Here is a 57,671-nt window from a genome sequence, read left to right on the forward strand (position 1 = left end):
TCCTTCGGCGGGTGATTTGCCACGCTCAATTCAGCTTCTCTCCCGCCTCGCCCGGGGTGAGGCCACAGGATCAAACCAATACAAACACGTAGTGCGCTCGATGCAGAGTCGGTGAAGCGGCTGAACCGTTCGTCGCAAGTGCGCGCCGAGGGAGGGAGCGAAACGGCGCTTTTCCGGTTCGCGACCGACGGAGGGCACCCCAGCGGGGCGCGTGTACCAGACGGGCGGTTCAGGCACTTCAGCGACGGCTTCGGCGCGTCATAGGGAGCATAGGTAGTGGATAGTGATGTCGAAATGGAAGAAGGCCGCTGTGATCGTGGTATACCCCCGAAAGGGAGTCAAAGGGGGGTCGACCGCTCGGGGGTATACCACGATTGCAGTGGCCGCTCAGCCGGAACGTGACTATCCACCAAGCAACCTCGCTAATCTGCGAAGAGCCAAAAAAAGGCCCCGCCGGAGGCGGGGCAATTTGCGCCGCAATGAGCAGGTTACCGTTTCGCTGCCTTGCGCAGGTTGGCGGGGGTGAAGTGCTCCTTGTCGAGGTACGGCAGATTGTGTACTGCCTCCTTGCGATCCAGGCTGATGAAGTTACTCACGTAGCCACCCGAGGGCAGATCCATAAACACCTGCGTATGCTTCTGGTAGCAGCCGATCTGGTACTCGTAATCTGACAGGAAGTAGCCCACTCGCCACAGGTTGTCGCGTCCGTCGTAATTCTCCGACATCACCGGATTCCAGCTGTCCTCTTCCACATACCAGCGGCGCTTCTTGTAGGCGTGGCGTTTGCCTTCGGCCAGGTTCCCTTCCACCACCCAGACGCGGCGCTTCTCGAAACGCACATACTCCGGGTTGAGGAAGTTGGTTGTCAGCCGGTCATCCAGGGTGCCGATCCGCCGGTCGTTGAACTTGAAGTTGTGAAACGGCACGTAGACTTCCTTGCGCCCCAGCAACTTATAGGTGAAACGGTCGAACGCACCGTTATAGCCTTTGTGATCATCAATGGTCTGCATCCCGCCCGGGCCGTCCGGGTTGTCATAGCCAATGGCAGGCGCCTTGCGCACCCTGCGGGTGCCCGGATCATAGGTCCATGCATTGCGCTTGTCTTTCTTGTAGTCCAGCGGACCGGCGACCACCGTCATCTGCCCCTTGGTACGCGGCGGGGCCAGTCGCTCGCTGATGGTCCACACAGCGCGGTCTCCACGCTGCTCTTCGGTAACGCCCGTGTCGGGATCAGCGGGGTTATTGAAGGGGTGGGACTGGGTGAAGTCCACTGCATCGTGGGCTCGCTCGCCGTTGGCGAAGACGCCATAGCCATCGTAGGCTACGTTATAGGTGGTATAGCAGCCGGTGGTGCGCATGTTCCACAGCACCTCCCGGTCGTTCTGCGGCAGTGGAAAGGCGATACCGCCGTTGTAATGTGCCAGTCCCTCACCGTTGTTGACCAGTTCAGTGTTCAGTGCGTTCCACCTGGTTTTCTTGGCCATCCGCTCCTGGTAGCCGAACTCGCGGTGCGTGGGGTAAACGTGCAACTGGTATTCAGGGTAGCGCTCGAACAGTGCCTTCTGCCCCTCGGACAGGTGCTCCAGGTGTTCCTTGTAGTTGGCCGCAGTGAGCACATGCAGCGGTTTTTCATCCGCATAGGGGTCAGGTCGCGGATGACCCGGGCCTTCATATTCCAGCCCCGGAGGCACATCTGTCCACTTCGGTTCCCATGCCGGAATGGAACCATCGGCGTTCCCTGCCACTTCACCACCGAAGGGGTTGAGGTCCGTACCGTTGAGCCTCGCCGCATCCTCTTCAGACACTTTTGCGTGGGCAAAACCAACCGAAAGCAGTATCGAGCCTACCGCGGTGACAATGAGTCTTTTATTCATCTCTATCTACTCTCCTTCGAAGATTCACTTACAATACTAGACTATTAGAATCGATACTTGACGCCTATCGAGATATTGTCTCGATCGTCCAGGGTCTGGTCAGCGGCATCATCGTTGCCGAAGTACCATGCATACTTAGCATCAAACTGCCAGTTGGTGAGGTAATACGCGGTCGCGCCAATGGATGCGGTCATCAGGTCTTCCTTCAATCCATTGTTGAGGCCAATGGCATTACCATAGCCTTCAACATCGTGCCTGAACGTACCGATCACGTTCATGTCCATACCCTGGATGACGGAGAAATAACGCAGCGTTACCACGGCCTGGTAACCCCAGGCACTGTCAGTCACCTTGAGATTGCGCTCCCCGGGGGGAGTGATTCCGGCGGGCGGTGGAATGAGATCACTTTCACCGAGATTATTCCCCTGCACATGCGCCTCCGCCAACACCGCAATGGAGGGCGACAACCACGGTAGCGCAGTGTATACGTCACTGAAACCAACAGATGCCTGCCAGTAGTGACCCCGCGTTACATCGCTGCGGGTAAAGTAACCGTCGTCCGTGAACTGTGAACTCACGTCAACAAACGGCATGTTGTCGGAATAAGCGAGATCGATGTATACCTCTGCCTCGCTGAGGTTACCACTGAAACTGGCTGCCCAGACATCGATATCCTCTGTGTAAACTTCACGGAAAAAGGAATCCCCCCCGCCGAGATCCAGTTTGATCTGGGCACCGGGGATATTGGAGTGAGAGGTGGTATACGCCAGTTCAAACGTATAACCGCTGTAGCTGCTGTAACGCGCCGCGAAACCCCACTGATCATCGTCTTCAGGTGTCAGGCGGCTGACTATCGGTGCAGCACCCAGGGGGCCAAGCAATACGCGCTCCGCGCCCGCACCCGTGGTATCGCTGGTACTGAGGAAGCTGCCCACCCCCGGTAGTGTGGAGCGTTCCCAGTTGAGTTTGTAGTAGGCCTCAGCACTGATGGTGCCGGTAAAGTCCCACTTCAGGTTGATCGCCGACGTGGGCAGAAATATCTCCTTTACCTCTACCCCGGGCGTCTGTGCTGCCACCGCGTCGATCGGATTCTGCAAAGCATTGACGCCGGAGTAAAAGCGGGAACCACCCCAGGCGATCACCTGGCGACCGAAGCGAACCGCGCCACTCTGGTCACCGACATCGAAATTATAGGTGGCAAATGCATCGAGGAGGCGAGTGCGTCGGCCGTTTTCGACAATGGTATCGCGAGGTAACTCGCCCGGGAGCAAATTACCACCGGCCGGGATGCCATTGTTGTAACTGGCATAGGCCGCATCGCTCAGGTCCCGCTTGTTCTCATTGTAGACCCAGTCATACAGCGCATCGCCACGCAGGAAGAAAGAGAAATCCTTGTATTCACCGCTGAACTCAAGCAGCGCCTTCATGTTGTTGGACACCAGACCGGGGCCGAAGTTGTTGTTACCGTCGTTGAAGTTCAACCCCCCTTCATCGAAGGCCATGTCCTTGTCTATAGACTCGGTTCGCCACTGGGCACCGGCGCTCAGGGTGGTATCAACATTGAACAGCCATTCCCCCCAGTTATACTCCAGCGCATGGGCAGGCACCGCTGCCACGCCGCTGGCGACAAGCGCCGCTCTCACGGCGGTGGATATCAGTGCTGATCGCTTTCTTGCAGACATATCTTTCCCTCTTAGCCAAAGTTGTAATGCATTAGTGCAGGCAGTTGCCTACCGCTTGCCGGTCTCTACAGGACGGTCAGGCGTTTCGCCCCGGTCGGGGCGTACCAGGAAATAGGCCAGGCCAGGCAACAGCCACAGCGCCCCAACCATATTCCACAGAAACATGAAGGTGAGCAGGATACCCATGTCGGCCTGGAACTTGATCGGCGAAATGATCCAGGTAATCACGCCCACGCCCAGCGCAATACCGGTAAATGCCACAGCGCGACCGGTCGTTGACAGGGTCTGGTAATAGGCCTCCTGCATGGGGAGGCCCTGCTTCAGGTAGAACGTGAGGCGGTTGTATATATAGATTCCGTAGTCCACGCCGACCCCAACACCCAGCGCTACAACCGGTAAGGTAGCCACTTTGATGCCGATACCCAGATGCGCCATCAACGCCTGGCAGAGTGCGGAGGTAAGACCCAGGGGCACGAGAATACAAATCACCGCGACTACACTGCGGAAACTGAGAAAGACCAGCGCGCCTACGACGGTATAGACCAGTCCCAGGATCTGCTTTTGCGCCACAGATATTTCTTCGTTGGTGGCCGCCTCGATACCCGCATTGCCCGCCGCAAGGCCAAAATGCACCTGATCGTTGCCATAGTCCTGCTCGAAACGCTGCACCGCGTTGACCACTGTGGACAGCGTTTCCGCCTTGTGGTCATCAAGATAAATCGCCACCGTTGCCAGGCTGCAATCCAGATTCATCAGCGCACGCGGGACTCTTACTGCCGAGCCATCGAGGGCGCGCTGGTTTCGCGACAGTACGTGCCAGCGCGGATTGCCCTCATTGAGCGCCATGGACGTCAGGCGCATCACATCGGCATGGGAAACAACCGACTGTACACCCGGAACGTTCTCCATGTACCAGTCAAACTTATCGATCAGCGTGGCAACGTCATAGCGGGTGCAGGCCTGTACCGGTGTCTCCACCATCACTACCAGGATGTCAGTGCTCACCGCATAATTGTCGGTAATGAAAGCGTTGTCCAGGTTGTACCGGGAGTCGGGGCGCAACTCCGGCGCCCCCGCATCAAGGTCGCCAATGGCAAGGTTCTGTCCGCCAACAATACCCACCCCATAACCGATGATGGCGACAACGATGGAAACGGCCGCCACTTTGCCCGTGGCACAGTGGGATACCTTCGACCAGAGGCGGTGGCGGTGGTCGGGATCGAGTTTCATGTGATCCACGCCCTTGTCACTGACGCCAATATAGGACATCAGCACGGGCAGCAACACCAGGTTGGTAAATATAATCGCAGCCACGCCGACGCTGGCGGCAATACCCAATTCCTGGATCACCTCAATATCGATTATCAGCAGGGTGAAAAAGCCCACGCCGTCACTGATCAATGCGGTCATCCCGGCGATGTAAAGAGAGCGGAAAGCCAGTCGTGCAGCCAGCGATCGCTCTCCGGCCTCCTGCATATGCAGGGCGATACCATTGATGACCTGGACGCCATGGCTAACGCCGACGGCAAGTATCAGGAATGGCACCAGAATCGAGTACGCGTTGAGGCCATAGCCCATCAGATTGAGCAAACCGAGTTGCCAGACCACGGCCATAACCGAGGTTAACAGAGGCACGAAAGTGGCCCGGAGACAGCGCGTGTAAAGCCACAGCAGAATCGCGGTAATGCCCAGCGTAACAATCGCGAACATGACTATCGCGCCAATACCCTCAAGCAGGTCGCCAACGATTTTCGGGAAGCCGATAATATGAATACTGATATTATCGTTCTCGTAACTCTGCCTGACCAGCTTTTCCATGGCCCGGGAGAACTCCAGGTAATTGAGATACTCTCCCGTGGTCGGATCAACATCGTAGACCGGCACTTCGATTATGGTGGACTTGAAGTCATTGGCCACCATGCTCCCGATAATCCCCGAGCGCGCCAGGTTGAGCCGCAACTTCTCCATTGACGCCGCGGATCCATCGTATTCAGGCGGGATGACGGAGCCCGCTTCAAAGCCCTCTTCGGTCACCATCGTCCAGCGGACGTCAGGGCTCCAGAGGCTCTTGACCCCATTTTTATTTACACCGGGGATATAGAAAATTTCATCAGCGACCTGCCCCAGCGTGGACAGGTACTCATCGTTGAAAATATCGCCTTCCTGTACCGCTACCGACACTTTCAGACTGGCGCCGCTGGCTCGCAGGTCACGCATATGCGTGTTCATTTTCTGTACGAACGGGTGGCCTTGCGGAATGAGTTTTGAAAAGCTGGCGTCCGGCTTCAGGTGATAGGCTTGCCAGCCGAGAAAAACGGTAACCACCAGAAAAATCAGCAGCAGGAGCGGACGGTTGCCGAATATCAGCTTTTCCGGCAACCCGGAATCTTCCATGGCCGCATAGCGCAACGGAGTATTATTCATCACCCTGATCTCCTGCAGCAGTTACGACTAATAACCTGGCTCCACGTTCCCCACTGGCCACAAACCGACCATCACTCATGGTTGCGACACCGAAGAGGCCATCCCGATCAGGTTGCACCATCGGCGTAAACGTCCTGCCGTCATCCCTGGTGAGCGTAGCGATGCCCCCCTGACCCACGAAAACGACCGAACCTGCCACTGCCTCAGCACCGAAAAGGCTCCCTCGCACCAGGCCGTCAACAGCGCTCCAGTTCACACCCTGGTCCTCACTGCGATAGATGGTTCCCAGCAGACCATAGGCGAAAACACTGCCCGTTTCAGGATTGGACACCACACCAAAAAAACTGCCGTCATAGCCTGTCTCGGCAACGCGCCAACTCTCCCCGGCATTGGTAGAGACAAATACCATGCCCCACTCCGAGGCCAGATACAGCGTGCCCGCCCCATCGCCAACCACCCCATTCAGGTGCAGTTCGTCAGGGTTGCCGACATGATGGGACCAGTCAGCCCAATTCCGCCCCCCGTTGGCCGTGCGCAGCAATGTACCGTATGCGCCTACAGCCCACCCCTGCTCAGGCGTGGCAAACCAGACATCCATCAATGGCGGGGCATAAACCGGCATGTCCAGCTTCTCACGGGCGTTTTCCAGCACCCACTCAGCCTCTTCAAGCGCCTCTTCCAATGCATCAACCGCATCTTCTTCGGCCGCAGCCAACTGCGCCTGCAGTTCCTCTACCGTTGACAGAGCGCGGCCCGCGTTGTCTTCATTAATCCGCACCTGATCGGCCAGGCCATCACGTTGCAGCGCCCAGATGAGGCCGCCGTCCTGGCTGTGCAACACATTACCATCGTGTCCCACCGCCCATCCCAACTTGTCGTCGACAAAGAAAACGCGGGTGAGCATGACCGAGGTGGGCACCTCAGCCTGGGTCCAGTTCTGACCCTGGTCTTGCGAGGTGAGAATGTGGCCGCGCTCACCGACGGCCACCAGGCGCTCACCGGCCACGGCGATATCCAGCAGCATAGAGCGCGACGCGCCAGGCGTCTGCAGTGAATACTCCACCTGACCACCAAAGGCCAGGCTGGCGTGGGCAACACCCAGAAACAGGGCAATTACGTGCACGGCTGCATACCGAATCATTATCTTTATTAACTCCCTGAACCGGCGCATTATTTTGATACTACTGCCGACTCAACACTGTTTGGTAATTTGGGGGGGCACCGGAATCAGCACGACAATAACAGTCGATGGTTGCTTCCCCTCTCGCTACACTTTTGCCACGACTGCTGCGGCGCGACCTTGTTGGAGGTCAATGATGAGTATTGCACAATCCGCTTAGCGGGCCAGGCCAGCCAAGGCAATCACCCTTGCATGGGCTAAGATGTTGACCTGGCAACTCATCACTTAATAAAAACTGAATATATGAATACCACATTAATAAAAGCGATGGCAATCGGGTTTTCGCTAACGACCATGGGCGCTGGCCCCACTGCTGCATTTGATCGCACTGAATCTCGCGAACCCTGCGCGGATTACAGCGCCACTCGCAGGCCTCTGTTCGGCGACCTGCATGTACATACCAGCTATTCTTTCGACAGCTACGTGTCCAGCCAGCGCAATGACCCATCAGCCGCTTACCGCTACGCTAAAGGTGAGGCCATCACCCTGCCTGATGCTGACGGGGAGCAGACGCTCACAGCCCGAATCCAGCGACCGCTGGACTTTACCGCCGTGACCGACCACGCAGAGTTTCTTGGCCCTATCAATTTATGCACACAGGATTCCTCGAAACTCGCCTACTGGTTTCCTGTCTGCATCGCCGGTCGCAGCGACTGGTACATAGTGCAACTGCTGGCTGCGCAATACTGGACCAGGGTGGGCGTGGTTGACGACAACAATCAGAAAGGCGAATCAATGGTGTGCGCGCTGGGCGATTGCGGGGCCGCGCACAGGGAGGCCTGGGGCGGTATCAGAGCAGCTGCTGAAGAACACTACGACCGCAGCGATGAGTGCAGCTTCACCACTTTTGTCGGTTACGAGTACACGGATGCACCCAACTACTCCAACCTGCATCGCAACGTCATCTTCCGTAATGACAAGGTAACCGACACTGCGATCTCCACCTATGACACGGGCTCAGAAAACGTACCCGAACTCTGGCGTCAGCTGCGCGACCAGTGCATCGAGGGCATCGCCGGCTGCGACGTGCTCGCCATTCCGCACAACTCCAATCTCAGCAGAGGACTCATGTTCCCCGACCCGCGCAACGAGCAAGAGGCGAACGAGCGGCTGTTCTTCGAGCCGCTGGTCGAGCTGGTGCAGCACAAGGCAGCGAGTGAGTGCCGGTATGACCGACTGGCGGGGCGCGGCCTCGATACTGCGGATGAACTCTGCGACTTCGAGCAGGCAGAAGCAGACAACCTGGCCATGCTCGGCACCCTGTATGGAAAGGTACGCACGGACGAAGCCAGGCCGGTGGATCTGGACAGTTTCGGCAGACGCAACATGGTGCGCAATGTGCTGAAGGACGGTCTGGCCCTGGAAAAACAGACCGGCATCAATCCATTCAAGCCGGGTTTTATAGGTAGTACCGACACCCATAGTGCCTCTCCCGGCGGTGCGGAAGAGAATAACTATACGGGGCACCTGGGTCGCCGAGATGCCGGATATCGCAACGTTCAGGACCATTTTTTCGACAACCCCGGCGGCCTGGCGGTGATATGGGCAGAAGAAAACTCCCGCGATGCCATTTTCGAGGGCATGCGTCGTCGCGAGGCTTACGCCACCAGCGGCACGCGCCCCATCGTGCGCTTTTTCGCCGGCCAGGACCTGGATCCCGCGCTATGCGATGACCCGGACATGGCGACCAAAGCCTACGCCGCCGGTGTACCCAGGGGCGGCGAGCTGACGGCTGCGGCGCAGTCTCCGGCGTTTCTGGTCAGCGCCACCAAGGACCCGGGGGTGCCGGGTTATCCCGGGCTTGACCTGCAACGGGTGCAGGTTATCAAGGGGTGGCTGGACGCAGGGGGCAACACGCATGAAAGAGTCTACGATGTCGCCGGCTCCGCTGACAACGGAGCCGGCGTAGACCCGCAAACCTGCAAGCCAACCGGCAGTGGCTATAAAAATCTCTGCACGGTGTGGCGTGATCCACAGTACAATCCAGACGAGTCCGCATTTTACTATGTGCGCGTATTGGAAAACCCATCCTGTCGCTGGAGCACTCTGCAGTGCCAGGCAAGCGGCGTAAACCCGTTTGCCGGGAATTGCGCTGAGCAGGCCGCGGCGCAAACCGCGCAATTGCAGGATCAGGGCGCCATAGGCGACGTGTTCGGCCGCTGCTGCCTGGACCCGGTAGCCCAGCCATTTTATTCGCCAACGCTGCAGGAGCGGGCGTGGACTTCACCGATCTGGATCAACGCCAACAAGGAGTAAACTTGGCCAAGCAAATACGCACCGAACGCCGCTTTCGTGGCGCCAGAATGCCCACCGGCTCACACCCCGCCATTCGCAGAATCAAGCGCCAGGGTATTGAGCCGTCGATACACGGCAACAAACTATGGAAGTCCAGCTGCCTGCTTATCGACTATCTGAAAAAGAACCCACCGGAGCACTGCCAGTCAGTTATCGACGTGGGCTGCGGCTGGGGCATTGCGGGCATCTGGTGCGCGAAGAATTTCGGCGCTGCAGTTACCTCAGTGGATGCTGACCCTGACGTGTTTCCCTTTCTGCAGGCCACCGCCGACATCAACGGCGTCGAAACGCAACACCTGGTATCACGCTTTGAAAAGCTGACGACCAAACAGCTGTCGCAATACGACATGCTGATTGCCGCCGACATCTGCTTCTGGGATGAACTGGTCAAGCCGGTGACCAACATGGTTAACCGCGCGGTCAAGGCCGGCGTGAAGCAGATCCTCATCGCCGACCCGGAGCGTGCACCCTTCTTCGAGGTGGCAGAGCGCTGCGCTGACAAGTACTGTGCTGAAGTAGTGGAGTGGAGCACCCGTGGCACTATAGAAGCGTCCGGCGCAATCATGGTGTTGGAAAACGCCTGATGGAGACTAGTTAAGCAGCCGGTACTGGCGGCTGACACCGCTCACCCTCTGCGCCTCACCCGCCGACCAGCGGGGACGGAACAGGGTTGCAGCCAAGCGCCGCCGGAAACCGCCGACGGAGATGTCCTCGCTGCCGGAAACGACATCCAGTTCAAGGTTGCTAAGCCTGCCGCCGGCGGAGATATCGTAGCGCGCGCTGACGACTGCCGCATCCTCTCCCGCAGGCGGAGGCGGCTGCCAGAAGACGCCGTTGTCCGGCAGCTCCACAGGCTTGCCCAACCACTGCTCAAGCAATGCTGTCTCACCCGCCGCAGCAAGTGTGTTCACCACTTGCGCATAGGCTGCGTTCGCTCGCCCGTGGTTATTGTGCCAGAAATACCAGTCCGCCAGTGCCAGCTCTATCGACGCCTTCTCCCGGGCCCCTTGCAGGGCGGCAAGGGGCAGCAGCTGCTGCAGCAGTTCGGCGCCGCGCCCCGGCGCAGAGCGCAGCAGGCTATCCAGTCGCTGGGTTTCAAGGTCAACGCTCAGAGGTGTCGCACCGATGTAGTCGGACGGCGCTGTTACCAGGAACTTGTCAGCGCTCGCGTCTATACGCTGGCTCAGCAGGTACAGGTTCAGTACCTGGCTGAATGCCAGGTCTCTGTGCCAGCGATACGGGGCCCCAGTATCCATAGCCAGCGCATCCAGTATTTCGTCGTTAAGGCTGATCATCGCCAATAGCCGACGCCGCTCACCGGGCAGCCCAAGACGCAAAGCCTCGCGCTGCCAGCGCAGAAACTCCAGGGCGGCCCGCAGCCGCAGTTCAGTAAACGGCGGTTTTCCGTTGCCCAGTAACCGGAAAAAGTACGCATAGCGCGCGTCCAGGGTCTGCCAGTCTTCCGCTTCCCGGTAAGCTGAGAGCAATCCACGCAGCAGCGGCACCTGGCGCTCGCTGTACAGACCATCATTCACACGCACCACATGCAGCGCCCGGCTGTACATCGCGACCGCCTGCGAGTGCAGACCCTGCTGCAGGTAGTATCCACCCAACGCGTCCAGTGGCTCAGCAAGCGCGGGGGAATACGGACCCTGCTGTAATTCCATGTCTAGCAACTGCTGGTGATAGTCCTGCGCGAGTGTATTTTCCGCGACCAGCCGGTACTGCCCGCGACCCGGGCCGCCCTCGGCCCAGCTCGCTCCAAGACGCACAAAATCCTCGCCATAGGCAGCGGGTCGCCCCACCGCAGCAAGCGCGATCACCCACAAGGCCAAGGCACAGACTAATTGCCATGGCCAACTATTCAGCTTGTTGCACAAGGATTGATCACCTTTCTGGCTTGCCGGGGCTAACAATGATATAACGGCGCCTTGAATTTTGCCCTTTATAAAAGCCGCCCACGGGCGCGGAAAACACCATGAAACAACTCGGAATTCTCGACGCCGCCTTCATCAACCTGGAGCAGAACAATACCCCGCAGCACGTGGGTGGACTGGGCATATACGACCCCTCCACTGCCCCGGGCGGGTTCGTGCGTTTCAAGGACGTTATTTCCAGCTTTGAACGGCGCCTGAACAAGCAGCCCCTGTTTCGCACCCGGCTCGTGGAAGTCCCGGGCGGGCTGGACCGACCCTACTGGGTCAAGGACGCCAACTTTGATGTGGAGTTTCACCTGCGCCACATAGCGCTGCCGGAACCCGGCGACTGGCGCCAGCTCTGCATACAGGTAGCGAGACTGCATTCGCGCCCGCTGGATATGTCGCGCCCTCTCTGGGAGGCCTACATCATCGAGGGCCTGGACAACATACCCAATCTGCCAAGGAACTGTTTCGCTATCTACACCAAGATGCATCACGCACTGGTGGACGGCGCGGGCGGCTCCTCGTTTATGGCGCTGCTTCATGACCTGGTGGCCAACCCGGGGCCAGACGCAGAAGGCGTGGAGGAACCACGCCTGGTCGATGCCGAACCCAGCGTGACCGAATTGCTGACCAAAGCGTCGGTCAACACCGCGAAAAACACGGCTGGCTTATTGCGTGGCACAGTAAAAAACACCCTGGCACTGGGTCGCTACGCGGTAGATGTCGCGCGCAAGGAAATACCCTCCCCGGATATTTCCGCACCCAGAACCATCCTCAACAAATCCGTAGGCCCGCATCGTGTAGTGGATGCGGCGGAATTTCCCCTGGATGGCTTCAAGGACATCAAGAACGCCGCCGACACTACCATTAACGACGCTGTCCTGGCGGTAGTGGGTGGCGCCTTGAAGCGCTACCTGGACGCAAAAGGGGAAGCACCCGCCGAGGGGTCACTGGCAACCGGCATACCGTTGAACATGCGCACGCGGCGCGATAGCAGCGAAGATGACAACAACCAGGTGGGCAGTGTCTTCGCATCGTTGCACACCGACATCGACGACCCCATGGAAAGGCTCAGGGCAATTCACCAGTCCTGCGCCGATGCCAAGAAGAACGGGGAGCACAGCCCGCTGGTAGACATGCTCAAGATTGCCGGGGTATTTTCACCGGCCGTCACTCGCACCGTCGCCGGCATCTGGTCGCGAAACGAGTTGTCAAAATACCTGCCGGTTAACATCTCCACGGTGGTCACCAACGTTATGGGCCCTGACTTTCCCCTCTACTGCGCGGGTGCGAAACTGGTGGACTACTATGGACTGGGCGTGCTCACTCCAGGCATGGGGCTATTCCACGCCGCCTTCAGTTACGCCGGTAAACTCACCCTGACGGTGCTGGGCGATCGCAGCATCATGCCCGATCCCGAGTTTTATCACGATTGCCTCATCGCGTCCTACGAAGAACTGTATGCAGCTGCGACCGAAAACCTGCCTGCCAGCAAAACAGTAAAGGCGCGGGCCAAGATAGACGCGCCGCGGCGCAAGCGGGCGGCTGACACGGACACCGGGAAGAAGAGCAAGCCCACCGCCAGGAAGAAAGCGAAGCCTGCAGGCACGCCGGCAAAGAAGAAGACGACTGCCAAGCAGGGCGCACCGGCAAAAAAGAAGGCTGCCATCAAGAAAAAGACCCCCGCAAAGAAAAAGGCGGCCGTGAAGAGCCAGGCACCGGCAAAAAAGAAGGCCGCTACCCGGCGCAAAGCCCCAGCAAAAGTAAAACCCAAGCTCAAATAAAAATGACACAGCCGGGCATGAAAGCCTCGTCGTCCGGCTCGTAGTCTTTACCCCGACCTCCCGATGCGCCCGGCCTCAGCGGGAATTGCCGTGGGCGGCATACTCACCAGCAGGCACAGCATCTCACCAGGCATAAAAAAACCCGCCATGGGCGGGTTTGAAAGTAACTCTATTGGACCTGGATGGAATGCCATCAGCAGCGCTGGGGCATAGTCAGCCCCCAAGGGGGCTGATATTTCGAGTTGCCAACATCTTAGGCCGGGGTATGATATATATGAAATGTATTTATATTATGTTTTCCATGAATTAGATTTATATCACACCAATGAATACCCGGGAACTTGCCAAGATAGATCTTAACCTGTTGATTTCGCTACAGGTTCTACTGGAGGAGAAGAGTGTCTCCCGGGCCGCTGAGCGCCTGTTTATCACGCAACCAGCCATGAGCAAGACGCTTTCTCGCCTGCGAGCCCTGTTCGGCGACCCCCTGTTCACACGCGCAAGCCACGGAATGCAACCCACACCGCGAGCACTGGAGCTGGAGCTGGGACTGACCAGGATCCTGGGGGGCATCAGCCAGCTGGTCACGCAGAATGAATTCGATCCCGCCCTCTCGGACGCAGAGGTGACCATCGCGCTGTCGGAATACATCGGTCTCGCCCTCCTGCCCAAGTTGACCGAACGACTGCAGGCGCAGGCACCACGCCTTAACATCCGCATTATCACCCGGGTGGAGAACCAGCTTGAGCAACTGGCTTTGGGCAAGCTGGACTTCGCCGTTCACATCAAGCAAGCACGCTACGGTGACGAATTTCGCGTCGCAGAACTGGGCGGCAGCCCGCCCGCTCTGCTACTGCGTGACGGTCACCCGCTTTGCGATACGCCGTCCACCCCTACCATGCTCAATGATTACCCGGTTATCCGTCTCTATGTCTCTGACTGGGAGCAACTGGAGATGCGCAGCATTTCGCGGCTGTTCGAACAGTCTGCGCTGCCAGGCCAGGGGTCCCTGGAAATATCCCACCTGATGACGGCGATGGAAATATTGCGCAATACCGACTATTACATGCCCGCGCCGGCCTATCTGACCCAGAGCGAAACCAACAGCAAAGGGATCACCGCTCTTCCCCTGCCCTGGGAAGATGACGCCACACTCGACTATGTACTGGTGGCCCACCAGAGAACAGAAAACTCACCGCTGCACAACTGGCTATGGGAACAGATCACCTGTACCATCCGCGACCTGCGCCCGACCCAGCCGAACAAGCTGCGCCAGCGCGTCACCGCGAGACGTTAAGCGAAGACAACGGCAGGCATCATGAGCAAGAAAAAGCCACGCGAAATACCGCACTTCCGGACCCCTATTATCGAGACCCACTGTCATCTGGATTACCTCGATAGCGATGAGCTGGCGCTGACGCTGGCCAGGTCTCGCGAAGTCGGCATAGAAAAAATTATTACTATTGCCGTCTCGCCAGACAACCTCGACACCGTGCGCGACCTGGCACGCAGCCAGCCGGATGTATGGGGCACACAGGGCATTCACCCCCACGAGGCGGAGCACTACAACGACAGCGTGGAAGCACGCATTCGCGACGGCATCTGTGACCAGCATATTGTCGCGGTGGGTGAAATTGGCCTGGACTACTACTATGACCACGCTGACCGCGCCGTCCAGCGCCGGGTATTCGAGCAACAGCTGCAGGTTGCCGCAGACGCAGGGCTTCCCGTCGTCGTGCACACCCGTGACGCAGACGAGGACACCCGGGCAATACTTGCGAACTTTTCCGGCCAGTTGCCACGCAAGGGCGTTATTCACAGCTTCACCTCGGGAATGGCACTGGCGCAGTACTGCCTGGGCGAGGGCTTCATGCTCGGCTTTAACGGCATCGCCACATTCAATCGCGCCGAGAATGTGCGTGAGGTCATTGCCGCAACGCCGGTTGAACAGGCGCTACTGGAAACGGATGCACCCTACCTGACGCCGGTGCCCTACCGCGGCCGGCCCAACGCACCGTTCTACCTCCCCTTCATCGCCGAGCAGGTGGCGAAGACCCTGCAGGTGGGAGTGGAAGAACTGCTGGAACAGGTCTACCGTAACAGCCACAGATTATTTTTCGGGGACGCTTGATGGAGTATCTCATCGGCCAGCGCTGGGTTAGCCATGCCGACGCACAATTGGGCCTGGGTGTGGTTGTCGATATTGAACCGCGACGCATTACGCTGAGTTTTCCGGCGGTCGGTGAAGAGCGCACTTACGCCATCGAAAACGCGCCGTTGACTCGACTGCGCTTCAAGGAAGGCGACCATATCAGCACCGTCGAGGGGGTGGAACTGGTCGTCACCGCGGTGAACGAACACCACGGGTTGCTGATGTATACGGGCACCGATCATCACGAGGAGCAGCTGAGCGTTTCCGAACTGGAACTGGACGCTTTTGTGCAGCTGACCACGCCGCAGCAGCGCTTGCTCAACGGACATTTCGACAAGAATGCAGACTTCGCGCTGAGAGTGGCCACACTGCAATACACCGACCGTATGCAGGGCAGCCCTGCTCGCGGCCTTATGGGTTCGCGCACCAGCCTGCTACACCATCAGCTCTACATTGCCAACGAGGTGGGCCAGCGCCACGCGCCACGCGTGTTGCTGGCCGATGAAGTCGGCCTGGGCAAAACCATTGAGGCTGGCATGATTATTCACCAGCAACTGCTCACCGGCAGGGCCAGTCGTGCACTGGTGCTGGTGCCACCGTCGCTGCTGCACCAGTGGCTGGTAGAGATGCTGCGCCGTTTTAACCTGCACTTTTCGCTGTTTGACAACGAGCGCCTGGCGGAAATGCCGGAGGGTAACCCCTTCGAGGCCGAGCAGCTGGTGCTGTGCAGCCTGGACCTGTTTGCACAGAACGAAGCCCTGCAGGAGCAGGCCCTTGCGGCATCCTGGGACTTGGTGATCGTGGATGAAGCCCACCATCTGCACTGGTCAGAAGAAGGCGCCGGGGAGGACTATCGTTTTGTGGAGCGTCTCGCTGCGCACAGTGCAGGGCTACTGTTGCTCACGGCCACACCGGAACAGATTGGGCAGGCCAGCCACTTCGCTCGCCTGCGCCTGCTGGACCCGGCACGTTTCCACGACCTGGCGACTTTCCGTGAAGAAGAGCAGCATTACCGCGAGCTCAGCACCATGGTCGATGCATTGGAGCGCGGTGAAATACCCGACGAACTGCCCGGTGATCTTGACCGGGACCTGGAACCTGAGCAACTGATAGAGCAGTTGTTGGACCGCCACGGTACCGGCCGCGTCCTGTTTCGCAATACGCGTGCAGCAGTTCAGGGTTTTCCGGCCCGCCATTTACACCGCTATGCCCTGCCCAGTCCCGAACAGTACGCACTGGCAAAGCTGGACCTGGAGTCAGCCCTGCACCCCGAGCTGCCCTACCTGGACGACAGCTGGCTGGACTTCGACCCACGGGTCGCCTGGCTGGAACAGACCCTGAAATCGCTGCGCCCACATAAAGTACTGGTTATCTGTGCCCATGCCACCACTGCCGTGGCGCTGGAGCACCACCTTCAGATGCGCGCCGGGATTCGCTCTGCAGCCTTCTACGAGGGCCTGTCCATTATCGAACGGGACCGTGCGGCGGCGTACTTCGCCGATGAAAGCGGCGGCGCGCAGACGCTGGTGTGTTCAGAGATTGGCAGTGAGGGTCGCAACTTCCAGTTCGCTCATCACCTGATCCTTTTCGACCTGCCGCTCAACCCCGATCTGCTGGAACAACGTATTGGCCGCCTGGACCGCATTGGCCAGCAGGAGGATGTGGAAATTCACGTGCCCTACCTGGAAGGCAGCGCGCAGGAGACCCTGCTGGACTGGTACGATCGCGGCCTGGACCTGTTCCGCGACTCGTGTTCGGCGGGCTACATGATTTTCCAGACCTTTAGGGAGCGGTTGCTACCGGAGCTGGAGAGCCGCAGTGACGCCTTCGAGGACCTGCTGGTCGACACCGCCGAGTTCACCCTGCACACACGGCAGGAATTGCGCGAGGGGCGTGACCGTCTGCTGGAGCGTAACTCCTGTAAACGCGAGGTCGCCCAGAGCCTGATCGATGAGATCGAGTCGCTGGAAAATAACAACGAACTGGAGCCTTACCTGGAGCACCTGTGCGAGGCATTTGGCGTGGATCAGGAGTTCCACTCTGAGCACACCCTGGTGCTGCGGCCCTCCGAGCATATGCTCACCGGCCACTTTCCCGGCGTAACGGAAGAAGGCACCACGGTCACTTTCGACCGGGAGAAGGGTCTGGCACGGGAGGACATGGCATTTATCAGCTGGGAGCATCCGATGATCCTGGAGGCCATGGAAATGGTGCTCTCGACCGAATTGGGTAACGCCGCCATAGGCACCATAAAACTCAAGGGCGTCCCCGCCGGCACCATGCTGCTGGAGGCCCTTTACACCGTGAACTGCGTGGCGCCCAGGGCACTGCAGGTGGAGCGGTTCCTGCCACTGTCCCCCGTACGCCTACTGGTCGATGCCAGGGGCAAGCAATTAGCCGAACTGGTACCGCATGCCCGTCTCAATGAACTGATTGAGAAAGTACAGAAGTCCACCGCATTGGCGATCATCAAGCAGGTACACAAGGAAGTCGACGCCAAGATGCGCCTGGCCAACATACAGGCGGAGACAAAGCTGCAGGAGACACTCGCCGCCGCCGAGACCCGCATGCGCGAAGACCTGGGTGCTGAACTGGCCCGCCTGGAGGCGCTGCGCGAGTTCAACCCGTCTATTCGCGAAGAGGAACTGGAACACCTGCGCTATCGCATAGACGAGTGCGCGCTGCATATACAGCACGCCAGTTTACAGCTGCAGGCACTGCGCCTGATTATTACCACCTGAGATACAGCATCCACAGCGCAATAGGTAGCTACCGGCGATGACCACCCTGGGCGTGCGCCCCTGGGACAACGTTGCGCACCTAGATCGGCAACGGAATAAACACGGACCCGGCGGCGTGGACCACTTTGTTGACCCGGCGGTGGTCAGCGTCACCGGCAATGCGTGCCATCATCTCCTGTAGCACGATCAGCTTGCCGAACAGTCGCTCGAAACTCAGGTTGTCAGTCAGACCCTGGTACTCGCTGGTAACCAGCCATGGCTCGCCGTTGGCCTGGCGATTATTACGTAAACGCCAGGCCAGCACCTCCACGTTGTGGGCACTGGTCCAGAGTGGCTGCGGAGAGAGACTGTCAAACATGAACGACTCATGGTTGTAGCCGTAAGCGTGACGCAACATCCCACCCAGACCAACGACCAGGGCGAACACGCGGTCGCCGTCAAAATGCTGATTGAAAACCAGCTCCAGGGCCTGAGTCTCCTGGCGACCGGCCAGTTCAACAAAATCGAGTTGGCCACGATGCGTGCGCAATTGAGCCAGGCGCATGTCGATAGTCATTCCCGGAATTTTCGCCAACTCCCCCGGGTTCCGTTTGTAGAGCTTGACCATGAGTTCGCGCACCAGACGGCGACTTTCATCTATGAATTCGTCGGTCACCAGGTCAACGTCAGACTTGGCAATGTTCTTCAATTCATAGCTGCCGCACCCGGTGAGGGTGCATAGCAACAGGGCAAAAATCAGATAACGCAAAGTGTTAGTCCAGAAAAAGTTGACGCTTGCTCGCGAAAAAATGCGGCGGCCTTCAGCGACGGATATTCAGTTGCGCCTCAAGCTGTATGTCGCGCCCGACCTGCTCACTGATCAACCGTTTCAACTCGTCCAGGTGGACGTTCTCCAGGCGCTCGGCGGAACTGACCACCACGGCGACCAGGGGGGGTTCCCCCAGCGTCACCTGCACCTGACTCACGTGCACGATTTGATTGAGCAACGCGAATTCGCCATCGGGAACACGCTCCTCCAGCTTACCCCGCTCAACAAGATGATCATAGGCAATATAAAGGGGAATACTGATCAGACCTGCCAGCGCCAGTGACACGCCCAGGCCCTTGCGTGCGCGGATAAACGGCGCAAAGCCCAGCACCAGGAAGGTCAGGCTGGCGGCGAAGGAAATACCCACCATGTTAGTGGTCAGCAACAGCAGCGCACCACTGGCCATATCCCAGTCTCCCCAGCCCAGGCCAATACCAGCCACGCTGAGCGGCGGCACCAGGGCGACGGCGATGGCAACGCCGGCAAGGCTCTTGGCAATCTCCTCGCGGGAGTGCGCATAAGCGCCGGCGACGCCGGAGATGACGGCAATAAACAGGTCAAGCAGGGTTGGCGACATCCGCGCGCGCATCTCGTCGGTTGCCAGGTCGAAAGGCATCATCCAGGCCAGCACCACGGCGCAACCCAGTCCCCAGGCGGTGCCTATCACCAGCGTCTCCACGGCACCACGGATGAGCACAATATCTGAACGCGCCAGACCCATGGCCAGTGACATAATCGGCGACATCAGCGGCGCCAGAATCATGGCGCCGATAATGACCGGGGCAGAATTGGCATACAGTCCCGCCAGCGCCAGCATCACACTGAGCACCATCAACACCTGGTAAGAAGAGGATGCCCTGGCATTCTCACGCAGTGACTTGAACAGGCCGCGGTACTCTTCTTCACTGGCGTGGTTGAACAACGGCAGGTGCTTGCCCACCATCGCCTTGGCGGCTGCATCCAGGGGCACATGGTTCATGCGCAGGGTTTCACGCCCGCTGCTCTTGCCCGCCTCTTCACGCGCAGGCAGTGCCGGTCCAGGCAACAGGCACAGGCCTCCCGCCTGAACCACCAGGTCCAGTTCGGCGGCGTGAACAGGCTTGCCATCGAGGAGATACTCGAAGCCTTCTGTAGACTCCAGATTCAAGCGTTCGCTCTGCAGCAGCGCAAGGGAGCCAGGAAGACGGGAGAGGCCTATCTTGCCGGGCAGTAACAGGCGGAACAGGAACCACAGATAAGCGAGAATACTGCGCGGCGCGATCGCCAGCATGGATACCCTGCCGTCGGCAATGGTCAGGTTTTCGTCAAAGCGACGACCCACCAGCGAGCTCTGCGTATGGGCTACCGCCATCAGCCCCAGCGCGCCCAGCTTGAATTCCTGTTCCTTGCCTGTCTTTACCTTGTACATTGCCAGCGATAGCTTGCCCAGACCCTTTAGTGAACCGCGAAACAGGCTCCAGTTGGATTGTGGGCGGTTGATGTCGTCAGGGCGTAGCGACAATACCGAGCCGATCACAACTGAAGAAAAAACCAGTTCTCCATTACAGGTCAGGGCATCCGCATCTATGGGCTCGGCTCGCTGGTAATGCGCGATCAACTTCGCTGGACTGCCCTTCACCCCCAGGGCAGCACACGCCATGCGGGCTTCCGGGTGGGCCAACAGACCGATCACCCACTCGCGGGCCAGCACCAGGTCGGCAACATCACGGATCTGCTCATCTCCCAGCCATAGCAAAACGCGAGCGCCCGCGGCGATGCTCTCTCGCTCGGCATAGGGCACCAGCCGCAGCTGCGCCTTCTCCACCCAGGATGCGGCCCGCTCGGGATCGAAGGACGTGTCATGAAGCAGGTACCAGACCAATGTTTCGCTCACAAGGCGTCAGCCAGCAACACCGCAAGCGTGCGCGTGAGTCGCTCAAGATCGGCGGGGCGCGACAGACGATGGTCACCATTCTTGACCAGCTGTATCTCAACATCGGTAGAAACCAGTTTCTCTGCCAGCGTCAACGAATTCTCCCAGGGCACATCAGCATCACACTGGCCGTGCAGCAAACGTACCGGTTTATCGATGGGGATATTCTCCCCCTGCAGCAGGCAGTGTCGGCGGCCCTCCTCCAGCAGCTCGCGGCTAATGTGGTAGGGCTCCCCGTCATCATAGCAGTTGTCTATCAAACAGCTATCTGACAGTTCCAGTTGCAACATCTGCTCCGGGGAGAGCACGCCATTGCGCATCGCCTCGGTAAAATCCGTCGCCGTCGCTATTCCGACCAACGCCCGCACCTGTTCGGGCCTGGCCAGGGCTACGTGCAGCATAATCCAGCCGCCCATGGATGAACCGACCAGCAGCTGCGGCCCCTCGGTCACACGATCGAGTACGGCTATGGCATCGTCAATCCAGCGACCGATTGTGCCCTCTTCAAAGCAACCGCTGGAAGCACCGTGTCCGAAGTAGTCGAACCGGGTGTATTGACGACCGCTGCCCCTGCACCATGTATCCAGGGCCATCGCCTTATCGCCCTGCATATTGGAGTTAAAGCCGCTGAGGAATACGATGCCGGGGCCAGCGCCCTCCACATGTTCGTAGGCCAACGAGTGTCCATCCTCACGCTGTAACATCATATCTGCTGCCTCTGCATCCACACCGCCAGTCCCTGTGCATTCAAATGCGCATCGTGGCGAAAACGCTCACGCATATGACGCATCTCCACACCGGCATTCATCTCTTCAACGCGTTGCTGCGAATAGTCCATCAGCGCTTCCTCCATCACCGCGGCGTCGCCCGCGCAATCGCGGGCAAGCGCTACATAGTCATCTATCTGGCGCATCAGCATCTGTTGTTTCTCCCGCGTATAGGCCAGCGCCCCGAAGTGCGTCAGGTAGATCGTTACAGGCCCCATTGCACCCAGCAAGACCAGCGAGGCCTTCAGCGCCTCAGGCCGAAACTGCGTGGGCGTGGTGGCGGGCATGGAGTAGTCGCCGCCCGGCGTACGAAACCAGTCATAGGAAATACCGAAAACATCACCGCTGAACCAGCCGCGACTGACCTCGTCCCAGATACAGAAGTGGTGGTCGGCGTGCCCCGGGGTATGACGCAGCAGCAGGCGACGACCGCCAAACTGCACGGTCTCGCCGTCCGCCACCTCAATCACCCGCCGGGCCGCCACAGGCCGGATATCCCCGTAGAGCTGCTGAAATACCTCATCGCCATACACTTCCCGAGAGCCCTGGACCAGTCGCGCCGGGTCAATCAGGTGACGGGCGCCACGCGGATGTGCCAACAGTTCCGCATTGGGAAAGATATCCATCATCACCCCGGCCCCGCCGGCATGATCAAGGTGCACATGGGTAGGAATAACATAGCGCACCTGTCCGGGGGCAATACCCCGCGCCTGCATCAGCGCCTGCAGACGGGGTACGGAATGTTGAGTACCCGTTTCCACCAGCGCGTATTCGCCGTTACTCTCAAGCAGATAGAAACACACCAGACCCGGCTGCAGGTAATCGGCGTCGATGCGGGTAATCCCAAAGCCCAGATCCTCGGTGGCCGCCGGCTCCATCTACTTTCCTCCTGGTGGGCAATCCGGCACAGCGGATGCAGAAAGGTTATTATGACCCACTGTGAGCATAGAATTGAATAAGCTGCCCCGATGATTGCACCTGTTTTTTTTCCGAACTTCCCCGCTCGCCGGGTCTGCCTGCTGCTTCTGACCCTTTTCATTGCCTCGCCGCTGGCTGCCCAGCAGCCACCAGGCCTCGATGACCTCGCCAGTCTGCGCAGAGCCGTTGACGCAGATACCAACCTCCCAGAGGAAGACAGTGCCGCGCTGGTGTCACAACTGGACAGTGCACAGAACCTGCTGGAAGCGCGCGACCGCTTCGATACCCGCGCCGCGCAGTTGAGCGAGCTGGTGGATGATGCCAGCCAGCAGGTAGAGCAATATAACCAACAACTGGCCCAGGCCAAGAACCGCAAAGCAGACACCGGAACACTGCTACCCGCTGCGGCTACTGCAGATCAGATACAGGGCCAGATTACTCTGATCACGGCCGAGCGCCAGGCCCTCAGTGAACGCCGTACACAGCTGCTCAAAGAGACCGACAACCTGGCCACGCGCCGCGCGGAAATCCAGCAGCGACTTGTGGAACTGCGGAAACAGCAGCCGCCCCCTGTCGCGAATACCGCAACAGGCACACTTTCAGAACGGGTGGCACGCGCTCTCGGCAATGCAAAGACACTCGCGCACACTGCCGAACAACAGGCACTGGAGCTGGAGATACTCAGCGAGCCGGCCCGCGCCCGGGTCAATGCTGCAGAACGCGCCTGGCTGGGCTTTGCGATTAGCGCAGCCGATACCAAACTGGCACAACTGAATGACGCTCTCGAATCCGCCCGCAGCAGTGCCACGGAGGAACAACTGGAGACAACGGCGCAACTGCAGGAACAGTTGCAGGACAGGGACCCGGTATTACAGCAGTTCGCGGCGGAAAATCGCGCCCTGGCCGAGCAGTTGCAATCCCTGGCGTCCACCGCCGATGAGGCTCGGTGGGACAGCCAGCAACTGCAAGACACACTGGAGGGCATAGAACAGGACTCACTGCTGATGCACCGGCGACTGCAGGTGGCCGGTCGCAAGGAAATACTGGGCAGGGTCATGATCACCCGCCTGGACAGCCTGCCGGAGACCGACAAGCTGAAACGTAAAATCGATGAGCGCAACGCGCTGATCGCCGATGCCTCAATGACACAAATCGATATCGAGGAGGACTTTCGGGCAATCAACGACCGCGAGGAGTACATGGCTGCTCTGGTGCCTGACCTGGAGACCTGGCAGCCTGAGGCCCGGGAACTGGCCAACAACCTGGTTGATCAGCGCAGGGACCTCCTGGAGAGCAATCTGCGCAGATACGGTTCGCTGCTACACCTGCTGCTGGAAAACAACGAGAGCACAGTACAGCTGATCGATGCCACCGAAACCTTCCATAAATTCCTGCTCGGCAACCTGCTGTGGGTGCGTAACTTCACCTATGTCGACATGGGCACACTGGCAAAGCAGGTTGCGGTTGTCCTGTCTGTAGATGACTGGGCCATGATTCCCATGCAACTCAAATCCGGGTTTCACGCCCAGCCCTGGTCAAACACCCTGCTCGCCCTGTTAGTGCTCTCGTTCATACTGCGCAGACGACTGCGACCGGTTTATGACCGCATGCTCAGCCAACCTATCCTGGTTAGCACAGCCACGCTATGGCACATGCTCGCCGGGCTGGCGCTCTCGGCCTTGCTGGTTTTGCCATGGCCGCTGTTGTTGTACTTGCTGGGCTTCATGCTTCGCGAAGGCGCACCCACCACCGAGTTCGCCGATGCCCTGGCACCGGCACTGGAATTCACTGCGCGCATTCTCTATATGCTGCTACTGACACGATTGATCGCCAGTCGGCACGGCGCGGGACGTCGATTCCTCAAATGGAATGCGCGTATGCTGGACGCCCTGCGCAAGGAGCTGAACTGGGCAGGGCCCACCGTTTGCGTGGCCGCATTGGTGGATGTATTCGTATTCAACCTGGACCTCGTTGTCAGCGGAGGCCCCCTTGGCGCTGCAGCCACAGCGGTTGTTGCCACCAGCATGATCGTCTTCTGTATACGCCTGTTGCGCCAGCCCATCTTTAATGAACATGCGCTGACCCGATTTAGCCTGCGTCTGGTGATTTTCGTGGCGGCCGCGGTGATTATCATGCAACTGATGGGTCTGCTTTTTGCGGCAGACATCTACCTGGTGGCATTGGGACGATCGATCATCGTACTGGGACTGATCAAGCTCGTGGCGGATGTGCTGCAGCGGTGGCTGTTGATCCTCCGTGCAAGGCTGGAGCGCCAATCCAGGGATGAAAGCCAGAACAGCGAACAGGCTACTGCAAACAGTGACGACGCTGAAGCACTGATAGATGTCATTTCGCTGTCCGAAGCACACACTAAAATGCTGACGCTTGCGCGCTTCAGCGGCGCAGCCGCCGCGCTTTTCCTCATCTGGGCACCCAGCCTACCGGCGCTGACGCTACTGGACTCGGTAACGCTCTGGGAGGTCAGTAACAGTGCCGATCCAACCGGCGCACTGCGCCAGATCAGCCTGTTCGACCTGACTCTCAGCCTGGTCATTCTGGTGGTGACCGGCCTGGTGGCCAGGAACCTGCCCTCCATCAGTGAGGTATTCATGCGCGAGTGGTCCAGCATGAGCGCCGGGGCCCGCTATGCGAGCAGCATCCTGCTGCAGTACCTGGTGATCGCCATCGGTGGCTCACTGTTTCTGAGCACCATTGGCTGGGAATGGGGCAAGGTGCAATGGCTGGTAGCGGCGCTGGGCGTGGGTATCGGCTTCGGCCTGCAGGAGATCGTGGCCAACTTCATAAGCGGCATTATCATCCTGTTTGAGCGTCCGGTGCGGGTTGGCGATATCATCAGCGCGGGCGGTGCAGAGGGCACGGTGAAAAAAATCAACCCGCGCGCCACAATTATCGAGACCTTTGATCGCAAGGAACACCTGATTCCCAATAAGGAGCTGATCACCGGCCAGGTCATCAACTGGACCCTTTCCGACGCTGCAATTCGCGTAATCATCCCGATCGGCATCGCCTATGGTTCTGATGCGCGGCAGGCAATGGCGCTGTTACTAGAGGCGGCCACGGAAGTAGACAACGTGCTCCCCGACCCGCAGCCAAGGGCGTCCTTCGAAGACTTTGGCGATAACGCACTGGTGCTGTGGCTGCGCTGCTACATCTCTGAAGACCGCATTGGCACCTGGACTGAATTGCGTACGATTATTAACGACAAGTTCGCCGCGGCCGGGATCGCCATTTCCTTCCCGCAGCGGGATGTTCACCTGGACACTGTGGAACCGCTGCAAGTGGAGGTGAGGCACCTGGGTGCAGGCCCCGAGGCTGCGTCAGGGGCGATACCAGATCGGTGAGGTGTAGGCCCGCTCCTGGATACTGTCGTCAAACTCGCCAGAGATATCCCGCTGCAGGGCGACAGCATCATAGAGTGAGTGGCGCGGTGTCGGTATCTGCAGCACGCGGGCATAGTAAAACGCCTGCTGGTGCGGTTGGAACTGCGGGTCCCGCCAGCGCACCGCGAGTCGTTCTGACCCGATAGTGTTGCTGTAGCTGGCGGTTGCCGCATCCACCGTATCACCCACCGCCGGCAGATTGCCCGCGGCATCAGGTCGACGGTCGCCAGACCAGGCCACGTCAAACACCTGTTCCTGGCTACGGCCCTCGTCATCCAGCCAGCCCTTGATTATCTGGATGCGATCCAGGTTGGCGCCATCGGCCTCCTTTTCCGCTATCACCAAAAATTCGGGCGATGCAGCATAGGCACCGTGAAGCTCACCGCCCATAGGCACACCGCTGGCCACTGCCTGCTGATATAGCCGCGCGCTGTCCAGCAGCGCTTCGCTATAGCCGCTGCCCGCGAAAAAACGTACCCCGATGCGCGGGCCGCTGGTTGCATACACCTCGCGTCGCTTGAGTGCGGCGACAATAGCCTCCCGGGTATTTTCCTCTGCCCAGACGGCGGCGAGGCCGGATGCGGACATATTCCAGCCCTTGGGCCGGCCCTGCGCATCCCCCCTGACTATGCCTTCCTTGTTAGCCGGAATGCTGTCGGCGGCAAACTTGCCGTGAAAGTTGTCCTCCTCGGCGCCCGCCAGACCCGAATGCGCATCGCTGGAGCCGATCAGGCCAAACTGATAGGGGTTCTGCCCCAGATCCTGCTGCAGCTCCAGGCCCAGGCGCAGGGCCGAACGGATGTAATCGGACTGCGACGCCAAATAGGGTGTGCGGTCACGCTGGATATAGAACGGGAAGGTTTCGAAGTCGGCGAAGGCGTCATCCGGTGACAGGTCCGGATGCGTTTCAGAGTCACCTTTGATCTGCGTCACCTCAACGACCTGCTCCCAGCGCATGCGGGCGGCCGCATACTCCGCTGACAAGGGGTTCCCCCGCAAAGTCCGGGTGTCAAACATATAGCCCTTGGATATATTCGAATTGTGCGGTATGGCGATGAAGTCAGCACCGGTCTCACTGCTGGTCGCGTCCAGCCAGGCCCAAAGATCTTCGGGGAATGAGCTGTCCAGAAAACTGAAGGGAAGGTAGCGCTGTGCCTGCTCTGCGCCGGAGTCGGTGATCACGATGCGGTGCAGGTTGGCGCCGCCGTTATTGGAACTCCATTCCCAGCCAATCAGGGCGCTGAACGTCCCCGGTTCATTGGCGGCGTCTGCGGCGGCGGTAGTCTCCACCCAGGTGGCCCGTGAAACCGCCGGCAGCGGCGGAATTCCGCCCATCTTGAACCCCTCTTCCTGCAGGCGCTCCCCCGCTTCCCGGGGGTCCTCCGCGGTGGGCAAGCGCGAACCAAACAACAGTGGCCCCCAACTGGAGCCCACACCAGCCTTGATCACCAGCGCTGAAAACCAGGCATAAACCGTGTCGATCAGGCCCAGTTCCTGCGTGGGGACCCAGTCTTCATAGACATGGCGCACCACACCCAGGAACTCCGCATGGTCCGACACCACCAGGAAGTCCAGGGGGGTGCCGATCTGCACGCGCGCGCCATGGTAGGGATGCACCACAGGTAAGCCACGCGCATAACGGTAAGCGGCTGCAGGGTCGATCGTCCGGTTACCGATGGTGATGGCATCAAATGAATTACTGGTGTGCAGGTGCGTATCGCCCCACAGCAAATGCTTGTCTGCTGCCGCAGCAAAGGGGGCTGCCGCCGCCAGCACGGCCAGAATCGCTATTCGTCGCATTTCAACTCTCGTTATTACGATGCGGCTAAAATACTACCATGCGTGATGGCCTATCGGGTGAGCGTCAGCGCCCTTTCCATTGCGGCGCCCGCTTTTCCAGGAACGCCGCGGCACCTTCTGCGGAATCCTCGCTGGCGACACAGATACGCTGCAGATCAGCTTCGTGAGAGATCACCTTGTCAAGATCTGACTCACACGCCTCGGCCACGGCGCGCTTGGCATAGCGCAACGACAGGGGCGCGCGAGACGCCAGGTCGCTGGCCCAGGCCAGTGTGGACTCAAGCAGTTCCTCACTGGGCACCACGCGATTACACAGACCCCACTCCAGGCATTTCGCAGCAGGGAGCTTTTCCCCGGTGGCAATAATTTCATAAGCGCGCTTGCGACCAACCGTACGCACCAGGTGCCAGGTCGCCCCGCCGTCGGGCACCAGGCTTATCGCGGTGAACGCCTGGTAGATATAGGCATCCTCCGCCATGACCGTGAGGTCACAAACCATGGCGAAGGCGCTGGAAATCCCCGCCGCGGGGCCATGTACCGCACTGATCCAGGGCTTGGGTGCCTGGTAAATTTCCAGCATCACCGGCTTGTATTCCAGGTTCAGCTGATCGTCCACCCGCCAGCTGGGGTCAGACATGGGCGTTTCACTGAGGTCGGCGCCGGCCCCGAAGCCGCGGCCGGCGCCAGTGAGCACAACCACGCGAATGGCATCATCGTTATTGACTTCGCGAGCGGCAAGCAGAATGTCCCGGCGCAGGGAGGCGTCAAACGCATTGAGTGCCTGCGGGCGATTCAGGGTAACCACCGCGACCGCACCCTGGCGCTCCACGGTTACCGACGGGTAAGTACTCATCACACAGCCCTCATACGATGGCACCATCGCGCTTGAGCTCGTCCAGTTCCTGCTCGGCAAAGCCCATGTCGGTCAAAACCGAACGGGTATCGGCGCCCAGGTCAGACCCGCTGTTGCGCACCTGCGAGGGGGTGCGCGAAAAACGCGGCGCCGGCGCAGGCTGGGTGACACCGTCTACTTCAATGTAGGTGCTGCGTGCCACGTTCGCCGGATGCTGGGCAGCATCAAGCAGGTTGAGAACCGGGGCAAAGCACACGTCAGTCCCCTCCATCAACTCACACCACTGCGCCTGCGTTTTCTGCAGGAAGACAGCGCTGATCTTTTCTTTCTGTTGCGGCCACAGCGCGGGATTGTTCTGCTCAGCGAAATCCTCATCGGAAAGACCGGCCTTCTCCCGCAGCAGCGCGTAAAACTGTGGTTCGATGGAGCCGATGGAAATGTATTCGCCGTCCGCGCATTCATAGACGTCGTAGAAGAAGGCCCCTCCGTCAAGCAAATTGGATTCCCGCTGGGTCGCGTCCCACATACCCATTGCCTCGAAGCTATGGAACATCCACATTAACTGCGCAGCACCATCGACCATTGCTGCATCAATCACCTGCCCTTTGCCTGAGTTGGCGGTTTCCAACAGAGCCGCCAGCACGCCATTGGCCAGCAGCATACCGCCACCGCCCATATCGCCGACCAGGTTCAGCGGGGCCACAGGTTTCTCACCCTTGCGGCCCATGGCAAACAGGGCACCGGTAATGGAGATGTAGTTGATATCGTGCCCGGCCGCCTGGGCCAGCGGCCCTTCCTGGCCCCATCCGGTCATGCGCGCAAAAACAATTTTTGAATTGCGCTGCAGGCAGACATCAGGACCTATGCCCAGTTTTTCACAAACACCGGGGCGAAAGGGATCGATGATGACGTCGGCGTTTTCCACCATGCGCAGAAGGGTCTCAATGCCGGCAGGGTCCTTGAGGTTAAGTGCCACGGACTTTTTACCGCGGGTACTCACGTCCTTCATGTGTAAGCCGGGCGGCGTGCCGGCGCGGTCGATGCGGATCACTTCCGCACCCATGTCCGCAAGGATCATACCGCCCATCGGGGCGGGTCCTATGCCTGCCAATTCCAAAACTGTGTAGCCATTCAGCGGTCCCATGATTTACTCCTTAGCGCGGTTGCATGCGAATCGCGCCATCGAGACGAATACACTCTGCGTTAAGGTAATCGTTCTCGGCGATGAACACTGAAAGGTGAGCGATCTCGGAGGGCCGGCCAAGGCGTGGCGGATAACAAACCGATGCTTCAAGCGACTTGTAGGCCTGCTCTGGAAGCGACTCAAACAAGGGGGTATGAATGAGCCCGGGAACGATGGTGTTGACACGAATACCGTAGCTGGCGAGGTCGCGCGCCATGGGGACAGTCATGCCGATCACGCCGCCCTTGGAAGCGGAATAGGCCACCTGCCCCACCTGCCCTTCGTAGCCGGCAACCGAGGCCGTGTTGATAATCACGCCACGCCCACCGTCTTCGTTCACCGGGTCGTTTTTCGACATTGCCTCGGCGGCGAAGCGTGAAACGTTGAACGTGCCCACCAGGTTAATATCGATGACGAACTTGTACTGGTCCAGCGGAAATACACCGTTTTTTCCATAGGTCTTACAGGCGTTGCCAATACCCGCATAGTTGTTACAAATATGCAGGGCACCGAACTTTTCGACTACGCCGGCGACCGCATCCTTTACGCTGTCCTCGTCGGCGACGTTGACATTCCAGAAGGCCACGTTGTCGGCACCCAGCTCGCCGATCACCTGGTTGGCGTTGTCTTCGTTCATATCGAAGATCGCCACCCTGGCGCCCTTGGCAACATAGGCTTCAACGGTGCCACGACCAAGGCCAGAGGCGCCGCCGGTAACGATTGCTACTTTTCCATTCAGATCCATTTTCGTTCTCCTGTTATTCAGTTTTCAGTTTTCAGTTTTCAGTTTTCAGTTTTCAGTGTTAAAAATTACGAGTATTGAAGGGTACATAGTCATCGCCCAGGCAATCGCGCCCGATGATCAGCTTCATGATCTCGGAGCTGCCGGCATATATGGTGGAGATCTTGGCATCGGTGTACTGGCGAGAGATTGGGTATTCGTCCATATAACCGTGACCGCCATGCAGTTGTACACCCAGTTCTGCGACCTTTACCTGCAACTCACTGGTATACAACTTGGCCTCGGCAGCATCCACCGCGGTGAAGCAGCCAGCATTGAACGCGGCTACGCACTGGTCGACGTATACCTGGGCGATATCCAGTTCGGTGCGCATCTCTGCCATCTTGAACTGGGTATTCTGGAAGGCGGCAACCGGCTTGCCAAAGGCCTTGCGCTGCTTGACATAGTCGGCGGTCAGGTCCCAGGAGAGCTGCGCACTGGCCAGATAACCGGCGGCACCCAGCAGGCGCTCCTCGGCGAGCCCCATCATCAAGTAAACGAAACCCTTGCCCGGCTCACCCAGCACATTGGCCCTGGGCACTTTTACATCATTGAAAAACAGCTCTGCGGTATCCTGTGCCTTGAGACCCATTTTCTTCAGGTTGCGACCACGCTCAAACCCCTCCATACCGCGCTCTACCAGGAACAGGGTCATGTGATGAGGATTGTTCTCCGGGTCAGTCTTGGCCGCGACAACCACCAGGTCGGCGTTGATACCATTGGAAATAAAGGTCTTGGAGCCGTTGAGCACCCAGTGGTCATCCTGCTCAACCGCCGAGGTACGCATCCCCGCCAGATCTGAGCCTGCATCCGGTTCGGTCATCGCCACGGCCAGGATGTATTCTCCACTCACGCACTTGGAGAGGTAGCGATCGCACTGCTCCTCGTTGCCGAAGCGGGTTAAGTAGGGGCCTACCAGGCGGCTGTGCAGGGTATTAAACCAATCCCCGCAACGGGCGTAATTGGTCTCCTCGATAATAATCTGTTCAAAACGGAAGTCCTCGTCGCCCATCCCACCATAGCGCTCGTCCGGCCAAACCATGAGAAAACCCTGCTCACCCGCCTTGCGAAATGCCTCCCTATCCACGATTCCTGCCTCACGCCAGCTCTCCATATGTGGCACAATCTCTGTTGCGAGAAATTTGCGATAGGCATCGCGAAACATGTTTTGCTCTTCGGTAAAGTTTCTTGGCAGCATGACGGGGTACCTCGGGTAAACAGACTGTCAACGGGCGCTCAGTATGGTTAGCGCTCCGGCGAGCAACAATGACCGCCCCCGACAAATTAATTGACTGGAAATGACAGTGAGCTGGGCTGACTGACCGATGGTGGAAATTTTTCCCGAGAACTGGGCCGTACTGCACCTGGGGCTGATTTTTTGCCTGACCCTGGCGCAGCTTCTGGTTGTCTACGTACTCAGCGACCATCACAACCCACCAATGGGCCTGGGCCTCTTTACTGTCTACTTCATGGCAGCACTGCTGGGCTGGATTGCCTTCACCCTGCAACAGGGGACTATCGCCCCCATGACCCTGGATGTGCCTGCGGTGGCCGCGATGATCAACAGCTACCTGTTGTTCCTCGCCGCGGGACAACGCGCAAATAAGCACGTGGGCCGGATTGTGCTCGGGGGCTGCTGCCTGGCGGGCTGTCTCAGTGTATTTTTCCTCAACCCGAAGGCAATGTATGTCGTGTACAGTGCCCTGTCGGGTTTCTTCTTCGCCGCCGCAGGCCTGCTATGCGCCTACCGTGCCTACAGCAAACACAATGTCGGTGATGGCATAATCGCCGGCGCAGCCGTGCTGATGGTCGCCAGTGTGCCCATTGCCTTCTACCAGCTGTTTACCTCAGACAACCTGCAACTGGCGCGCGTTATCACTTTCGGCGCGTACACCTGGTCTTTTGTGCTGCTGGCGATTGGCTTCCTGACCAGCGTGCTGATCGAGTATCAGCAGCACCTGTCACACCTCGCAGTAGAAGACCCACTGACCGGTCTGCTCAACCGTCGAGGCATGGAGGACGCACTGCGTGTCAGTATGGCGCGCGCCAATCGAGAGAATGCGCAAACCTCGGCAATGATGATCGACATTGATCACTTCAAGAACGTCAATGACAGCTTTGGCCATGAAACCGGCGACAATGTCATTCGTGAGGTGGCCGCAATACTGGAGCGCATGAGCAGGGCCAGTGACGTGGTGGCGCGCGTTGGCGGCGAGGAGTTCATGCTGATCCTCCCGGATACCGATGCCAGCGCAGCGCGGCTGGTGGCAGAACGGATCTGCAGGACCCTGGGGGAACGGCCACTGCGGGTTGACCAGCAGTCTATTCCCGTTACCGTAAGTATCGGGGTGGCCTGCAGTCGCGGCGAAACCAGCCTCGACGAACTGTGCCAGGAGGCTGATCGCGCCATGTACCTGGCCAAGCGCGGCGGCCGCAACCGCGTGGCGTCGGTAGAGTCCAGGCCGGTTCACCTCAGCAACAGCGCCGGGGTAAGCTGAGGGACACCATGCGCGACTACTCCATTTCAGTCTACTTCATCAAGGCCGTGCTGAAAAACGCGGTGGCCCAGGGCCTGGATCCCATCAGCCTGCTGCGGAAGTCACGCATATCGCCACGGCTGCTGCTGGAGAAAGAAGCTCGCATCTCCGTGGAGCGTTTCGCTGACCTGCAGGTGAACACCATGCTGGCGATGAATGACGAGGCCCTGGGCTACGTTTCGCGACGCACACCCATCGGCTGCTGGTCAATGATGTGCCATGCCGTAATCGGCTGTGAAACGCTGGGTCAGGCGATTGCGCGCTATTGTCGTTTCTACCAGTTGTTCGAGTCTGGCGTTCACCCCCAATTGATCGTTGACGGTGATGAAGCGCGAATTGGCGTCGTCACTGCCGATGAGGGTGCCGCACCTGATCCCTATATGACCGAGTTACTGCTGTTCAATGCACACCGTTTCGCCAGCTGGTTGATACAGGAACACCTGCCGTTGCAGTGCGCGCAGCTGGCCTACCCGCCGGCGACCGATCTGCGCGAATACCGCGCCATGTTCCTGGGTAACCCGATAGAGTTTGAAGCCCAGCATTCGCAGCTGGTATTTTCCACCGCCCTGCTGGACCGCCGCATCACCCAGACTGAACAGACATTGCGACACTTTCTGCGTCACCCCGTGCTGATGCTACTCACCCAGACCTACGACCAGAACAGCTGGACCGCCCGCGTGCGCGAGGCCGTGCACCAGCACCTGATCGATATGCCGGAGCTGAACGATGTAGCAGCCATGCTGGATGTACACCCGCAAACCCTGCGTCGCCGCTTATCGACCGAGGGAACAACCTTCAAAGAGGTCAAAAGCCAGGTGCGCCGCGACACGGCCCTGCACTACCTTGGCAAGCAGGGCCTGTCCATTGAGGAAATCGCCCATCGCGCAGGCTTCTCTGAATCCTCCGCATTTATCCGCGCGTTCAAGGGCTGGACAGGCGTCACTCCCTACACCTACCGCAAAGGCCTGTGACGGCGCGCTGAGGGTGCAACGCCGGCTGCGCGCGCTTTTCCGTTTGCTTCAGCAGCATTTCGACTATAGTTAACCCGCTACCAGAAACGAGGAACGGATTGTGTTGAGAAAAATAGTGCGGGTACTCGCTGGAATCTATATTGCTTATGTGCTGATCGCCTTGCTGGTGGTGATGCCCGCGGCCAACTTTCTCGCCCCCAAATACGTGCACGACACCTACGGCAGGAAACTGCACACCGACATCATCCTGTTCAATCCCTTCACCTTCAATGCCGAGGTGCGCGGCGCCAGGCTCAGCGAGACCGATGGCAGCGCCTTCGCCGCACTGGACCGGGCCAGTGTGAACCTTTCTCTCGCCAGCCTGTTCAAGCAGGGTGTCGTGCTGGACGAGGTCAGTCTGCAGGGACTGCGGCTGCACCTGCGCCGTATCGACGCCGAGACCTATAATTTCTCTGACCTGATTCCTCCGGCAGACGAAGAACCCGCCCCAGAGAGCGATGCAGGTATCCCCGCCGTCACCATCGACAGATTGTCATTCACCGCTGAACGTATCGACCTGAGCGACGAGGCGCGCGATGAGCCTTTTCGCACTCACTATAAAGGCATCGACATAAACGTCACCGACCTGTCCACCATCGTCGAGGAAGGCAAACCCTACCGCATCGCGGCACATGCCGAGTCCGGGGGCGCCCTGGACTGGGAGGGCACCGTTTCGATTCCCGCTGCACGCAGCGAGGGCACATTGCGCATCAGTGAGCTCAGCCTCAGGCCTATCTGGCGCTTTGCCCGCCCCTGGCTGCGTTTCGAGCTGCGCGAGGGCAAACTCAGCCTGCAGGGCGACTACGCCGTGTCCTGGGGTGAGGGCCTTGATTACGACGTGACCAACGGCCAGCTCCGCCTGGCCGCGTTGGATATCCAGCCACTCGATGACCAGGAGCTTGCCGATACCGGCCTCTCCATGACTGCGCTGACAGTCTCGGCGGTGACGCTTGCCGGCAGCGAGGCCACCGTTGATGTGAGTGAGGTGCGTATCGATAACCTGGCAGTGGCTGGATGGAGTGAGGGTGCGCAGGTCAGCCTTGCGGAGCTGTTCGCCATGGACAAACTGCCGGAATCCGGGGCGGAAACTGAAGCCGCACCAAGGGACGAGACCGGACCCGAGTGGCAAGTAAACGTGGCGGACATACGCCTTCAGAACAGCAATGTTCGCTGGCGCTCAGAGTACACCGACCCACCCGAATTGTTGATCTCGCCAGTGGAAGCGCGGGCCCAGGCCATCAGCTGGCCGTTTAGCGGTGACTCTCCCCTCTCCCTGTCGTTCACCATCAACGACACGACGCAGTTCACAGTAGACGGCGCGCTGGCCCTGGAAAATGGGCAGGGCAACCTCGAGTACTCGCTGGCGGCGCTGCCACTCGCCTGGTTCAACCCCAATCTCCCCAGCGCCCTGAAGGCGACGATCACTGACGGGAAGTTGGATACCCGCGGCACGATCAGCCTCAACGAGTTCCTGCCGGTTACCGTTGCCACCGACGGCAGCATTACTGCGTTCTCCGGCAGCATGGAAGACAGCGAGGAGGCGCTGACACGCTGGGATACCGTGCGCTGGAGCCAACTCAAGGTCAACCTGGATGAACGTCTGGTGCATCTCGACAAACTGCAAATCCACGACTACGAGGGCCGTGTACATATCGCCAGCGACGGCAGCGTCAATGCCTCCAGGGTATGGCAGGAGGAAGTGGGTGAACGGGCCGGGGAGATCGTACATGACCTGGACCTGGATCGCCCCTGGCAGGTGGATGTACCTGAAATTTTCATCTCCGACAGCGCCATCGACTTCAAGGACGAGTCCCTGCCCATCCCCTTCCGCACCATCATCGGCGATGTTAACGGCAGCATAATCAACGTCAGCTCCGCGCCGGGCGCGGCAACCGATGTAGATATCAAGGGCTCAGTGGACGGCTATGCACCTGTTGCCCTCCTGGGCTCAGCCGTGCCTTTCGCCGACACACCCGAGCTGGACCTTGAGCTCACCTTCAAGGGGGTCGACATGGTGTTGCTCAGCCCCTACTCAGGCACGTACGCGGGTCACAGCATCGAACGTGGCCTGCTCAGTCTGGACCTGGGCTACAGCCTCGAGAACAACCGGCTCAAAGGCAACAACCAGATTGTAATCGACCAGCTGAAGCTGGGTGACAAAGTTGATAGCGACAAAGCCCTGGATCTGCCTCTGGAGCTGGCGCTGGCCCTGCTCACAGACATGAACGGCGTTATTGATCTCAAGATCCCGGTAGAAGGCGACGTAAACGACCCCCAGTTCGCCATTGGCAGCGTGGTCGCCGGCGCCATTGTCAACCTGATCACCAAGGCCGTCACCGCGCCCTTCGCCCTGCTTGGCAGCCTGGTCGGCGCTGAGGAAGATTTGCAGCGCGTGGCTATCCCCACCGGCACAGCACAGCTCAATGAGCAGTCGCAGGAAAAGCTGGGCTTACTCTACGAGGCGCTTAACCAGCGCCCCGCACTGACCCTGGTGATCGGCGGCCAGGTGCAACTGGATGCCGACCGCCACGCACTGCAAAAGGCCGCTCTGGCACAAGAGCTGATCGCCGCAGGCGTGCAGGCCGGGGAAGTTTCCAGCCGTGGACCGGACTACATGGCGGTCATCGACAAACGCTATGCGGACCTGGGAACAGGAAAAGGCCTTGACGAGACCAGTTTCAAGCAGCGCAATGACGCCGTGCTGGCGACCTTTGCAGTCAGCGATGAACAATTGCTTGGCTTAGCCCGGGACCGGGCCGTCGCCACCAAGGAATACCTGGTCAATGAGTTGGGTATGCCCGCAGACAAGGCGGTCATCGAACAGGCGGCGGAGCTGGATGGCGATGCGCAGGCCTTCAGCGGGGTGGTGTTGGACGTCGACTACTGAGTGCGTTCAGGCGCAGTAAACCAGGTGCGCTTCGCAGTAGCGACACAGATAGCTACCCTGGCCTTTGCGCATGCGATTGTGGCGCGTGGTTGACACCTGGTGTTCGCGGCAGCCACAGCGGTAGGGGTGGGTGCGCTGGCGGCGTTGCGGAATGCCTTCAAGATCCAGTTTGAACGTCACCTCGGGGTCGGCGTTGAAGTAGTGCATGAGCGCCTGCCACTCGACTCCGTGGGGCTTTACCTTCCCCACACCATATACCTCGTGCACGATATAATGCGCCACCTCATGCGGCACCGTGCCGTCCAGGTTCAGCTGCCAGTACTTGGAGAATATCCAGGGGTTATAGCGTATTTCCCGCCGGCGGCGGTGGGCACGGAACATGCCCGCTGTCGTGCCGCGCAGGTCAAACAGCACAGGGATACGCTCAAATGGGCGTTCAAGGACCTCCTCGGCCGTCGTAATGTAGTGCTCAGTGCGCGCCAGCACCTGCTGGCGCTGCGCTTCATCAATGGGCTCAATCACCGCGCGATACCGCAAAAATCAGGGACCATGCCATACTACCAGAGCAACCCCTGGCCGGCTGTCAGATTTGGTCTATTTTTTTGTTGTATCGAGTCATTGGCAGCCGGGAATGCAGGCCACAGACTCATGCACCGGGTTCGCACCTGGAGCCAAACCCCAGGGCCCGCTGGTGCAGCGGGTCCCGCACACCAATAAACAGGACAACCATGAGCGCACACGAACTGGACACCTTGAAGCTGGGCGAATACCTGGCAGAACACATCCCCGACTTTGCGGGTCCATTGACCACGGAAAAATTCGCCGGTGGCCAATCCAACCCCACTTTCAAACTCAGTGCCGGAGGCAGAGACTATGTGCTGCGCCGCAAGCCCCCCGGGGAGCTGTTGAAATCCGCCCATGCTGTGGACAGGGAGTTCCGCGTTATTTCCGCCCTGCGCGACACCGACGTGCCAGTGCCCAGGGCTTACGTCCTGTGCGAGGACGAGTCGGTGATCGGCTCCATGTTCTACGTGATGGAGTACCTGGAGGGCCGCATTCTCTGGGACCCCACCCTGCCTGAAGCCCACGACAATGCAGAGCGCGCCGCTATTTTCGACAGCATGAACGCCACCATGGCCGCCCTGCACAACGTCGACGTGGACGCGGTTGGCCTCAGCGATTACGGCCGCCCCGGCAACTACTTTGAGCGCCAGCTCAGCCGCTGGACCAAGCAATACCGGGCCTCCGAGACCAAGACCATTCCCGCCATGGAGCGACTGATGGAGTACCTGCCGGCCAACATGCCAGCGGATGACGGTCGTGTCAGCCTGGTGCACGGCGACTACAGGCTGGACAACCTGATGTTCCACCCCACCGAACCGCACGCCATCGCCCTGCTCGACTGGGAGCTGTCCACACTGGGTAACCCACTCGCCGACCTGGCCAACCAGTGTATGGCCTGGATGTTGCCGGGTGACGGCAGCGTCGCCGGCATGGCCGGCGTGGACCGCAAGTCACTGGGCATCCCCACTGACGAGGAATACATCGCCCGCTACTGCGAGCGTACCGGCCGCGAGGGCATCGACAACTGGAACTTCTACATCGTGTTTTCCATGTTCCGCCTGGCCGCCATTTTACAGGGCGTGCTCAAGCGCGCGGAACAGGGTAATGCCTCCAGTCCGGAAGCACGGGCGCGCGGTGCGCTGGTCGAGCCACTGGCTGACCTGGCCAACTCACTAATCGATTAAGCACATATAACCGGAGAATAACCATGACAGATGAACAAGCCGTACTGGTGGACGTCGCCAATGGGGTAATGACCGTTACCCTGAACCGCCCCAAAGCAAAGAATGCAGTCAATAAGGCCGTCGCCGTCGCCGTGGCGGCAGCGATGGACGAGCTGGACAGCAACGACGCAATCCGCGTCGGCATCATTACCGGTGCCGGCGGTACCTTCTGCGCGGGCATGGATTTGAAGGCCTTCGTCACCGGGGAACTGCCAATAGTGGAGGGTCGCGGTTTTGCCGGTCTGGTTGAAGCGCCGCCGCAGAAGCCGCTGATCGCTGCGGTAGAGGGCTTTGCCCTCGCCGGCGGCCTGGAAGTGATGATCAGCTGCGACCTGGTGGTGGCGGCAGACAACGCGAAATTCGGTATCCCGGAAGTCAAACGCGGTCTCGCTGCCGCAGCTGGCGGCCTGGTACGCCTGCCCCGGCAGATTCCTCCGCGCGTGGCCATGGAACTCGCGCTGACAGGAGACTTCATGGACGTTGAGCGCGCCATACAGGTGGGCCTGATCAATCGCGCGGTCCCCGCGGGCACAGCCCTGGCGGGCGCGCAGGCGCTGGCCGCAACCATTGTGGCTAACGGGCCGCTGGCAGTGAAGCTCAGCAAGCAGGTGATTGCCGAGTCCGGTGAATGGAGCGCCCAGGAAATGTGGCAGAAGCAGCAGGAGATCGTGATGCCGATATTCACCAGTGAGGACGCCATAGAGGGCGCCACGGCATTTGCTGAAAAGCGCGCACCCAACTGGAAAGGAAAATAGGAAACCAATGATGAATGAAGCATGGATTATTGACGCCTGCAGAACACCGCGCGGTCTCGGCAAAAAAAGCAAGGGATCACTGGCAGGACAACACCCCCAACACCTGGGGGCAGTGGTGCTCAAGGCACTGGCTGAGCGCAATGACCTCAACACAGCCGATGTGGGCGATGTCATTTTTGGCACCAGTTCCCAGCGCGGACGCCAGTCCGGCGATCTGGCGCGCATGGCGGCCCTGGAAGCCGGTTACGACATCACCTCTTCCGGCATGACCCTGGACCGCTTCTGCGGCTCAGGCATCACCTCTGTGCAACTGGCGGCGATGAACATTCTCTCCGGCACCGAGGATGTCGCCATCGGCGGGGGCGCCGAAATGATGTCCATCTACGGCGAGGAAGGCGCGGCACCGTCCATGTTCCTGGACAACGACAACCTCACCCTGCGCGCTGCGCATCCGCAGCCCCACCAGGGTGTTTGCGCCGATGCGGTCGCGACCATTGAGGGCATCACCCGAGAAGACCTGGACCGACAGGCGTTCGAGACCCAACAAAAAGCTGCACGCGCTATTGCTGAAGGACGTTTCGACAAGAGCCTGGTACCCGTCTTTGACGTGGACGGTAACCTGGTGCTGGACAAGGAAGAGTTTCCGCGCCCGCAAACCACGCTGGAGGGCCTGGCAGAGTTGCAGCCGGCGTTTGCTGCAGTCGCGGACTATGCGCTGGACGAGGCCGGCACCACCTATCGCCAGCTGGTGCTACAAAAGTATCCAGGCCTGGAAATCACGCATGTGCACCATGCGGGAAACTCTTCCGGGGTCGTCGACGGCGCCGGTGCACTGCTGCTGTCTTCACCCGACTATGCGCGCGCCCAGGGCTGGAAGCCCCGCGCCCGCGTTGTCGCCATGGTGAACCAGGGTGACTGCCCCACACTGATGCTCAACGCGCCGGTGCCCGCGGCAAAGAAAGTGCTGGCCAGGGCCGGGCTGGACGTCAGCGATATCGACGTGTGGGAAATCAACGAGGCCTTCGCCGTGGTGTCGGAAAAGTTTATGCGCGACCTGGGCATGGACCGTGACAAGGTCAACATCAATGGCGGTGCCATGGCACTTGGGCACCCTATTGGCGCCACCGGCTCGCTGCTGATCAACACGGCACTGGACGAACTGGAGCGCCAGGACAAACAGTTCGGCCTGGTCACCATGTGCGCCGCCGGCGGCATGGCACCGGCGATCATTATCGAGCGGGTCTGATTCGCACATGGTCGAACCCAGAGAGTTCCACCTCGACATAGGAGACGTGGAGTTGGCGGTGCTGGAGTGGCCGGGGGAAGGCGACCCTGTATTGTTGTTGCACGCCACTGGTTTCCACAGCCGTTGCTGGAGCCAGGTGGTGGCTCAGCTCCCGGGGCAGCACGTGTTCGCCGTTGACTTACGCTACCACGGCCGCAGTGGCAGCCTGGGCGACGTCGACTGGAACGTGCTCTGCGCTGACATCGTCACACTCGTTGAAACCCTGGACCTGCAAAACGTGGTGGGCGTGGGCCATTCGATTGGCGGCTACATGATCGCCCGCGCGGCAGCGGCTCACCCTGAGCGATTCAAACACCTGTTGTTGATCGACCCGGTGATTGTTGCCCGGGAAGAATATGACGAGGCAAGGAAACGGGTTGCCACTATTACGGCGGCAGACCACCCGGTGGCGCGACGCAAGAATCGCTGGCAGGACGCTGCGGAAATGTTCGATCGCTTCAAGGACCGCGAGCCTTTCAGCAGCTGGCAAACTGAGGTACTGCGGGATTACTGTGACTACGCCCTGAAGCCCGCCAATGAGGAGGGCTACAGGGAACTGGCCTGTGATCCCATGAACGAAGCGGCGGTCTATATCAGTCAGGCCATGAGTGACGCCGTGCACGAAGACATTCCCCGCATCACCACCCCCACTACCCTGTTGCGGGCTCGTTACGAGGGTCTTTCCATCACCGACCTCAGCACCTCACCCACCTGGCCGGGGCTGGCCCAGGCCATAACCAACTGCCAGGAGCACTACCACCCGGAGATGAACCACTTTATTCCTATGCAGGACCCACTTTTGGTAGCTCGCCATATTCGCCAGGCGCTGGATGTTTGAACGGAGTACGCCACAGAGGTTCGCGGCCAGGTGGCCACTTGCCTGCTGGCAATACCTGAACGTACCAGCCCTAAGCCAGCTTGCTTAACTGCGCCATCACGTCGTCAAAGTCCCAGTGCGCGGACATAGCGGTGATCAAACCCTGTTCATCGACTGTATACACGGCCAGCATGTCGCACTCGGTGGACTTGCCGTCGCCAAGGTCGTTGCGGGCGACCTGGTGCACACAACAGGTATAGTCGCCGCTGGTCCAGCGTTGGTGTGGGGTGATCTCCAGTGTCGCCGGGCCGATCACTGTATCCCAGAAAGCCTCGATAGCCGCTTTGCCCTGATGCCCCTTGCCGCTGGGATCCATGGGTGACACGCCCACCGGATCACGGACCACTGCGTCTTCCGTGTAAAGCGCTAGCCACGCGGCCTTGTCGCCGGCCATGGCATAGTGAATTGACTTCTTGTTGGCTTCCACCGCCAGGTGCTCTTTCTCTTCCATCGCATATCTCCTTGTAGATTTCGGCAGAGGCCGGCCAGGGGAGAACTCGCCCCGCCGCCTAGTCTGTCAGCGCGGGAAAGTCGATATAGCCTTTGTCACCGCCATCACCATAATAGTCAATCGGGTCGGCGGGGGCATTCAGGTCGGCGCCGGCGCGCATACGCTGTGCCAGATCCGGGGTGGATATGTAGTCCCGGCCAAAACCGACTGCGCTGGCGTAGCCGTTCGCTATCGCGGCGTCGGCAGTGTCGCCACGATAGCAGCCGTTGGCGATATAGTTACCCTTGAACGCCTCTCGTATAAGGCGCACGCCGGCCTCGTTATCGACGGCATGGTCATCGCCACTCACCGCAATCGAAGCGTCGTTGCGCTCTATCATGTCCAGGAACGCGATAGGTCTTTTCCCCAGCTCTGCAGCCAGGTGTGTAAACAGAGCGACCGGGTCGCTGTCTCGGCAATCCCAGGTGACCAGCATGGGCGAAATGCGGATACCAGTGCGTCCGGAGCCGATCGCGGCAGATACCGCATCGACAATCTCCAACACCAGGCGACAGCGGTTGGCCAGTGAGCCACCGTAGTTGTCCGTGCGTTTGTTGGTGCCATCACGCATGAACTGATCCAGCAGATAGCCGCTACCCGCGTGAATTTCTACCGCGTCAAAACCTGCACTCATGGCGTTATGCGCCGCCTGTACAAACTGGTCTACGACGCCCGGTATCTCTTCAATATCCAGCGCCCTGGGCGGCGTCGTCGGCTCAAAACCATTTTCGGTAAAGGTCAGCACCTCCCCCGCCACCGCTGAGGCTGAAACCGGAACGGCATTGTCCTGCTGCAGGCTTGCATGTGAGACGCGCCCCGTATGCCACAGCTGCACGGCGATCCTGCCGCCAAGATCGTGCACCGCGTCGGTCACTTTCCGCCAGCCGGCGATCTGCTCCTGGCTGTAGATACCGGGCGTGGCAACAGAGCCATTGCCCTGGGCCGATACCGTGGTGGCTTCGGTCACTATCAGACCCGCCCCCGCGCGCTGGGCGTAGTAGGTCACAGTGGACGCATTGGGCGTTCGGTCTGGCACCCGGGCCCGGGTCATGGGCGCCATGATCACCCGGTTGGCAAGAGTGATATCGCCCAGTTTGAGAGGCGAAAAAAGATTGTCCAGGTCTGGCACATGGCTCATCGAGGGTCCCCATCAGTTTGATTCGGTCGTTATGTTGTTCTACCCCGGCATTGTTAAACGAATCCCGGGGGGGATGCCAGTCCCGCTCACTGGCGCGACAATAAGGTATACATAGCTTTACCAACCGCCAGCGCAAACCACACTCAGGGATAAAGGATGACTTCACGATACCGAGGCAATGTGCGTATACGCAGGGCGGGATCCTGCTCTAACTTGCTGCTGAGAAAGGGAAGCGTCAGGCCAGCATCCTTTGCCATGAAGGCCATCATTCTTGCTGGCCCCAGGAAAGGCCCCTCTATGGGACCGGTCAAACTATCCATATGTACAGGGATAATGCGCTGTGCACCGGTGGCTACCACCGTCTCCTGCCAGTAGTCATGGCGATACTGCCCGGTCTGCGACCCCAGTCCGCCCAGGCCAAGAAAGATCGTGTCCGCCGGGAAGCCCAGCAGTGCATCCTTTAGGAAGCCGGCGCTGCCGACGACCACAAAGTTGCCGGCAGGGTGGGCCACATGCAGCACATAGGCTTTACCGAGGCGGTAATCGAACGCCGCTACCGGCGGCACCAGCGGTTCACTGATCTCGGGTTCACCCAGGGCGCGCTCCCTGATTGCAGGGTCCGGAAACTGAAAATGCCGCGACTCGACAGGCGTAATGCGAAAGCTGCCAAGCTTAACCGGTTCCCTGTTCTGCAAAACCCGTATCTGATCTTCGGGTAAGCCCCAGCCTCGCCCGATATTGGCCGTAGCAGGCGAGCCCATCAGCACCGCACCGGTTCTGCGCGCGACCTCCGGTGCGTCCATGGCGTGATCAAAGTGTGAGTGCATGGGAATGACCGCGGCGAGCGCATCCACTTCGTTGGCCGCAAGACCAAAGGTGATTGCGTCCATGTCCGGGGCGATCTTGCCAAGCGCCAGCTGCAGTGGGCCCGGACGACTGAACCAGCCGTCAATCATCCACGCTGTCTCGCCGTCGCTAATCAGCAATGTGGTGGTGCCAGTGAAGCGCACAGTCACTTCCGCTTCGGCTGCACCCGTCGCGGGCAAGGGCCGCCATGCGGGATCTACAGGCAGCGGCGCATAGCTGTTAAGCGACCAGGCCAGCAGTAACAAAAAAGCGACCAGCACAGCGCAGAGCGCGCCTGCCATCCATTTAATCAGCATGGTGTCTCTCCATTATTTCGGGACAGGCTGCACGGTACGGCGCGGGCTTCACCGCGGCTCCCCGGACAGCGCGATGACTTTCTCACGCAACCAACGGTTCGCCTTGTCGCCATCCGCACTCTTGTGCCAAAGCAAATGCCATTCCAATTCCGGCACCGCGAACGGTAGTTCAAACACGCTCAGTCCCGGCTTATTCACCCAATGACTGGGGACGGTGAGCGCCAGGTCTGTGCAGCGTACAATTTCCAACACCGCGAGGTAGTGCTGCAGACGCACACGGATGTTGCGCTGCTGGCCCTGCTTGTTCAATTCCACGTCTACCAGCCCCAACCCCCTGCGTCGACTGGACACATGGATATGGCCCAGCTGCAGGTAATGTTCCAGGCTCAGTTTTTTGCGGCTATTTAACAGTGGGTGATCCTCGCGCACCACGCAAACATAACGCTCGTAAAACAAAGGCTGGTGGCAGATGTCTGCATTGGCGGCCTGGGGAATATCGATAGCGAACGCGAGCTGCCCAGAGGACAGCGCAGTGGAAAGATCACGACGGCGCGTGTAGTAACTTTCCAGGCGCATGCCCGGCGCCTCCTGACCAAGGGCATCCATCAACCTGGGCAACAGGGCCGATTCAGCCATGTCGTTCATACTCAATCGGAACACACGGTCGCTGGTTGCCGCATTGAACTGGTCGCCCTCCTGCACGGAGGCATCCAGCAGCTGCAGTGCATGTCGTACCTGGCCGACAATGTTGTTGGCCACAGGAGTGGGCGCCATGCCTTGCGGCGTGCGCACAAAAAGCTGGTCATTGAAGGTTTTGCGCAACCGCGACAGCGCATTGCTGACCGTGGGCTGAGTCAGGCACAGTACCTCTGCCGCCCGGGTCAGGTTGCGTTCGGTGTAGATCACATCGAACACAACAAAGAGATTCAGGTCCACTTTATTAAAGCGCATTGCAACCGCACTTATCATTGATCAGCTCAATACAATAGCACTATTCAGATAAATCTGAAGAATACTTATAAAGGCGCAACTGGCGCCGAAATCACCCTCCTGCAACTGAAAATACCGCTCGGAAGCGCCATATATCGCCGCACTTCTCGACGAACTGTGACCTGGTTCAAAGACCTGAAAATGCCTGTGTGACCTGGTTCATAGAGTTCATCACCGACCCTGTCAGCCACTGGTAACGCATGCAATTATTAACCTGAAGGCGCGGTGTTTAGCGCCCCGAAGTGTCAAAGGACGCAATTGTTGAGGTATGTCGTAATGAACGTGAAACCCGCACTGTCTTGGGCAATGCTGGCCCCGCCATTAACCCTGTGCAACGCATCCATGGCGTTTGCACAGAGCGCAGAAGGTGAAGCGAGCCTCTACTATGACCTGGTTTGGCTTGCCCTGGCCCTTGCTCTGGGCTTTGGTGTTATCTCCCGCCGGGGTTCGCACTCTGAATCGACGTCCGCAGGCACGTCGGAAGTGCCCACTGCCGCCGTCAAGACTGAGCCCAGGCCACCTATGCATAAACCGCTGCGGCTGATTGACCTGCCTCCCAAGGAGGTCTCGACAGATACCGTCGACAGCCCCACCTTCGTCATCATAGACAACCCAAAGAAAACCGCCTGAGAGCTGGCCGCTGCGGCGGCCAGCTCTGCCGCAGCCATTCTCCCACCGACAACTCCCTGCGCTGGCAGCCAGCGCGCCCACTCTGTTACCACGCTAAGGCCATTCACCTTCGCCCTTGAGGGGGCAGGCTCTCAAATTAAATAAACAGGTGCTTTTTCCAGCGAAAGCCGTAGAGTTCATCAGTGTTATCCCGTCACTCCCGCTCACCGCGGATGACGACTACGGCATAGAAAAGGAGAGCTCGACATGTTTGACCTGTTGAAAACAACGAGTGAACAACTCATGGCGAGCGGCCAGATGTTCGAGACAGCCGAGATCGAGTCGAACGGGCACCGGGTCAGAGCCTGGCTGCACGCCCCTGCCAATTTACGGCAGATGTGGGCCGGCACCGCCGGCCATGCCGACAAGGATTACCTGGTCTACCAGGACGAGCGTTGGACATATGCGCAGGCCCACGACGAGGTCAACCGCATCGCCAACTGGCTGCGTGAAAATGGGGTTGGGCAGCATGACCGGGTAGCGATCGCCATGCGCAACTACCCGGAGTGGATGCTGGCCTACTGGGCCATTACCTCCATGGGTGCAGTCGTGGTTGGCGTCAACGCCTGGTGGGTGTCCGCCGAGCTGGCTTATGCCCTGGAAGACTCCGCACCCAGGGCGATAATCTGCGATGAGGAGCGTTTGCAGCGACTTGGGGAAATACATGGCCAATTCCCGGACATTAAAGTCGCCGCCGTGCGCTGTGCACACGGCGTGCCGGAATGGGCCACGCCGTGGTCAGAGGTATTGGCAACCAAGCCACTCATGCCTGAGGTTGACATAGACCCGGATGACGACGCGTGTATTTTTTACACCTCCGGCACCACCGGACGCCCCAAGGGGGCACAGCTCACCCATCGAGGTTGCAGCAACAATGTGCTCAGCATGCTCTTCGTCAACGCTTCACAGGTCAGCCTGATAGCCAAACTGAACGACAACCCCGGCATGGACCCCGCCAGCGGCAACGCGCCACCACCCGCACAACTGATGGCCACGCCGCTATTTCACGTCACCGCCAACAACTGCGCAGCCCAGCCCGTTACGCTTGCGGGAGGCAAACTGGTATTCATGTACAAGTGGGATGCAGAGGAAGCCCTGCGCATCATTGAAGAAGAGAAGATCCGCGCCATCTCCAGTGTTCCCGCCATGGCCAGGGAGCTGGTTTTGCATCCCTCGTTCGCTGACTACGACACCTCCAGCGTACTCGGCTTTGGCGGCGGAGGCGCCGCCGTGCAGCCGGACCTGGTCGGCAAAATTAGCGCAATGGGCCGCGTGGCCAACCAGGGTTATGGCATGACTGAGGCCTCAGGCATTATTGCGGCCTCCATGGGCAACTTCCTGGTTGAAAGGCCTACCAGCTGTGGCCCTCCCCTCCCCGTCTTTGACACCCGGATCACTGATATCGATGGCAATGCCCTGCCGCCAGGGGAAATTGGCGAGGTCTGCATACGCGGCGTACAGTTGATCAAAGGCTACCTCAACCGCCCTGAGGCGACTGCCGAAACGATTGTCGATGGCTGGCTGCATACCGGGGATATCGGTTACCTCGATGAAGATAACTTTCTCTACCTGGTAGACCGGGCCAAGGATATGGTGCTACGCGGCGGTGAGAACATCTACTGTAGTGAGGTGGAGAACGTGATCTTTCGCCACCCGGCGGTACAGGAGGCCGCAGTATTCTCCGTAGAGGATGAACGCCTGGGCGAGGAAGTCGGGGCCGCCATTTATCCACAGAATGGCAAGACGCTGGACCCAGACGACATTCGGAAATTTGCCCGGGAGCACCTCGCGGGCTTCAAGATACCACGCTATATCTGGGTTCTGAGCGACCCGCTACCAAGGAATGCCAGCGGAAAATTTCTTAAAAAGGCGCTTCAAAGCGAGCTGGATATCGCTGACGCCTCTTGACCTGTCTTCGTGCTGCACTCGCAGCGCAGGCGATCGCCGCAGTCAGGGCTGCAGCATACGGCCGAACAGCGATTAACGGGCAGCGGTCCGCAGCATCAGTATTCTTAAGTAAACCGGCTGGCAGCACAGAGTGATTTACACTGTGTGCTGTAAATCCGTGGACGTCGGTAGTTGAAGAGGCCACCCTTGCGGCGCGGGCGTTGAAGGCCACAGAAGCGCAAGCGACAGCTTTGCCGGGCTTAACCGGTGCCGACCTGCACAGGCACGGCACAGTCCGCGTTACGGGGCACTCATTGACAGCGTGACCAATCGCACGAACAGGAACCATCGTATGGGCAATGACAATTTTCGCGTGGTGGTGATCGGCGCCGGTATGTCCGGCATCCTCGCGGGCATCAAGCTTCAGGAGGCCGGCTACGGCAACATCAGCATCTATGAAAAGGCAGTCCGTATAGGTGGTACCTGGCGGGAGAACACCTATCCCGGGCTCACCTGCGATGTCCCCTCCCACCACTACACTTACAGTTTCGAGCGCAATCCCGACTGGACACGCCACCTGCCGCCCGGCGGGGAAATACAGGCCTACTTTGAGGACGTGACCAGCAAATACAAGGTGGACCGGCTTATCCGCTTTAATTCCGAAATCGTGGAGGCTAGCTTCCGCGACGGCGCCTGGGATCTCGAACTCAGCGACGGCAGTACAGACCGCGCCAATGTCGTCATCGCCGCCACGGGCGTTCTGCATCATCCGGGTACTCCAGACATTTCCGGGATGGATTCCTTCGAAGGTGCGCTGTTCCACAGCGCGCGCTGGGATCACAGCGTCGCACTCGAGGGCAAGCGGGTTGGCGTCATTGGCATGGGCTCTACCGGGGTACAGATTATATCCGCGCTCAGTGAACGCGGCGTGGATGTCAGACACTTCGTGCGCAACCCGCAGTGGATCATGCCGGTGGAAAACGGTTACTTCACTGAAGAGGAACGCGCGGCATTCCGCGCCGACCCGCAAGCGCTTGACGACGCCATGGACTTCGCTGGTTATACCGAAGCTGTTGAGGCCTATACCCACGCACTCACCAACCCTGACTCTGAGATGGCGCTAACCATGAGCCAGGCCTGTCGCGACAACCTGGAGCAGAACGTGCACGACCCCGCCCTGCGGGAGCAGTTGCTTCCGGATCACCAGCCCTTCTGTAAACGACTGATCTTCTCACCCGACTACTACCAGGCAATACAGCGCGATAACGCGAGGCTGGTCCGCTCAGACATCGAGCGAATCGAAAACAACGGCATCCGCACCCGCGATGGCAAGCTTCATGAATTGGATGTGATTGTACTGGCAACCGGCTTCCGCGCGGACCAGTTCATGCGGCCCATGCGAATCCACGGGCGTGACGGCATGGACCTGGAAACACTCTGGGCCAGGCGCCCCACGGCCTACCTTGCAGTGACCATGCCCGGTTTCCCGAATTTCTTTATGCTCAACGGGCCCAACGGCCCCGTGGGTAACTTCTCTCTTATCGAAATTGCGGAACAACAATGGCGCTACATAGCGCAGTTGCTGGCGAAACTGCGAAGCGGTGAATGCAGTGAGGTCGAGCCGTCCAGAGAAGCGCTGGAAGAGTTTGATAGGGAGCGTATCGAGGCCGCGAAGAAAACCATCTGGTATACCGGCGGTTGCCAGAGCTGGTACCTGGATGCGGAAGGTATTCCTGCCAGCTGGCCCTGGTCCTTCTCGCGCTTTGTCGACGCCATGAGCGAACCTCACTGGGAGCACTTCCGGCTCAGAAAAGGTGAAAGCGGCTAACAGGCCAACGCAACCGGTCACAGTTTGCGCAGCCATACCGCGCACGGGGCGTCAGGCACCGGTGCTGGACAACCGGCACACCTGCAGTAGTGTTCACACTGAGCGCGGGCAGAACCCGCGCCCACCCACACTATCCAATAACAAGAGAACAAATCTATGCGGCTAACCTGCTTAATTCTTACCCTGGCCAGCACCGCTCTATTGTTGGGGTGCTCAAACTCACGGGACGGTGGCGCAAGTCTGGACGACGGCGTGGCCTATGCGGCCACCGTCCACCGCACCGAGGGAGGCTTTCCGCATATCGTTGCGCAGGATTTTGGCAGCCTTGGCTTCGGTACCGGTTATGCCGCGGCCCAGGATAATGTCTGCATTATGGCTAAGAACATACTGCGGCTGCGCGGCCAATTGTCGCAATACCTGGGACCCAACGATGGCAACCTGAACAGCGACCTGTTTCGCGCCTACATGGTGCAGACGGGAATGTACACAGCCCAGGTGTCCCCGGAGATGGAATTCCTCTACGCGGGCTTCGCCGCCGGATACAACCACTACCTGCGACAGACGACGGTAAGCAAATTGCCTGACCCGGCTTGCAGGGGTGCGAAATGGATCATGCCCATGCGTGCTGAGGACGTACGGCGCGCCGAACTCACGCCCGTATTCCTGCCCCACCTGGCAAACTTGTTCCTCGCCGCGACTCCGCCCATGTCACCTACTGGCAACAGTTCGACTGCGAACAAGGTCTTGAGCGATTCCGAAAAAGCCGGGCTGGCAGTTGCAATCGAGACGATGGCCACGGCGCACGACAAAGGCAGCAACGGCGTGGCCATCGGCAGCGAACATACGGCACACTCAGGCGGCTTGCTCTACACCAACCCACACCTGGACTGGGATGTCAGTTTTCAGTTTTTCCCACGGCACCAGATTATCCCCGGCGTCACCAATCTGCTTGGGGCCAATACTTATGAGCGGCCGCTGGTGGGCTTTGGCACCAACGGCGATGTCGCCTGGACCAACACCGTCACCGCTTCGCGCACCCAGGCCCTGTATCAGCTGGAGCTGACGCCCGGCAACCCCATGAGCTACCAGTACGATGGCAGGGAAGAGGCGATCAAAGCGATCCCCTTGTCCGTCGCTGTACTGCAGGCAGACGGCAGTGTGAAGCAGCAGAGTCATACGCTGTACGAATCCCGCCATGGCCTGCTGCTGGGGATGCTGTTCCCATGGGATGCAGAGAAGGCCTTCGCGCTGCGCGTCGCCGATGAAGGCAATCGCGGCCAGAACGGTCAATTCAAGGGGTTGGCGCGGGCCACCAACGTGCGCGAGATCAGGACCGTGCTCGGCCGCTACCAGGCCACCGCCAACACCAACACCATCGCTGCGGACAGCAATGGCGAGGCGTTCTACGGTGACCTTGGACCCGTGGCCAACCTGACCGATGCACAACTGCGGGACTGCGCGCTGCCAACACCCGTACCGGTCCCGCGCTTTGCGCCGGCATTCAGGGGCAATACCAGCGACTGCGCATGGCAGACTGACCCTGACTCTGCTGCACCAGGTCTGCTGGGCACAAGCAAGCAGGCAGCGCTGATTCGCCGTGACTATGTGACCAATTCCAACGACAGTTATTGGCTTGCCAACCCGCAAGCACCCATCGAAGGTATCCCCCAGGTACAGGGCAGCCGTGCCAGCGAACGGACGCTGCGAACCCGCAGCGGCCTGGCGACAATCGAGCAACGCATTGCGGGAACTGACGGGCTCCCCGGCAACACCTTTGACGTCGAATCCATCGTCGACCGGATGCTCAGCAACGAAAACCTCGCCGGGCGGCTATTGCGGGATGACCTGGTTGTGCTGTGTCGGGATAACCCCAACGTGGAAGTAGACGGTACAAGGGTGGATCTCGCTGAGGCGTGCGCAGCGCTGGCCGGTTGGGACCTGCACTCCAACCTGGACAGCAGAGGCGCACACCTTTTCCGCGAGTTTATTCGTGCGGCCTCCGGCGGAACCTTCAGCAGGCGTCTGCCGGCGGGCCTGAACTACAGCGTGCCCTTCGATATTGAAGACCCGGTCAATACACCCCGTGGGCTGGACACCGATGACAACCCCGCTGCGCTGGAGGCGCTGGCCAGGGCCGTAGTCCTGCTTGAGGAAGCGGGCATAGCGCTGGACGCAAGACTGGGCGACCTGCAGACTGTGCGCAAGAATGACCGGCTCATCCCGCTGCACGGCGGTGAAGAGGGCGAAGGTGTGTTCAATAAGATGGCCTTCAATTTCGCCGGCAGCGAGGGCTACCCCGCAGTCACCGGTTCCAGCGCAAGCTGGATCATGGCAGTGGAACTTACCGGGAATGAGGTGAAAGCCCGCGGCGTGCTGGCATACTCGCTGTCTACCAACACGGAGTCCCCTCACTATGCCGATATGACCGAGATGTTCTCGCGCAAGGAACTGCTGGACCTCCCCTACCGGTTGCGCGATGTGGAAAACGCGGCACTGAGCACGCTGGAACTGAGGGCCGGCGTGGACGACTGCGGTGCCCAGGGCTGGCGCGAGTTTGCCGAACCTGCCTTCGCCAGTGAAACTGATTGTCGCAGCGCCTTTAGAGCAATTGCGGACTCGCAGCTGCGCGACTGGGTTGACGAATAAGCCTTAACACGCCGCACGCGGTGGTGACCGCGAGGGCCCGATTAAGCATACGAGCACTGCTGCCGCCGGCTTGTTGGGTAACACTTACCCGCCTCAATCAGCTTGAGGCGCAAACATAGCGCTACTCTGCTCACGCGGCCCCGGAGATGGCCTCGCTGATCGCCACCAGGCGCCGCGCCTGTTGCAGGTGCAACAGCTCGGTCATTTTGCCAGCCACCTGTATCACGCCCTTTCCCTGGTTTTCGGGCAACGCGAAAGCATCGATAATTGCGCGGGCGTGAGCGACGTCGGCCGGGTCCGGAGCGAAGATCCGGTTAGCAGTCTCGATCTGCGCCGGGTGAATCAGTGACTTGCCGTCAAAGCCGAACACCCTGCCCTGCTCGCACTCCCTGGCCAGGCCCGGGTCATCCCTGAAATCGTTGTACACTCCGTCAATGACCAGCAACCCCCAGGCGCGAGCCGCCATCACCACCATCATCAGCGCTGCCTGAAACGCGGCTCGATCCGGTGTGGTCAATGCACCTGTCTCCAGAGCAAGATCATTCAGCCCCATCACCAGGCCGCGCAGGCGCGTGTCCTGCGCAGCAGCGGCAATCTCGCGAATATCAATCACTGCCCTGGGCATTTCTATCATCGCCCACAAACCCATCCCGGGGTCGGCGCCAGCCTTGTCCAGCAACGCGTCCACCTGGCGCAGCTGATCCCCACTGGTGATCTTGGGCAACAGCAGACCGTCCGGCTCTACTGCCACCGCCATAGCCAGGTCATGGTGCCCCCATGCCGAGTCCAGGCTATTAATACGAATCAACACCTCTCTGGACCCGTAGTTTTTCGCACTGACCGCTTCCTGCACCGCCTGGCGCGCGCCAGCTTTCGCCTCTGGCGCGACGGCGTCCTCCAGATCCAGAATGAGGGTGTCTGCGGGTAACGCCTGTGCCTTTTCCAGCGCTCGCGTATTGGCACCTGGCATATACAGGCAGGAACGCCGGGGACGAAAGTTCAATTCAGTAACCACTACAGGCTCCCATGTGATGCAGTATTGGGTGCGGTGCGCACCATCGCTGCTCGCCAGTCCGGAGAACGCTAGTCAAAGACTTCCCTGAGCAACTGGAAAGACCGCTTGCGGTCCTCAAAATAATACATATTGGTAACCGCCATCACCTCATCGGCATGGTGTTCGGCGGCAAGACGGCTCACCTGTTCGCGCACCTGCGCCGGCGTACCTACCGCTCTGCTATTTTCTCGGCCGGCGATAAACGCACGCTCCTGCGATCCCAGCGTATATGCCAGTGCCTCTCGCGGTGACAACGAACTTCCATCGGACTGACCGGTAAAAAAGCGATACAGGTTGATATCATAGGTTAATTGCAGAGCCCTCGCCTGCTCCTCGGAGTCGGCACAGAACACACTCATGGCCAGAATCGCATAGGGCTTGTCCTGCAACAGCCCGGGTTGAAAGCGCTGCTTGTAATGACCGATCAGGCGCGCATCCGCCTGGGGATTGATAAACAGACCGAGCACATAAGGTAGTCCGCGCTGCGCCGCCAGTACCGCACTGTCTGGACTGGAGCCGAGCATCCACAGGGGCAGGTCCGCCGGCGGGGGTGGACTCACCACCGGTGTAGCCGTCCGGTCCCAGAGATAGCGGGAAAGATCCTCTACCAGCTGAGGAAAGCGCTGGAACTTCGGTTTGCCGTCGGTTGCCAGCGCCACGGCCGTGGACATGTCCGCGCCGGGTGCCCGCCCTACTCCCAGATCGATACGCCCGGGGTATAAATTAGCCAGCAGGGAAAACACCTCAGCCACCTTGTAGGCACTGTAATGTGGCAACATCACGCCGCCGGAGCCCAGGCGAATATGTTCGGTAGCTGCCCCCAGGGCCGCTAGCAGCACTTCAGGCGCGCTGCCGGCCACCGACGGAAAGGCATGGTGCTCGGAAACCCAGAAACGTGTGTAGCCCAGACGCTCGCACCACTGCGCCATTTGCAGGGTTTCCTGCAATGCCGCGGGGACCTCCCCAGCAGAGCGGGCGAGGGACTGATCGAGAACAGAAAGCTTCACGTAAACCTTTCATTGACTGGAAAGACACTAGCGCCGAAGCTTAGCAGATATTCAAACGTCAAACGGACCCATAAAAACAATGCTGGTTTATAACTTTCTCGATTACTACGCGCGCAACACACCCGACCTGCCCTGCCTTACCCAGCATGGCGTAACCTACAGCTACCGCGATGTCGCGCTACGCAGCCTGCAACTGGCCAATGGATTGCTGCAGCTGGGGGTCTGCCATGGTCACCGGGTAGCCATTCTGGGCGAAAACAGCCTGGAGCACCTGCTTCTGGCAATGGCAGCCGGACGTATAGGGGCGGTAACTGTTTCACTGAATCACCGGCTGGCCCCGGCAGAACTGGCATTTATTATCAGCGATGCGGAAACGGGTGTATTACTCGCGCCGGAAATGAAACCCGATGCCGTACAGGAGTTGAAAAATCTCATTGCTGGTGAACTTGTAGTACTGGGCGAGCAGGGAGCGGACTGCATTGAATTCCATCCCTGGCTGGCGCAGCAATCGGCGCAGGTTCCAGATGTATCGGTGACACCCGGGGATGCATTGTTGCAGCTCTACACCAGCGGCACGACCGGCAATCCTAAAGGCGTGGTGATCAGCCACTTCAATGTGCTCTCCCTGTGCGCGATGAATGACACGGCTGCACCACGGCGGGCCAGCGCCGGTATGGCTGCGATCATCTGCGCACCACTTTTCCACATTGGTGGCATGGGCTCATTGCTATTCGGTATTTATAAGGGGCTGAATACACTGCTGCACCGCAGCTTCGATCCGCTGCAATTTGTCGACGATGTAGAGCAATACCCGGTGAGCAATGTCTTCATGGTACCTGCAATGATAATGGCGATACTGCAGATACCGGGTATTGAGCAACGCAACTTCAGCAACCTGACCCAGGTATTTTACGGCGCGTCCCCTATTTCAGAGAGCGTGTTGCGCAAGGCCATGGCAGTTTTCCAGTGCGACTTTGTCCAGATGTACGGTATGACTGAGACCACCGGAACGGTCGTCAACCTGTCGGCCGACGATCACCGCCGCGCGCTGGAGGGCAAGCCCGAGTTGCTGCGCTCATGTGGCCGCCCGTCGGTAGGTGCCGAGGTCAGGATAGTGGATTCCCATGGCAAGGATGTTGCCACGGGCGAGATCGGTGAAATCTGGCTGAAGTCGGATACCAACATGCAAAGCTACTACAACCTGCCCGAGGCCACCGCCGAAAGCCTCACCGACGGCTGGGTCCATACCGGTGATGCCGGTTACCAGGACGAGGACGGTTATCTCTATTTGAAGGACCGGATGAAGGACATGGTGGTCAGCGGCGGCGAAAACATCTACCCGGTGGAGGTTGAGAACGCTATCGCCCAGCACCCGGCGGTGGCCGATGTGGCGGTGATTGGTGTGCCGGACGACAAGTACGGCGAGTCCCTGCTCGCATTCATTGTGCTTAACGTTGACGCTGAGCTGGAAGTGGAGGAGCTCATCGACTTCTGCCGGGATAAAATCGCCGGTTACAAGATCCCCAGGCAAATGCGCACCCTGGAGGTAATGCCACGCAATGCCTCAGGAAAGATTCTCAAGAAAGTGCTGCGTGAGCCTTTCTGGCAAGGTACAGAACGCAATATCGGCTAAGCCGGTATCACTTTCGTGAACTCAGCGTTTTGCGACGCGAATGCTCCATGAGGGCCCAGAGCACATTACTGGAACTGACCTGCCCCACCAGCTTGCCATCTTCCAGCACAGGGCGACGACGCTGTCGGGTATCCAGCATGGACTGGGCTACCTCGACAATGCCATCACCCGGGGAACAGGTAGCCAGGTCAGTGCTCATCGCGCCCTTAACCAGGGTGTACTCGGGGTCACCATCGTTGTAGAGCGCTGTGAGCACGGCCTTGATGCAATCCAACTCCGAGAGAATCCCCACGGCTTTGCCATTGTCATCTGTTACCGTCAGTCCGGTGAGCTTGTACTCGACTATCATCTCGATCGCCTGGACGAGGTTGGCATCGTGGTGAATGGTGAGCGGATTGCGCCGCATGCAATCGCGTATGGTACTGGGGGCTGGCATTGGCTGATTCCTTATTGTGGCACTACCGTATTACTATAGCAGGCTGAATCCTACCGTCACCCCTGTCATGACTATCGCCACGATACTCATCAGTTTGACCAGGATATTCAGACTGGGGCCGGCGGTGTCCTTGAACGGGTCTCCCACGGTATCGCCAATCACCGCTGCGTGATGCGCCCGCGAATTCTTACCGCCGTGGTGCCCTTCCTCAACATACTTTTTTGCATTGTCCCAGGCGCCACCTGCATTGGACAAGAATACAGCCAGGACAAAACCCGTCGCCAGACCGCCCGACAACAGTCCGATCACGCCCGCTACGCCCAGTATGAGGCCGGTGGCGACTGGCACCAGCACCGCGAGCAGGGCGGGCGCGATCATTTCGCGCTGCGCACCGAGTGTGGATATCTCCACACAGCTGGCGTAGTCAGGCTCACAGTCGCCGCGCAAGATTCCCGGGTTTTCACGAAACTGTCGCCGCACCTCATCGACCATGGCTGAGGCAGCGCGGCCCACCGCCTGCATGGTCATGCCGCTAAAAACAAACGCGGTCATCGAACCGATGAACATGGCGGCCAGTACCACGGGGTTGAGCAGGGTTACATTGAAGTAAGCCATGAAGTCCTGCAGGCTCGCAACGCTGAGCTCTATGGAGACACCCGACTCCATAAGCAGCACGGTCTCGCCACGGCGCAGCATCTCAAGGCGCACCACTTCGATATAGGACGCAATCAATGCCAGCGCAGTGAGGGCGGCAGAGCCAATTGCAAAGCCCTTGCCGGTGGCAGCGGTGGTATTGCCCAGTGAGTCCAGGGCATCGGTACGCGCACGCACCTCAGGCCCCAGTTCACACATTTCCACGTTACCGCCGGCGTTGTCGGCAATGGGGCCATAGGCATCGCTGGCCAGGGTAATACCCAGGGTGGAAAGCATGCCCACAGCAGCTATCGCCACGCCATACAGGCCAACGTTGAGTTGCTCGATGTCAAAACCGCTGGCACAGAGAAACGCCATCAAGGTACCAACTGCCACCGCCAGCACTGGAATAGCCGTGGATTGCATGCCCGCGCCCAGCCCGGCAATCAGCGTGGTGGCTGCGCCTCCTTCGGCCTGCGCAG

Annotated in this window: 42 protein-coding genes (1 of these 42 running past the window's edge); 19 read left to right on the plus strand and 23 right to left on the minus strand. The window is 59.4% G+C overall.

The window, feature by feature from the left end; genetic code table 11:
• Positions 1-488: 488 nt before the first annotated feature.
• The 4 genes from C0039_RS02420 to C0039_RS02435 are packed head-to-tail and all read right to left on the minus strand — an operon-like array spanning position 489 to position 7,121.
• Positions 489-1,874 carry a DUF1329 domain-containing protein gene (locus tag C0039_RS02420; protein ID WP_101517134.1) on the minus strand — a complete coding sequence of 462 codons (1,386 nt, stop codon included), beginning with the start codon at positions 1,872-1,874 and terminating at the stop codon, positions 489-491.
• Positions 1,875-1,918: 44 nt separating this feature from the next.
• Positions 1,919-3,556, minus strand: coding sequence for a DUF1302 domain-containing protein (locus C0039_RS02425; protein WP_101517135.1), 1,638 nt, complete (start codon positions 3,554-3,556; stop codon positions 1,919-1,921).
• 48 nt (positions 3,557-3,604) lie between these two features.
• Entirely contained in the window at positions 3,605-5,980 is a 2,376-nt protein-coding gene (locus C0039_RS02430) for an efflux RND transporter permease subunit (protein WP_243391534.1), read from the minus strand.
• Positions 5,973-7,121, minus strand: a complete 1,149-nt coding sequence (locus tag C0039_RS02435; protein WP_165787013.1) for a WD40/YVTN/BNR-like repeat-containing protein — start codon at positions 7,119-7,121, stop codon at positions 5,973-5,975. The genes C0039_RS02430 and C0039_RS02435 overlap by 8 nt, the downstream gene beginning before the upstream one ends.
• Before the next feature lie 282 nt (positions 7,122-7,403).
• Here C0039_RS02435 and C0039_RS02440 point away from each other — a divergent pair, with 282 nt between their 5' ends.
• Complete coding sequence (locus C0039_RS02440; RefSeq protein WP_243391535.1) at positions 7,404-9,416, plus strand: DUF3604 domain-containing protein; 2,013 nt, start codon at positions 7,404-7,406, stop codon at positions 9,414-9,416.
• 2 nt (positions 9,417-9,418) lie between these two features.
• On the plus strand, positions 9,419-10,039 hold the full coding sequence (locus C0039_RS02445) for a class I SAM-dependent methyltransferase (protein WP_232334762.1): 621 nt from the start codon (positions 9,419-9,421) through the stop codon (positions 10,037-10,039).
• Between the two features lie 6 nt (positions 10,040-10,045).
• Here C0039_RS02445 and C0039_RS02450 read toward each other — a convergent pair whose 3' ends face one another.
• Entirely contained in the window at positions 10,046-11,335 is a 1,290-nt protein-coding gene (locus C0039_RS02450; protein WP_133125925.1) for a tetratricopeptide repeat protein, read from the minus strand.
• A gap of 98 nt (positions 11,336-11,433) precedes the next feature.
• On the opposite strand from C0039_RS02450, the gene C0039_RS02455 reads away from it, so the two are divergent.
• The 4 genes from C0039_RS02455 (at position 11,434) to rapA (ending at position 18,054) form a co-directional block, all read left to right on the plus strand.
• The gene (locus tag C0039_RS02455; protein WP_076000683.1) at positions 11,434-13,161 is read left to right on the plus strand and encodes a WS/DGAT/MGAT family O-acyltransferase; all 1,728 of its coding nucleotides are present in this window, start codon (positions 11,434-11,436) and stop codon (positions 13,159-13,161) included.
• 325 nt (positions 13,162-13,486) lie between these two features.
• Positions 13,487-14,458, plus strand: a complete 972-nt coding sequence (locus C0039_RS02460) for a LysR family transcriptional regulator (protein ID WP_076000682.1) — start codon at positions 13,487-13,489, stop codon at positions 14,456-14,458.
• Between the two features lie 21 nt (positions 14,459-14,479).
• A complete protein-coding gene (locus C0039_RS02465) occupies positions 14,480-15,292 on the plus strand; it encodes a TatD family hydrolase (RefSeq protein ID WP_076000681.1) in 813 nt (270 codons plus the stop codon).
• Complete coding sequence (gene rapA, locus C0039_RS02470; protein ID WP_101517138.1) at positions 15,292-18,054, plus strand: RNA polymerase-associated protein RapA; 2,763 nt, start codon at positions 15,292-15,294, stop codon at positions 18,052-18,054. Before C0039_RS02465 ends, rapA begins: the two co-directional genes overlap by 1 nt.
• A 79-nt stretch (positions 18,055-18,133) precedes the next feature.
• Here rapA and C0039_RS02475 read toward each other — a convergent pair whose 3' ends face one another.
• The 4 genes from C0039_RS02475 to C0039_RS02490 are packed head-to-tail and all read right to left on the minus strand — an operon-like array spanning position 18,134 to position 22,419.
• Complete coding sequence (locus C0039_RS02475) at positions 18,134-18,802, minus strand: hypothetical protein (protein ID WP_076000679.1); 669 nt, start codon at positions 18,800-18,802, stop codon at positions 18,134-18,136.
• Positions 18,803-18,854: 52 nt separating this feature from the next.
• Positions 18,855-20,735, minus strand: a complete 1,881-nt coding sequence (locus C0039_RS02480; RefSeq protein ID WP_101517139.1) for a TIGR00341 family protein — start codon at positions 20,733-20,735, stop codon at positions 18,855-18,857.
• The gene (locus C0039_RS02485; RefSeq protein WP_101517368.1) at positions 20,732-21,481 is read right to left on the minus strand and encodes an alpha/beta fold hydrolase; all 750 of its coding nucleotides are present in this window, start codon (positions 21,479-21,481) and stop codon (positions 20,732-20,734) included. The genes C0039_RS02480 and C0039_RS02485 overlap by 4 nt, the downstream gene beginning before the upstream one ends.
• Positions 21,478-22,419 carry an MBL fold metallo-hydrolase gene (locus C0039_RS02490; protein ID WP_076000677.1) on the minus strand — a complete coding sequence of 314 codons (942 nt, stop codon included), beginning with the start codon at positions 22,417-22,419 and terminating at the stop codon, positions 21,478-21,480. Before C0039_RS02490 ends, C0039_RS02485 begins: the two co-directional genes overlap by 4 nt.
• A 90-nt stretch (positions 22,420-22,509) precedes the next feature.
• Here C0039_RS02490 and C0039_RS02495 point away from each other — a divergent pair, with 90 nt between their 5' ends.
• Positions 22,510-25,821, plus strand: a complete 3,312-nt coding sequence (locus C0039_RS02495) for a mechanosensitive ion channel domain-containing protein (protein WP_101517140.1) — start codon at positions 22,510-22,512, stop codon at positions 25,819-25,821.
• Here C0039_RS02495 and C0039_RS02500 read toward each other — a convergent pair.
• The 5 genes from C0039_RS02500 to C0039_RS02520 all read right to left on the minus strand — a co-directional run bounded on the left by C0039_RS02500 (position 25,798) and on the right by C0039_RS02520 (position 31,675).
• Positions 25,798-27,660 carry a DUF3604 domain-containing protein gene (locus C0039_RS02500; RefSeq protein ID WP_076000675.1) on the minus strand — a complete coding sequence of 621 codons (1,863 nt, stop codon included), beginning with the start codon at positions 27,658-27,660 and terminating at the stop codon, positions 25,798-25,800. The two genes, C0039_RS02495 and C0039_RS02500, sit on opposite strands and share 24 nt — an antisense overlap.
• 64 nt (positions 27,661-27,724) lie before the next feature.
• Positions 27,725-28,513, minus strand: coding sequence for an enoyl-CoA hydratase/isomerase family protein (locus C0039_RS02505; protein WP_076002323.1), 789 nt, complete (start codon positions 28,511-28,513; stop codon positions 27,725-27,727).
• 10 nt (positions 28,514-28,523) lie between these two features.
• Complete coding sequence (locus C0039_RS02510; protein ID WP_076000674.1) at positions 28,524-29,657, minus strand: CaiB/BaiF CoA transferase family protein; 1,134 nt, start codon at positions 29,655-29,657, stop codon at positions 28,524-28,526.
• Between the two features lie 10 nt (positions 29,658-29,667).
• Positions 29,668-30,441 carry a 3-hydroxyacyl-CoA dehydrogenase gene (locus tag C0039_RS02515; protein ID WP_076000673.1) on the minus strand — a complete coding sequence of 258 codons (774 nt, stop codon included), beginning with the start codon at positions 30,439-30,441 and terminating at the stop codon, positions 29,668-29,670.
• Between the two features lie 58 nt (positions 30,442-30,499).
• Positions 30,500-31,675: an acyl-CoA dehydrogenase family protein gene (locus tag C0039_RS02520; protein ID WP_076000672.1), complete on the minus strand. Its 1,176-nt coding sequence runs from the start codon at positions 31,673-31,675 to the stop codon at positions 30,500-30,502.
• 127 nt (positions 31,676-31,802) lie between these two features.
• On the opposite strand from C0039_RS02520, the gene C0039_RS02525 reads away from it, so the two are divergent.
• From C0039_RS02525 to C0039_RS02535, 3 genes are all read left to right on the plus strand, one after another.
• Positions 31,803-32,975, plus strand: a complete 1,173-nt coding sequence (locus tag C0039_RS02525) for a GGDEF domain-containing protein (RefSeq protein WP_101517141.1) — start codon at positions 31,803-31,805, stop codon at positions 32,973-32,975.
• Between the two features lie 8 nt (positions 32,976-32,983).
• Positions 32,984-33,985, plus strand: coding sequence for an AraC family transcriptional regulator (locus tag C0039_RS02530; protein WP_076000670.1), 1,002 nt, complete (start codon positions 32,984-32,986; stop codon positions 33,983-33,985).
• 100 nt (positions 33,986-34,085) lie between these two features.
• Complete coding sequence (locus C0039_RS02535; protein ID WP_133125926.1) at positions 34,086-36,911, plus strand: DUF748 domain-containing protein; 2,826 nt, start codon at positions 34,086-34,088, stop codon at positions 36,909-36,911.
• A gap of 6 nt (positions 36,912-36,917) precedes the next feature.
• Here C0039_RS02535 and C0039_RS02540 read toward each other — a convergent pair whose 3' ends face one another.
• Positions 36,918-37,433, minus strand: coding sequence for a SprT family zinc-dependent metalloprotease (locus C0039_RS02540; RefSeq protein ID WP_076002322.1), 516 nt, complete (start codon positions 37,431-37,433; stop codon positions 36,918-36,920).
• 206 nt (positions 37,434-37,639) lie between these two features.
• On the opposite strand from C0039_RS02540, the gene C0039_RS02545 reads away from it, so the two are divergent.
• The 4 genes from C0039_RS02545 to C0039_RS02560 are packed head-to-tail and all read left to right on the plus strand — an operon-like array spanning position 37,640 to position 41,576.
• Entirely contained in the window at positions 37,640-38,659 is a 1,020-nt protein-coding gene (locus C0039_RS02545) for a phosphotransferase (RefSeq protein ID WP_076000668.1), read from the plus strand.
• 23 nt (positions 38,660-38,682) lie between these two features.
• Positions 38,683-39,453 (plus strand): crotonase/enoyl-CoA hydratase family protein, encoded by a 771-nt coding sequence (locus C0039_RS02550; RefSeq protein ID WP_076000667.1) that lies wholly within the window; start codon positions 38,683-38,685, stop codon positions 39,451-39,453.
• A 10-nt stretch (positions 39,454-39,463) separates the two neighbouring features.
• Positions 39,464-40,699 (plus strand): acetyl-CoA C-acetyltransferase, encoded by a 1,236-nt coding sequence (locus C0039_RS02555; protein ID WP_101517369.1) that lies wholly within the window; start codon positions 39,464-39,466, stop codon positions 40,697-40,699.
• 7 nt (positions 40,700-40,706) lie between these two features.
• Positions 40,707-41,576, plus strand: a complete 870-nt coding sequence (locus C0039_RS02560) for an alpha/beta fold hydrolase (protein ID WP_076000666.1) — start codon at positions 40,707-40,709, stop codon at positions 41,574-41,576.
• Positions 41,577-41,646: 70 nt separating this feature from the next.
• On the opposite strand, the gene C0039_RS02565 is transcribed toward C0039_RS02560, so the two are convergent.
• The 4 genes from C0039_RS02565 to C0039_RS02580 form a co-directional block, all read right to left on the minus strand.
• Positions 41,647-42,066 (minus strand): nuclear transport factor 2 family protein, encoded by a 420-nt coding sequence (locus tag C0039_RS02565; protein ID WP_076000665.1) that lies wholly within the window; start codon positions 42,064-42,066, stop codon positions 41,647-41,649.
• A gap of 58 nt (positions 42,067-42,124) precedes the next feature.
• On the minus strand, positions 42,125-43,243 hold the full coding sequence (locus tag C0039_RS02570) for an alkene reductase (RefSeq protein ID WP_101517142.1): 1,119 nt from the start codon (positions 43,241-43,243) through the stop codon (positions 42,125-42,127).
• 143 nt (positions 43,244-43,386) lie between these two features.
• On the minus strand, positions 43,387-44,406 hold the full coding sequence (locus tag C0039_RS02575) for an MBL fold metallo-hydrolase (RefSeq protein WP_084179689.1): 1,020 nt from the start codon (positions 44,404-44,406) through the stop codon (positions 43,387-43,389).
• 48 nt (positions 44,407-44,454) lie between these two features.
• The gene (locus C0039_RS02580; RefSeq protein WP_076000664.1) at positions 44,455-45,357 is read right to left on the minus strand and encodes a LysR family transcriptional regulator; all 903 of its coding nucleotides are present in this window, start codon (positions 45,355-45,357) and stop codon (positions 44,455-44,457) included.
• Positions 45,358-45,672: 315 nt separating this feature from the next.
• Here C0039_RS02580 and C0039_RS02585 point away from each other — a divergent pair, with 315 nt between their 5' ends.
• The 4 genes from C0039_RS02585 (at position 45,673) to C0039_RS02600 (ending at position 52,426) form a co-directional block, all read left to right on the plus strand.
• On the plus strand, positions 45,673-46,026 hold the full coding sequence (locus tag C0039_RS02585) for a hypothetical protein (protein ID WP_101517143.1): 354 nt from the start codon (positions 45,673-45,675) through the stop codon (positions 46,024-46,026).
• A gap of 246 nt (positions 46,027-46,272) precedes the next feature.
• Positions 46,273-47,973 carry a class I adenylate-forming enzyme family protein gene (locus tag C0039_RS02590; protein WP_076000662.1) on the plus strand — a complete coding sequence of 567 codons (1,701 nt, stop codon included), beginning with the start codon at positions 46,273-46,275 and terminating at the stop codon, positions 47,971-47,973.
• Positions 47,974-48,304: 331 nt separating this feature from the next.
• Positions 48,305-49,780, plus strand: a complete 1,476-nt coding sequence (locus tag C0039_RS02595) for a flavin-containing monooxygenase (protein WP_101517144.1) — start codon at positions 48,305-48,307, stop codon at positions 49,778-49,780.
• Positions 49,781-49,936: 156 nt separating this feature from the next.
• Positions 49,937-52,426, plus strand: a complete 2,490-nt coding sequence (locus C0039_RS02600; protein WP_101517145.1) for a penicillin acylase family protein — start codon at positions 49,937-49,939, stop codon at positions 52,424-52,426.
• 130 nt (positions 52,427-52,556) lie between these two features.
• On the opposite strand, the gene C0039_RS02605 is transcribed toward C0039_RS02600, so the two are convergent.
• Entirely contained in the window at positions 52,557-53,441 is an 885-nt protein-coding gene (locus C0039_RS02605) for an HpcH/HpaI aldolase/citrate lyase family protein (RefSeq protein ID WP_243391536.1), read from the minus strand.
• Between the two features lie 68 nt (positions 53,442-53,509).
• Positions 53,510-54,487 carry an LLM class flavin-dependent oxidoreductase gene (locus C0039_RS02610; RefSeq protein WP_101517147.1) on the minus strand — a complete coding sequence of 326 codons (978 nt, stop codon included), beginning with the start codon at positions 54,485-54,487 and terminating at the stop codon, positions 53,510-53,512.
• A gap of 79 nt (positions 54,488-54,566) precedes the next feature.
• Between C0039_RS02610 and C0039_RS02615 the strand changes: the two genes are divergently transcribed.
• A complete protein-coding gene (locus tag C0039_RS02615; protein WP_101517148.1) occupies positions 54,567-56,120 on the plus strand; it encodes a long-chain-fatty-acid--CoA ligase in 1,554 nt (517 codons plus the stop codon).
• Between the two features lie 7 nt (positions 56,121-56,127).
• Here the strand turns inward: C0039_RS02615 and C0039_RS02620 are convergent, their stop codons facing one another.
• Both C0039_RS02620 and C0039_RS02625 read right to left on the minus strand, forming a co-directional pair.
• Positions 56,128-56,556, minus strand: coding sequence for a CBS domain-containing protein (locus C0039_RS02620; protein ID WP_232334757.1), 429 nt, complete (start codon positions 56,554-56,556; stop codon positions 56,128-56,130).
• 33 nt (positions 56,557-56,589) lie between these two features.
• A protein-coding gene (locus C0039_RS02625; protein ID WP_101517149.1) for a sodium-translocating pyrophosphatase crosses the window boundary here: on the minus strand, positions 56,590-57,671 show its 3' portion. 1,117 nt of this gene lie beyond the right edge of the window; only the last 1,082 of its 2,199 coding nucleotides appear in the window; its start codon lies off the right edge, out of view; its stop codon occupies positions 56,590-56,592.

Origin of the sequence: Pseudohalioglobus lutimaris (assembly GCF_002866825.1) — a bacterium.
GTDB lineage: Bacteria > Pseudomonadota > Gammaproteobacteria > Pseudomonadales > Halieaceae > Halioglobus > Halioglobus lutimaris.

Excerpts from the sequence above, each read along its gene's own strand:
- C0039_RS02600 (WP_101517145.1), top strand. The coding sequence starts at position 49,937 with ATGCGGCTAACCTGCTTAATTCTTACCCTGGCCAGCACCGCTCTATTG.
- C0039_RS02505 (WP_076002323.1), bottom strand. The coding sequence starts at position 28,513 with ATGAGTACTTACCCGTCGGTAACCGTGGAGCGCCAGGGTGCGGTCGCG.
- C0039_RS02575 (WP_084179689.1), bottom strand. The coding sequence starts at position 44,406 with ATGCTGATTAAATGGATGGCAGGCGCGCTCTGCGCTGTGCTGGTCGCT.
- C0039_RS02555 (WP_101517369.1), top strand. The coding sequence starts at position 39,464 with ATGAATGAAGCATGGATTATTGACGCCTGCAGAACACCGCGCGGTCTC.
- C0039_RS02525 (WP_101517141.1), top strand. The coding sequence starts at position 31,803 with ATGGTGGAAATTTTTCCCGAGAACTGGGCCGTACTGCACCTGGGGCTG.
- C0039_RS02430 (WP_243391534.1), bottom strand. The coding sequence starts at position 5,980 with ATGAATAATACTCCGTTGCGCTATGCGGCCATGGAAGATTCCGGGTTG.
- C0039_RS02620 (WP_232334757.1), bottom strand. The coding sequence starts at position 56,556 with ATGCCAGCCCCCAGTACCATACGCGATTGCATGCGGCGCAATCCGCTC.
- C0039_RS02495 (WP_101517140.1), top strand. The coding sequence starts at position 22,510 with ATGATTGCACCTGTTTTTTTTCCGAACTTCCCCGCTCGCCGGGTCTGC.
- C0039_RS02490 (WP_076000677.1), bottom strand. The coding sequence starts at position 22,419 with ATGGAGCCGGCGGCCACCGAGGATCTGGGCTTTGGGATTACCCGCATC.
- C0039_RS02550 (WP_076000667.1), top strand. The coding sequence starts at position 38,683 with ATGACAGATGAACAAGCCGTACTGGTGGACGTCGCCAATGGGGTAATG.
- C0039_RS02570 (WP_101517142.1), bottom strand. The coding sequence starts at position 43,243 with ATGAGCCATGTGCCAGACCTGGACAATCTTTTTTCGCCTCTCAAACTG.
- C0039_RS02500 (WP_076000675.1), bottom strand. The coding sequence starts at position 27,660 with ATGCGACGAATAGCGATTCTGGCCGTGCTGGCGGCGGCAGCCCCCTTT.
- C0039_RS02545 (WP_076000668.1), top strand. The coding sequence starts at position 37,640 with ATGAGCGCACACGAACTGGACACCTTGAAGCTGGGCGAATACCTGGCA.
- rapA (WP_101517138.1), top strand. The coding sequence starts at position 15,292 with ATGGAGTATCTCATCGGCCAGCGCTGGGTTAGCCATGCCGACGCACAA.
- C0039_RS02460 (WP_076000682.1), top strand. The coding sequence starts at position 13,487 with ATGAATACCCGGGAACTTGCCAAGATAGATCTTAACCTGTTGATTTCG.
- C0039_RS02515 (WP_076000673.1), bottom strand. The coding sequence starts at position 30,441 with ATGGATCTGAATGGAAAAGTAGCAATCGTTACCGGCGGCGCCTCTGGC.
- C0039_RS02595 (WP_101517144.1), top strand. The coding sequence starts at position 48,305 with ATGGGCAATGACAATTTTCGCGTGGTGGTGATCGGCGCCGGTATGTCC.
- C0039_RS02560 (WP_076000666.1), top strand. The coding sequence starts at position 40,707 with ATGGTCGAACCCAGAGAGTTCCACCTCGACATAGGAGACGTGGAGTTG.
- C0039_RS02425 (WP_101517135.1), bottom strand. The coding sequence starts at position 3,556 with ATGTCTGCAAGAAAGCGATCAGCACTGATATCCACCGCCGTGAGAGCG.
- C0039_RS02420 (WP_101517134.1), bottom strand. The coding sequence starts at position 1,874 with ATGAATAAAAGACTCATTGTCACCGCGGTAGGCTCGATACTGCTTTCG.
- C0039_RS02530 (WP_076000670.1), top strand. The coding sequence starts at position 32,984 with ATGCGCGACTACTCCATTTCAGTCTACTTCATCAAGGCCGTGCTGAAA.
- C0039_RS02615 (WP_101517148.1), top strand. The coding sequence starts at position 54,567 with ATGCTGGTTTATAACTTTCTCGATTACTACGCGCGCAACACACCCGAC.
- C0039_RS02435 (WP_165787013.1), bottom strand. The coding sequence starts at position 7,121 with ATGATTCGGTATGCAGCCGTGCACGTAATTGCCCTGTTTCTGGGTGTT.
- C0039_RS02440 (WP_243391535.1), top strand. The coding sequence starts at position 7,404 with ATGAATACCACATTAATAAAAGCGATGGCAATCGGGTTTTCGCTAACG.
- C0039_RS02590 (WP_076000662.1), top strand. The coding sequence starts at position 46,273 with ATGTTTGACCTGTTGAAAACAACGAGTGAACAACTCATGGCGAGCGGC.
- C0039_RS02465 (WP_076000681.1), top strand. The coding sequence starts at position 14,480 with ATGAGCAAGAAAAAGCCACGCGAAATACCGCACTTCCGGACCCCTATT.
- C0039_RS02520 (WP_076000672.1), bottom strand. The coding sequence starts at position 31,675 with ATGCTGCCAAGAAACTTTACCGAAGAGCAAAACATGTTTCGCGATGCC.
- C0039_RS02485 (WP_101517368.1), bottom strand. The coding sequence starts at position 21,481 with ATGATGTTACAGCGTGAGGATGGACACTCGTTGGCCTACGAACATGTG.
- C0039_RS02455 (WP_076000683.1), top strand. The coding sequence starts at position 11,434 with ATGAAACAACTCGGAATTCTCGACGCCGCCTTCATCAACCTGGAGCAG.
- C0039_RS02585 (WP_101517143.1), top strand. The coding sequence starts at position 45,673 with ATGAACGTGAAACCCGCACTGTCTTGGGCAATGCTGGCCCCGCCATTA.
- C0039_RS02565 (WP_076000665.1), bottom strand. The coding sequence starts at position 42,066 with ATGGAAGAGAAAGAGCACCTGGCGGTGGAAGCCAACAAGAAGTCAATT.
- C0039_RS02580 (WP_076000664.1), bottom strand. The coding sequence starts at position 45,357 with ATGCGCTTTAATAAAGTGGACCTGAATCTCTTTGTTGTGTTCGATGTG.
- C0039_RS02510 (WP_076000674.1), bottom strand. The coding sequence starts at position 29,657 with ATGGGACCGCTGAATGGCTACACAGTTTTGGAATTGGCAGGCATAGGA.